At 40.0% G+C, this 57,671-nt stretch carries 52 protein-coding genes, 1 tRNA gene and 2 pseudogenes (1 of these 55 running past the window's edge); 29 read left to right on the top strand and 26 right to left on the bottom strand.

Annotated elements, in window-relative coordinates:
* Nucleotides 1-644, bottom strand: partial view of an rRNA large subunit pseudouridine synthase E gene (locus tag KUG37_RS05765; RefSeq protein ID WP_216937152.1) — the 5' portion only. 148 nt of this gene lie to the left of the window's left edge; 644 of the gene's 792 nt are visible here — the first part of the coding sequence; the start codon lies at nucleotides 642-644; its stop codon lies off the left edge, out of view.
* Between the two features lie 194 nt (nucleotides 645-838).
* On the opposite strand from KUG37_RS05765, the gene icd reads away from it, so the two are divergent.
* From icd to KUG37_RS05755, 3 genes are all read left to right on the top strand, one after another.
* The gene (gene icd / locus KUG37_RS05760; protein WP_216937153.1) at nucleotides 839-2,095 is read left to right on the top strand and encodes an NADP-dependent isocitrate dehydrogenase; all 1,257 of its coding nucleotides are present in this window, start codon (nucleotides 839-841) and stop codon (nucleotides 2,093-2,095) included.
* Nucleotides 2,096-2,393: 298 nt separating this feature from the next.
* A complete protein-coding gene (locus KUG37_RS14820) occupies nucleotides 2,394-2,525 on the top strand; it encodes a hypothetical protein (protein ID WP_302052332.1) in 132 nt (43 codons plus the stop codon).
* 144 nt (nucleotides 2,526-2,669) lie between these two features.
* Nucleotides 2,670-3,227, top strand: a complete 558-nt coding sequence (locus tag KUG37_RS05755) for a M23 family metallopeptidase (RefSeq protein WP_216940298.1) — start codon at nucleotides 2,670-2,672, stop codon at nucleotides 3,225-3,227.
* On the opposite strand, the gene KUG37_RS05750 is transcribed toward KUG37_RS05755, so the two are convergent.
* Complete coding sequence (locus KUG37_RS05750; protein ID WP_216937155.1) at nucleotides 3,206-4,417, bottom strand: YbfB/YjiJ family MFS transporter; 1,212 nt, start codon at nucleotides 4,415-4,417, stop codon at nucleotides 3,206-3,208. The two genes, KUG37_RS05755 and KUG37_RS05750, sit on opposite strands and share 22 nt — an antisense overlap.
* 212 nt (nucleotides 4,418-4,629) lie before the next feature.
* On the bottom strand, nucleotides 4,630-6,060 hold the full coding sequence (locus tag KUG37_RS05745; RefSeq protein WP_216937156.1) for a pyridoxal phosphate-dependent aminotransferase: 1,431 nt from the start codon (nucleotides 6,058-6,060) through the stop codon (nucleotides 4,630-4,632).
* A 229-nt stretch (nucleotides 6,061-6,289) separates the two neighbouring features.
* Here KUG37_RS05745 and msrB point away from each other — a divergent pair, with 229 nt between their 5' ends.
* On the top strand, nucleotides 6,290-6,709 hold the full coding sequence (gene msrB, locus KUG37_RS05740; protein WP_216937157.1) for a peptide-methionine (R)-S-oxide reductase MsrB: 420 nt from the start codon (nucleotides 6,290-6,292) through the stop codon (nucleotides 6,707-6,709).
* Nucleotides 6,706-7,182, top strand: coding sequence for a glutathione peroxidase (locus tag KUG37_RS05735; RefSeq protein WP_216940285.1), 477 nt, complete (start codon nucleotides 6,706-6,708; stop codon nucleotides 7,180-7,182). The genes msrB and KUG37_RS05735 overlap by 4 nt, the downstream gene beginning before the upstream one ends.
* Nucleotides 7,183-7,297: 115 nt before the next feature.
* Here the strand turns inward: KUG37_RS05735 and dapC are convergent, their stop codons facing one another.
* From dapC to KUG37_RS05710, 6 genes are all read right to left on the bottom strand, one after another.
* Nucleotides 7,298-8,467 (bottom strand): succinyldiaminopimelate transaminase, encoded by a 1,170-nt coding sequence (gene dapC, locus KUG37_RS05730; RefSeq protein WP_216937159.1) that lies wholly within the window; start codon nucleotides 8,465-8,467, stop codon nucleotides 7,298-7,300.
* A gap of 22 nt (nucleotides 8,468-8,489) precedes the next feature.
* A complete protein-coding gene (gene glnD / locus KUG37_RS05725) occupies nucleotides 8,490-11,156 on the bottom strand; it encodes a [protein-PII] uridylyltransferase (protein WP_216937160.1) in 2,667 nt (888 codons plus the stop codon).
* A 26-nt stretch (nucleotides 11,157-11,182) separates the two neighbouring features.
* Nucleotides 11,183-12,397, bottom strand: coding sequence for a formate-dependent phosphoribosylglycinamide formyltransferase (gene purT / locus KUG37_RS05720; RefSeq protein ID WP_216937162.1), 1,215 nt, complete (start codon nucleotides 12,395-12,397; stop codon nucleotides 11,183-11,185).
* 91 nt (nucleotides 12,398-12,488) lie between these two features.
* On the bottom strand, nucleotides 12,489-12,617 hold the full coding sequence (locus tag KUG37_RS14815; RefSeq protein ID WP_302052334.1) for a hypothetical protein: 129 nt from the start codon (nucleotides 12,615-12,617) through the stop codon (nucleotides 12,489-12,491).
* Between the two features lie 83 nt (nucleotides 12,618-12,700).
* Nucleotides 12,701-13,060, bottom strand: coding sequence for an L-valine transporter subunit YgaH (ygaH, locus tag KUG37_RS05715; protein ID WP_216940283.1), 360 nt, complete (start codon nucleotides 13,058-13,060; stop codon nucleotides 12,701-12,703).
* A complete protein-coding gene (locus KUG37_RS05710) occupies nucleotides 13,057-13,809 on the bottom strand; it encodes an AzlC family ABC transporter permease (protein WP_216937165.1) in 753 nt (250 codons plus the stop codon). Before KUG37_RS05710 ends, ygaH begins: the two co-directional genes overlap by 4 nt.
* Nucleotides 13,810-13,912: 103 nt before the next feature.
* Between KUG37_RS05710 and KUG37_RS05705 the strand changes: the two genes are divergently transcribed.
* Nucleotides 13,913-14,410, top strand: a complete 498-nt coding sequence (locus tag KUG37_RS05705; RefSeq protein ID WP_216937168.1) for a hypothetical protein — start codon at nucleotides 13,913-13,915, stop codon at nucleotides 14,408-14,410.
* Nucleotides 14,411-14,599: 189 nt separating this feature from the next.
* On the opposite strand, the pseudogene KUG37_RS05700 reads toward KUG37_RS05705, so the two are convergent.
* Both KUG37_RS05700 and ychF read right to left on the bottom strand, forming a co-directional pair.
* Nucleotides 14,600-15,216, bottom strand: a pseudogene (locus KUG37_RS05700) (superoxide dismutase).
* 208 nt (nucleotides 15,217-15,424) lie between these two features.
* Nucleotides 15,425-16,516 carry a redox-regulated ATPase YchF gene (gene ychF, locus KUG37_RS05695; RefSeq protein ID WP_216940281.1) on the bottom strand — a complete coding sequence of 364 codons (1,092 nt, stop codon included), beginning with the start codon at nucleotides 16,514-16,516 and terminating at the stop codon, nucleotides 15,425-15,427.
* Between the two features lie 294 nt (nucleotides 16,517-16,810).
* Here ychF and KUG37_RS05690 point away from each other — a divergent pair, with 294 nt between their 5' ends.
* Nucleotides 16,811-17,575, top strand: a complete 765-nt coding sequence (locus KUG37_RS05690; protein WP_216940280.1) for a glutathione S-transferase family protein — start codon at nucleotides 16,811-16,813, stop codon at nucleotides 17,573-17,575.
* Between the two features lie 313 nt (nucleotides 17,576-17,888).
* Nucleotides 17,889-18,359, top strand: a complete 471-nt coding sequence (locus KUG37_RS05685) for an Lrp/AsnC family transcriptional regulator (protein WP_216938338.1) — start codon at nucleotides 17,889-17,891, stop codon at nucleotides 18,357-18,359.
* 68 nt (nucleotides 18,360-18,427) lie between these two features.
* Here the strand turns inward: KUG37_RS05685 and KUG37_RS05680 are convergent, their stop codons facing one another.
* A complete protein-coding gene (locus KUG37_RS05680; RefSeq protein WP_216938448.1) occupies nucleotides 18,428-19,177 on the bottom strand; it encodes a YebC/PmpR family DNA-binding transcriptional regulator in 750 nt (249 codons plus the stop codon).
* A 244-nt stretch (nucleotides 19,178-19,421) separates the two neighbouring features.
* The gene (locus tag KUG37_RS05675; RefSeq protein WP_216938449.1) at nucleotides 19,422-19,976 is read right to left on the bottom strand and encodes a 1-acyl-sn-glycerol-3-phosphate acyltransferase; all 555 of its coding nucleotides are present in this window, start codon (nucleotides 19,974-19,976) and stop codon (nucleotides 19,422-19,424) included.
* An 801-nt stretch (nucleotides 19,977-20,777) separates the two neighbouring features.
* Here KUG37_RS05675 and KUG37_RS05670 point away from each other — a divergent pair.
* The 3 genes from KUG37_RS05670 (at nucleotide 20,778) to KUG37_RS05660 (ending at nucleotide 22,700) form a co-directional block, all read left to right on the top strand.
* Nucleotides 20,778-20,854 (top strand) — tRNA-Ile (locus KUG37_RS05670).
* 192 nt (nucleotides 20,855-21,046) lie between these two features.
* Complete coding sequence (locus KUG37_RS05665; protein WP_216936942.1) at nucleotides 21,047-22,294, top strand: tyrosine-type recombinase/integrase; 1,248 nt, start codon at nucleotides 21,047-21,049, stop codon at nucleotides 22,292-22,294.
* A gap of 37 nt (nucleotides 22,295-22,331) precedes the next feature.
* A complete protein-coding gene (locus tag KUG37_RS05660) occupies nucleotides 22,332-22,700 on the top strand; it encodes an AlpA family transcriptional regulator (protein ID WP_216936943.1) in 369 nt (122 codons plus the stop codon).
* Nucleotides 22,701-22,844: 144 nt separating this feature from the next.
* Here KUG37_RS05660 and KUG37_RS05655 read toward each other — a convergent pair whose 3' ends face one another.
* Nucleotides 22,845-23,189 (bottom strand): helix-turn-helix domain-containing protein, encoded by a 345-nt coding sequence (locus KUG37_RS05655; protein ID WP_216936944.1) that lies wholly within the window; start codon nucleotides 23,187-23,189, stop codon nucleotides 22,845-22,847.
* Nucleotides 23,190-23,336: 147 nt separating this feature from the next.
* On the opposite strand from KUG37_RS05655, the gene KUG37_RS05650 reads away from it, so the two are divergent.
* Nucleotides 23,337-23,660, top strand: a complete 324-nt coding sequence (locus KUG37_RS05650; RefSeq protein ID WP_216936945.1) for a hypothetical protein — start codon at nucleotides 23,337-23,339, stop codon at nucleotides 23,658-23,660.
* On the opposite strand, the gene KUG37_RS05645 is transcribed toward KUG37_RS05650, so the two are convergent.
* From KUG37_RS05645 to KUG37_RS05635, 3 genes are read right to left on the bottom strand one after another with little or no spacing between them, the layout of a single operon-like run.
* On the bottom strand, nucleotides 23,655-26,711 hold the full coding sequence (locus tag KUG37_RS05645; protein ID WP_216936961.1) for a tyrosine-type recombinase/integrase: 3,057 nt from the start codon (nucleotides 26,709-26,711) through the stop codon (nucleotides 23,655-23,657). The genes KUG37_RS05650 and KUG37_RS05645 overlap by 6 nt on opposite strands.
* A complete protein-coding gene (locus tag KUG37_RS05640; protein WP_216936946.1) occupies nucleotides 26,698-28,881 on the bottom strand; it encodes a hypothetical protein in 2,184 nt (727 codons plus the stop codon). Before KUG37_RS05640 ends, KUG37_RS05645 begins: the two co-directional genes overlap by 14 nt.
* Nucleotides 28,871-29,512, bottom strand: a complete 642-nt coding sequence (locus tag KUG37_RS05635) for a hypothetical protein (protein ID WP_216936947.1) — start codon at nucleotides 29,510-29,512, stop codon at nucleotides 28,871-28,873. Before KUG37_RS05635 ends, KUG37_RS05640 begins: the two co-directional genes overlap by 11 nt.
* A gap of 359 nt (nucleotides 29,513-29,871) precedes the next feature.
* Here KUG37_RS05635 and KUG37_RS05630 point away from each other — a divergent pair, with 359 nt between their 5' ends.
* The 9 genes from KUG37_RS05630 to brxL all read left to right on the top strand — a co-directional run bounded on the left by KUG37_RS05630 (nucleotide 29,872) and on the right by brxL (nucleotide 44,747).
* On the top strand, nucleotides 29,872-30,048 hold the full coding sequence (locus tag KUG37_RS05630) for a helix-turn-helix domain-containing protein (RefSeq protein WP_216936948.1): 177 nt from the start codon (nucleotides 29,872-29,874) through the stop codon (nucleotides 30,046-30,048).
* A gap of 34 nt (nucleotides 30,049-30,082) precedes the next feature.
* The gene (locus KUG37_RS05625; RefSeq protein WP_216936949.1) at nucleotides 30,083-30,670 is read left to right on the top strand and encodes a DUF1819 family protein; all 588 of its coding nucleotides are present in this window, start codon (nucleotides 30,083-30,085) and stop codon (nucleotides 30,668-30,670) included.
* A gap of 99 nt (nucleotides 30,671-30,769) precedes the next feature.
* Nucleotides 30,770-31,330: a DUF1788 domain-containing protein gene (locus KUG37_RS05620; protein ID WP_216936950.1), complete on the top strand. Its 561-nt coding sequence runs from the start codon at nucleotides 30,770-30,772 to the stop codon at nucleotides 31,328-31,330.
* 26 nt (nucleotides 31,331-31,356) lie between these two features.
* Nucleotides 31,357-34,929: a BREX system P-loop protein BrxC gene (gene brxC, locus KUG37_RS05615; RefSeq protein ID WP_216936951.1), complete on the top strand. Its 3,573-nt coding sequence runs from the start codon at nucleotides 31,357-31,359 to the stop codon at nucleotides 34,927-34,929.
* Complete coding sequence (locus KUG37_RS05610; protein ID WP_216936952.1) at nucleotides 34,926-36,032, top strand: ATP/GTP-binding protein; 1,107 nt, start codon at nucleotides 34,926-34,928, stop codon at nucleotides 36,030-36,032. Before brxC ends, KUG37_RS05610 begins: the two co-directional genes overlap by 4 nt.
* A 5-nt stretch (nucleotides 36,033-36,037) precedes the next feature.
* A complete protein-coding gene (locus KUG37_RS05605; RefSeq protein WP_216936953.1) occupies nucleotides 36,038-36,541 on the top strand; it encodes a hypothetical protein in 504 nt (167 codons plus the stop codon).
* Nucleotides 36,541-40,077, top strand: coding sequence for a BREX-1 system adenine-specific DNA-methyltransferase PglX (gene pglX, locus KUG37_RS05600; protein WP_216936954.1), 3,537 nt, complete (start codon nucleotides 36,541-36,543; stop codon nucleotides 40,075-40,077). Before KUG37_RS05605 ends, pglX begins: the two co-directional genes overlap by 1 nt.
* Nucleotides 40,078-40,081: 4 nt before the next feature.
* Entirely contained in the window at nucleotides 40,082-42,634 is a 2,553-nt protein-coding gene (gene pglZ, locus KUG37_RS05595) for a BREX-1 system phosphatase PglZ type A (RefSeq protein ID WP_216936955.1), read from the top strand.
* Between the two features lie 52 nt (nucleotides 42,635-42,686).
* The gene (gene brxL / locus KUG37_RS05590; RefSeq protein WP_216936956.1) at nucleotides 42,687-44,747 is read left to right on the top strand and encodes a BREX system Lon protease-like protein BrxL; all 2,061 of its coding nucleotides are present in this window, start codon (nucleotides 42,687-42,689) and stop codon (nucleotides 44,745-44,747) included.
* Between the two features lie 192 nt (nucleotides 44,748-44,939).
* On the opposite strand, the gene KUG37_RS05585 is transcribed toward brxL, so the two are convergent.
* Together KUG37_RS05585 and KUG37_RS05580 are read right to left on the bottom strand one after the other, a co-directional pair.
* Nucleotides 44,940-45,368 (bottom strand): hypothetical protein, encoded by a 429-nt coding sequence (locus tag KUG37_RS05585; RefSeq protein WP_216936957.1) that lies wholly within the window; start codon nucleotides 45,366-45,368, stop codon nucleotides 44,940-44,942.
* A 440-nt stretch (nucleotides 45,369-45,808) separates the two neighbouring features.
* Nucleotides 45,809-46,681, bottom strand: coding sequence for a competence protein CoiA family protein (locus KUG37_RS05580; protein WP_216936958.1), 873 nt, complete (start codon nucleotides 46,679-46,681; stop codon nucleotides 45,809-45,811).
* Between the two features lie 102 nt (nucleotides 46,682-46,783).
* Here KUG37_RS05580 and KUG37_RS05575 point away from each other — a divergent pair, with 102 nt between their 5' ends.
* The 4 genes from KUG37_RS05575 to KUG37_RS05560 all read left to right on the top strand — a co-directional run bounded on the left by KUG37_RS05575 (nucleotide 46,784) and on the right by KUG37_RS05560 (nucleotide 50,363).
* Nucleotides 46,784-47,767, top strand: coding sequence for a hypothetical protein (locus KUG37_RS05575; RefSeq protein ID WP_216936959.1), 984 nt, complete (start codon nucleotides 46,784-46,786; stop codon nucleotides 47,765-47,767).
* A 33-nt stretch (nucleotides 47,768-47,800) separates the two neighbouring features.
* Complete coding sequence (locus KUG37_RS05570) at nucleotides 47,801-48,487, top strand: metallophosphoesterase (protein WP_216936960.1); 687 nt, start codon at nucleotides 47,801-47,803, stop codon at nucleotides 48,485-48,487.
* A 735-nt stretch (nucleotides 48,488-49,222) separates the two neighbouring features.
* Nucleotides 49,223-49,603 carry a hypothetical protein gene (locus KUG37_RS05565; protein ID WP_216938054.1) on the top strand — a complete coding sequence of 127 codons (381 nt, stop codon included), beginning with the start codon at nucleotides 49,223-49,225 and terminating at the stop codon, nucleotides 49,601-49,603.
* A 523-nt stretch (nucleotides 49,604-50,126) separates the two neighbouring features.
* On the top strand, nucleotides 50,127-50,363 hold the full coding sequence (locus KUG37_RS05560) for a hypothetical protein (protein WP_216938055.1): 237 nt from the start codon (nucleotides 50,127-50,129) through the stop codon (nucleotides 50,361-50,363).
* 7 nt (nucleotides 50,364-50,370) lie between these two features.
* Here KUG37_RS05560 and bioB read toward each other — a convergent pair whose 3' ends face one another.
* The 3 genes from bioB to queG form a co-directional block, all read right to left on the bottom strand.
* Complete coding sequence (gene bioB / locus KUG37_RS05555; RefSeq protein WP_216938056.1) at nucleotides 50,371-51,372, bottom strand: biotin synthase BioB; 1,002 nt, start codon at nucleotides 51,370-51,372, stop codon at nucleotides 50,371-50,373.
* Nucleotides 51,373-51,509: 137 nt separating this feature from the next.
* A complete protein-coding gene (locus KUG37_RS05550) occupies nucleotides 51,510-51,710 on the bottom strand; it encodes a hypothetical protein (RefSeq protein ID WP_216940279.1) in 201 nt (66 codons plus the stop codon).
* 104 nt (nucleotides 51,711-51,814) lie between these two features.
* Nucleotides 51,815-52,909 carry a tRNA epoxyqueuosine(34) reductase QueG gene (queG, locus tag KUG37_RS05545; protein WP_216938058.1) on the bottom strand — a complete coding sequence of 365 codons (1,095 nt, stop codon included), beginning with the start codon at nucleotides 52,907-52,909 and terminating at the stop codon, nucleotides 51,815-51,817.
* A 23-nt stretch (nucleotides 52,910-52,932) separates the two neighbouring features.
* On the opposite strand from queG, the gene KUG37_RS05540 reads away from it, so the two are divergent.
* Together KUG37_RS05540 and KUG37_RS05535 are read left to right on the top strand one after the other, a co-directional pair.
* Nucleotides 52,933-54,405, top strand: coding sequence for an NAD(P)H-hydrate dehydratase (locus KUG37_RS05540; RefSeq protein ID WP_216938059.1), 1,473 nt, complete (start codon nucleotides 52,933-52,935; stop codon nucleotides 54,403-54,405).
* 10 nt (nucleotides 54,406-54,415) lie between these two features.
* Nucleotides 54,416-54,688 (top strand): acylphosphatase, encoded by a 273-nt coding sequence (locus KUG37_RS05535; RefSeq protein WP_216938060.1) that lies wholly within the window; start codon nucleotides 54,416-54,418, stop codon nucleotides 54,686-54,688.
* Nucleotides 54,689-54,691: 3 nt separating this feature from the next.
* On the opposite strand, the gene ruvC is transcribed toward KUG37_RS05535, so the two are convergent.
* Entirely contained in the window at nucleotides 54,692-55,237 is a 546-nt protein-coding gene (gene ruvC, locus KUG37_RS05530; protein ID WP_004278925.1) for a crossover junction endodeoxyribonuclease RuvC, read from the bottom strand.
* 125 nt (nucleotides 55,238-55,362) lie between these two features.
* Between ruvC and KUG37_RS05525 the strand changes: the two genes are divergently transcribed.
* A complete protein-coding gene (locus KUG37_RS05525) occupies nucleotides 55,363-55,929 on the top strand; it encodes an FxsA family protein (RefSeq protein ID WP_216938061.1) in 567 nt (188 codons plus the stop codon).
* A gap of 119 nt (nucleotides 55,930-56,048) precedes the next feature.
* A complete protein-coding gene (locus tag KUG37_RS05520; RefSeq protein ID WP_216938063.1) occupies nucleotides 56,049-56,687 on the top strand; it encodes a LysE family transporter in 639 nt (212 codons plus the stop codon).
* Here the strand turns inward: KUG37_RS05520 and KUG37_RS05515 are convergent.
* The 3 genes and pseudogenes from KUG37_RS05515 to KUG37_RS05505 all read right to left on the bottom strand — a co-directional run.
* Nucleotides 56,671-56,871: a hypothetical protein gene (locus KUG37_RS05515; protein WP_216938066.1), complete on the bottom strand. Its 201-nt coding sequence runs from the start codon at nucleotides 56,869-56,871 to the stop codon at nucleotides 56,671-56,673. The two genes, KUG37_RS05520 and KUG37_RS05515, sit on opposite strands and share 17 nt — an antisense overlap.
* A 142-nt stretch (nucleotides 56,872-57,013) precedes the next feature.
* A complete protein-coding gene (locus KUG37_RS05510; RefSeq protein WP_216938068.1) occupies nucleotides 57,014-57,259 on the bottom strand; it encodes a hypothetical protein in 246 nt (81 codons plus the stop codon).
* Between the two features lie 277 nt (nucleotides 57,260-57,536).
* A pseudogene (locus KUG37_RS05505) lies at nucleotides 57,537-57,671 on the bottom strand (pyridine nucleotide-disulfide oxidoreductase); the annotation flags it as partial.

Below are 57,671 nucleotides of genomic sequence, written 5' to 3'. Positions count from 1 at the left end.
CGAACCATTGGCTTACCGCCAGTGCCACCCGGCTTTTTCACATAAGAGCGTGAACGGTATGGTTCTTCAGCAGGAACATTCTGGAAGTCTGGGTAAAGTAAAGGTTCGATTTCTTTGGTTTCGCCCGGTTGCAATCCCATCCGAACCAAATCAATCTCACCAATCTTGGTGCGGATCAAACGCAGTGTAGGGAAGCCCACCGCAGATGTCATACGACGAACCTGACGGTTACGGCCTTCACAAATCGAAATCTCAACCCAAGACGTTGGGACAGATGAACGGAAACGTACAGGAGGATTACGCTCCCATAACCATTCCGGTTCAGATACTTTTTCAGCTTTGGCTGGAAGTGTCATGCCATCTTTCAGTTCAACCCCTTTACGAAGCTGCTCAAGCGCCTCTTCAGTTACATCACCTTCCACTTGCACCATATAAGTTTTAAACTTTTTATTGGCAGGATTAGTGATATATTGGTTGAGACCACCGTGATCGGTGAGGAAAACGAGACCTTCTGAGTCCATGTCCAAACGGCCAGCAAGACGTAAATCTTTGTCGTCGATAAAATCAGCCATAGTTGGATGCTTTTCATCTGGACGGAATTGGGAGAGGACGTCATAAGGTTTGTTTAGAATGACGATTTTCATAGGAAATAACTTCTATAATTACATTAATTTAAAAAATGTAGAGGTTTATTTTAAAGGGAAACTTTGTTATTTCCCGTATAAATCTCAAAAACAACAAATCTGGATTAGAATATTATGCGTTAAGAACAGTTGAAAGTATTGCCTAATTGGCAATTATTTTGGATTTGTCAGCGGCATTCAGGAGAATACTAACAATGGGATATCAAAAAATCGTAGTACCTGTGGATGGTACCAAAATCACCGTAAATGCAGACCTTTCACTTAACGTACCAAATAATCCAATTATCCCATTTATCGAAGGGGATGGAATTGGTGCTGATATTACACCAACAATGCAAGCTGTGGTAGATGCCGCTGTTCAAAAAGCATACGCCGGGAAGCGTTCAATCGAATGGATGGAAGTCTACTGCGGTGAAAAAGCTAATAAAATTTATGACACTTATATGCCTGAAGAAACCCTGGAAGCGCTGCGAGATTATGTGATATCGATCAAAGGTCCACTGACTACGCCAGTCGGCGGTGGTATTCGCTCCCTGAATGTGGCATTACGCCAGGAACTGGATTTATATGTCTGTGTCCGCCCGGTGCGCTGGTTTGAAGGTGTGCCTTCACCAGTGCATCATCCGGAACTGACCGATATGGTAATCTTCCGTGAAAATTCAGAAGATATTTATGCCGGAATTGAATGGAAGGCAGATTCTCCAGAAGCGAAAAAAGTCATCAAGTTCCTGAAAGAAGAAATGGGCGTAACCAAAATCCGCTTTGAAGAACATTGTGGGATCGGCATCAAGCCTGTTTCCAAAGAAGGTACTCAGCGTCTGGTGCGTAAGGCGATTCAATTCGCCATTGAGAATGAAAAGCCAAGTGTAACCCTGGTGCACAAAGGCAATATCATGAAATATACTGAAGGGGCGTTTAAAGAGTGGGGCTATGAGGTTGCGCTAGAACGTTTCGGCGGTGAGCTTTTAGATGGCGGGCCGTGGGTGAAAATCAAAAATCCGAGAACGGGCAAAGACATTATTATTAAAGATGTCATTGCAGATGCCTTCTTGCAGCAAATCTTGATGCGCCCGGCGGATTATTCCGTGATTGCGACACTGAATCTAAATGGTGACTATATTTCTGATGCGCTGGCTGCGGAAGTGGGTGGAATCGGGATTGCACCGGGTGCCAATATCGGTGGCTCTATTGCGGTATATGAAGCAACACACGGAACAGCGCCTAAATATGCCGGACAGGATAAGGTGAATCCGGGTTCGATTATTTTGTCTGCAGAAATGATGCTGCGTGATATGGGCTGGACAGAAGCTGCTAACCTGATCATTAAAGGGATTTCGGGTGCGATTGCGGCAAAAACGGTGACCTATGATTTTGAGCGCTTGATGCCAGGCGCAACCTTGCTTCGTTGTTCCGAGTTTGGTGAAGCAATTATTGACAATATGGATGCTTAACAGCGCTATACAATTTAAGAGGAATACCCGCAGTCATTGCGGGTTTTTTTATTACCTTATCTTAAGCTAAAGCCTGAACAGTGCAGGGCTTAAAGTTAAAATAAGTATCAGGCTGCAAATTTATGTAAGAAGTGTAATGAGTCTAAAAATGATTCGTTCTAAGCTGAATGACTTAGTAAAGCCGGTATTACATTAACGTATTTGGATACAGCTCAGTGATTGGCTTATTTTGTATAAACGTTACAGTAATGAATGGAACTTCCAGTGATATAGAGACGTTTCTCTAAAGGAGTACATAATGGCTAAAGCTAAAGCGAAACATAAGCAGGTCCAACAAAAAGACAAGCAGGACAATGCCCAGAATGAAGAGCAGCAACAGCAACAACAGCAACAACCATCGAAACCATCTCGTGCAAAAAAACGTAGATAATCTCCTACTCACCTGAAATAACAAAACCCTCATCTGAGGGTTTTGTTATTTCGGGCTTATATACAATCATCACTAAAAATAACAGGATTGTGACTTTAAAGCAGGCTGTTATGATTAAGATAAAAGTCATCTATTTTAAAGTTGGTGCGAATATTGGTGAAATTTCTTCGGATTATAAGCTTATTTTTATCTATAGGTTTTTTACTGACCGCCTGTCAGCCACCGCCGTCAGGTGAAGCGGCGGGGTGGAAAAGCCCTTATCTGTATTGGCAATTACAAAGAACCCAGTTAGAAGCTCCGCTCCAGATCCCGGTCGAAGGTATCACCGTTGGTCAAATTAATGATACATGGGGAGCAGCGCGTAGCGCGGGTCGTAAACACGAAGGTACAGATATTTTTGCCAAATGCGGTACACCGGTATTTAGCGCGACCCAAGGCATCGTTCGAAAGATTGGCACCAATAATCTGGGTGGTAAAATCATTTGGGTCACTGGTCCAAATATGAGTCAGCATTATTATGCGCATCTGGATGATTATGCAGAACATATTCAGGAAGGCGATTGGGTGGAAGCGGGTGAAGTAATTGCCTATGTGGGTAATACAGGTAATGCCCAAAATACTCCACCGCATTTACATTACGGAATTTATTCGGGGGGGCAAGGGGCGACCAATCCCTATCCTTATTTGGTGCCTTCTCCTTGAGCTGAAACCGGCTGGGTTTGTGTTTCCTGATTGAATCTGGCAGGACGTGTATACCAGAATAATTGCGATGTTCCTAATAAAAGAACAAATGCGGCCAGTAGGAACTGTTGATGATAGCTCAAGCTAAAATATTGCAGCGCACTAAAACTGAGTCCACCAATCAGCTGAACAGAAGCGAAACATAAGGTAGCAATGCTCCATAGCTTTTTATAAGCCAGTCCATACAGTTGCAAAATGGTATAAGAGGTCAGAAAGACCACAGCCGGATTTAGCATTCCAGTAAAAAAGGAAGAGCTAAACGTGAGCAATGGGTGAGCCTTTAAAGTCGCAATAAAAATAGCCGCAATATAAAGACTATAAAGAATTTTCAGGGCAGCAAAATTACCAAATTTTCTGGCCAGCGCATAAGCACTGAAGGCACCTAAAGCACTACCCAGTCCATAAAGAATCCAGTTAAAGTTAATCCAGAACAAGCTCAATTCCAGCTGCTGGCTTAAATAATCAATCCAGAAGAGTGAATGTGGTATATAGGCAAACGCGCTACAGGCGTAGACAGTCAGTAAGCTATAAAAGACGCTATTCAAAGATATATTAGAGATATTCGAAGGCGCTTGCAGGGACAAATAAGGCTTAAGTTTTTGGATAAATCTACTTAAACATATACAAATGAGCAGGGCAAAACCACATAAGATCAGCCAGGCGGTCTGTATGGAAATCTGATCGAGATAAGGCAGAAACAGGGTTGCAATTAAAACGCCGAGCCCAATCCCGCTAAAACCGATAAAGTTGATTTTAAGACGATCCTGAAGCTCACAGCACTGCGCGACCACACTCGGCGATAAAATCATCATCAGCCCACCGCTAATTCCTGAAATAACACGCCAGGCGATATACCAAACTTCAGAGAAACCAGAAAATGCACAGCACATCAGGCTGAACATACCGGCAAAAGCTGAAATTTGAATATAAGTACTCATACTCCGGTCTTGAGGCAGGCGCATGGCGGTAAAGGCACCGATTAAATAGCCCAGTAAATTGGCACTGCCCAAGAGACCGGCAAAATCTGTACTCCAGCCAAAGGCTTCTCGTGTACCCGGTAACAGCGCAGTATAAGAGAAACGAAGAATACCAATGCCCAAGCACATACTAAGGCAGAGAAACAGGCTGAGTTTAATGGTGTGTGAGGACATCCGTGTACTCATAGAATTTTATATTTGATTAAAAAATAACATGAATCTTCGTGATTAAGGAGAAATCACCGGATAAGAAACCGTTGAGTGCAGGAATCTGCTTCAAGAAATCCGTATGCTTTTTAAAATTTTATAAGTCAAAACTTCGAATATTGAGAAAAATAAAAAACCGCATTAAAAAATACGGTTTTTTATTTTGCCTATTTCAGAAGTTAACGCATCTTGGCTAGGAAGCGGCCAACACGGGTAAGGGCTTCACGCAGTTCATTTTCAGCTGGCAGGAACACGACACGGAAATGATCTGGTGTCGGCCAGTTAAAGCCTGTGCCTTGAACCAGAAGCACTTTCTCAGCACGTAACAGGTCCAGCATCAGCTTTTCATCGTCCTGAATCGGATAAACATTCGGTTCCAGTTTTGGGAAGCAGTACATCGCCCCTTCAGGCTTGACACAAGATACCCCTGGAATCTCGTTCAGCATTTCCCAGGCAATGTTACGTTGCTCATATAAACGGCCACCCGGACGAATCAGGTCATTAATGGACTGGTAACCACCCAGGGCGGTTTGAATCGCATATTGTGCCTGATGGTTAGCACACAGGCGCATTGACGCCAGCATGTCCAGACCTTCGATATAGTCCGCTGCACGAGACTTGTCACCCGTAATTGCCATCCAGCCCGAACGGTAACCAGCAATACGGTAAGCTTTTGATAAGCCGTTAAATGATACACAAAGTTGATCGCCAGCCAAGGCAGCTACAGCCACATGCTCAATGCCATCATAGATAATTTTATCGTAGATTTCGTCAGCAAATAAAATCAGGTCATATTTCTTAGCTAAATCTACAATCTGTTGCAAGACATGGCGCGGATAAACAGAACCGGTCGGGTTATTTGGATTAATAATCACAATACCACGGGTATTTGGCGTGATTTTGCTTTCCATATCGGCAATGTCAGGATACCAGTGATTTTCTTCATCACATTTATAGTGAATCGCAGTACCGCCAGACAGATTGACTGCCGCAGTCCAGAGTGGGTAATCTGGCATTGGAATCAGCATTTCATCGCCATCATCCAACAGGCCCTGCATGGCCATGACAATCAGTTCAGACACGCCATTACCGATATACACATCATTGACGTGCATATCCAGAATGCCTTTTTGCTGGTAATACTGGCAGATCGCCTTACGCGCAGGGAAAATACCTTTAGAATCTGTATAGCCAATTGCATTTGGCAGGTTTAAAGCCACATCATTGATGATTTCTTGTGGTGCTTCAAAACCGAATGTGGCGGGGTTACCAATATTCAACTTGATAATTTTATGGCCAGCTTCTTCCATCTCTATGGCCGCTCGTAACACAGGTCCGCGAATGTCGTAGCAAACATGCTCGAGCTTAGACGATTTCTTAATTTCGCGAGGGGTTTGGAAAGTGTTCGGCATTTTGATGTTCTCTGAAAGAGTGGAGGTCACTTTTGCATAACGATATAAATAACTTTTAAATGTCTCGGTTGTTACAAGATCGAGATTATGTTCATCTCTCAATAAAGCAACAATTTTTTCATGCGTAAATCCTACTTGTTGATACTGTCTGATCACAGGGAGTAGGTTTTTAAAAATTACGCTCTTTTTTTGCGACATTTTTTAATCCTGAGCAAGAATAGTCCTAAGCCTACCACTAAATTTGCTTACAAAAAAGCATTTAATGCATAAAATGCTTACTTTGTTGTTGTGGGTTTGCTTGCTTTTTGCTTTTTTGGGTATTATATGTCTTTTGTAAATTGTTAAATAAACACTAGAATTTTTGAAATGAATCACGTAAATATAAGATTATCCTATTTTAAATAGCAAGATAGAAAGGTACGTAATCATGGGAAAACTCAATAAAACAGAAAGAGAATGGCAAAGAGAGTTATCGCCTGAAGAGTTTCGTATTACACGCCAAAAGGGAACTGAGCCAGCATTTACCGGCAAATATTGGAATACTAAACAAGATGGTACTTATGTATGTCGTTGTTGTGGTGAACCTTTATTTACTGCAGAAACCAAATATGACAGTGGTTGTGGCTGGCCAAGCTTTTACAAGGCGATTAATGGCTCTGCGATTGAAGAGCATTTAGACACATCTCATGGTATGGTCAGAACAGAAATTGTCTGCCACCATTGTGATGCACATTTAGGGCATGTTTTCCCCGACGGACCACAGCCCACAGGTTTACGCTATTGTGTAAACTCGGCTTCTTTAGAATTAGAAACACAAGAAAAAAATGATGAGGAAACCTATCCATGACCAACATTTATCAGTTTGAAGCTGAATTGTTAGATGGTAAAAACAAGAAGCTTGCAGATTATGAAGGCAAGGTACTTTTGATCGTCAACACAGCCAGTAAATGTGGTTTTACACCACAGTTTTCAGGATTAGAAAAACTTTACGAGAAATATAAAGATCAAGGTCTGGAGATTCTGGGATTTCCATGCAACCAGTTTGGTGGTCAGGATCCCGGCTCAAATGAACAGATTGGTGCGTTTTGCCAGAAAAATTACGGGGTATCTTTCCCGATGTTTTCCAAGGTGGATGTCAAAGGCCCTGAAGCGCACGCAATCTTTCGCTACTTGACCAATAATTCCAAGGGTATTTTAGGGAATGGAATTAAATGGAATTTTACCAAGTTTCTGATTGGACGTGATGGCAAGGTGTTGAACCGTTTTGCACCCACGACCAAGCCTGAAGACCTAGAGGTAGAAATCGAAAAAGTACTCTAAACTTTGTTCTGAGACACAGAAGAATTTATGAGTTGCCAGCAGTTAAATTGACGGTATTGAATTGTTATAAAAAACCCACTGTAAATACAGTGGGTTTTTTAATAAGGGCTAAAGCTTAAAGGACAGCTTTTAGACGTTGAATGACTTGTTCACATTGTGCCAGATCAGCAACCAGAGCCAAACGTACATGATTTTCACCAGGATTGCCCTGTTCAGTATCCCGTGAAAGATAACGGCCAGGAAGTACCTTGATGTGTGCTTTTTCCATCAGCATTTTGGCAAATGCTTCATCATTATCGACTTTGAGCCAGTAGTAGAAACCGGCATCCGGCTTTTTCAGGGGCAGCAGGTGACCAAGTTCTTGCTGAAACAAGTCAAACTTGGCACGGTACTGTACCCGGTTTTCTTCCACATGGGTTTCATCATCCCAGGCGGCAATAGAAGCAAACTGGTGCTGTACCGGCATCGCTGCGCCGTGATAAGTACGATACTGCAAATAAGGTTTCAGCAAAGCAGCATCACCAGCAACAAAGCCCGAACGCATGCCCGGAAGGTTAGAACGTTTAGACAGTGAATGGAACACCACACAGTTTTTATAGTCATCACGGCCGATTTCAGCACAGACTTCCAGTAAACCCACAGGTGCCTGATCAAACCATAGTTCCGAATAGCACTCATCTGAAGCAATGACAAAGTTGTACTGATCCGACAATGCAATCAGTTTTTTAAACTGTTCTTTAGACAGCACGGCACCTGTCGGATTGCCCGGAGTACAGACAAATAATAATGCCGTTTTTTCCCAGACTTCTGCTGGAACTGAATCAAAGTCACCGAGGTAATTATTTTCCTCTGTGCAGTTGATGAAATAAGGTTTAGCGCCTGCCAGCAGCGTTGCACCTTCATAAATCTGGTAGAACGGATTCGGCATGACCACATACGGTGCCTCTTCGCGATTCACCAATGCCTGTACAAAAGAGAAAATCGCTTCACGCGTGCCAGAAACTGGCAGGATATTGCTTTCTGCACTAATGCTATTCAGCTTAAAACGGCGGGTTAACCAGTTGGCAATACTTTCACGCAGTTCAGGCAGTCCTTTGCTATTGGGATAAGTTGATAAATGTTGAAAGTTATCAATAATCGCTTGTTTCACAAACTCCGGTGCAGGATGCTTTGGTTCACCAATTGACAGGGGAATTAGTGGCATATTTGCAGGCTTGATATCCGCAAAAAGCTGATTTAACTTTTCAAACGGATAAGGGTGCAATAAAGACAAGCTAGAGTTCATGAATGTGTTACCGAGCAGAGTGTTAGTGTTGATCGCTGACCTGATGCGAAGCCTCATCCAAGGCAGCTTTGAGTGCAGCTGCAAATTTTTGAGACTCTGTAGCGGTCATAGGGATGCCATTTTTTTTGGTGACAAAGAATATATCTTCGACACGCTCGCCAAGTGTGGCAATTTTGGCTGAGTGAATATCCAGTCCTTGCATCATAAATAAACCACCGATTTTGGCAAGTAAACCGGGTTGATCTAGGGTCGCAATTTCGACCATATTCTGATTCAAGGCCGCATTCATCGTAATATCGACTGTATTTTCAATATCAAAATGGCGTAATTGGCGCGGAATCCGGCGCTGCATCAAGCCCGGGTATTCATCTGAATGGCTCAAGGCATCTTTCAGTGCTTCTATGACTGTGGCTTCCCGTTCAGGGTCGGTGAGTAGAGTGCCAAAGCGATCCAGTACCACATAGGTATCCAGACTGAAGGCTTTGGTCGCAGTAATAATCCGTGCGTCTTGAACATCCAGATTCATACGATCAAGAATGGCAACCGTAGTAGCAAACAGATTCGGTTTATCCTGGGTGTAAATAAAGATCTGTACCGCATCTTGGGCATATTTACGATGCGCCCGCATCAATACCAAAGGCGCAGAATTATCGCCATGTTGTAAAATGGCGCGGGTATGCCAGGCAATTTCATCTGCTGTTTCTTTCAGGAAATAGTCATCACCGAGTTCCTGCCAGACTTTCTCTACTTCATCCAGAGAAAAGTCCTGAACCAGCAGTTCGCTGGCAGCAAATTTGGTGTCTTCAATCAGCATTTGATAATCGACTGGACGGCCGAGACCAGAACGGATCACATCACGCGCCTGAGTATACAGCTGACGCATCAAGGACGCGCGCCAAGTATTCCAGAGCTTTGGATTGGTGGCATTGATGTCTGCAACCGTCAGGGTATACAGATAGTCCAGATGTTCCATATCGCCCATTTTTTCTGCGAATTCTTTGACCACGTCCGGATCTGAAATATCTTTTTTCTGGGCAGTTACCGACATCACCAGATGATTCTGGATCAGCCAGGCGACCAGGTTGCTTTCGCGTTCGGTAAAGCCATGGTTACGACAGAATTTAATGGCATCGCTGGCCCCAAGTTCGCTATGGTCTCCGCCACGACCTTTGGCGATATCATGGAAAAGTGCTGCCAGATACACAATGTCACGACGGGTCAGACGCTGGAATACTGAACTGACCACCGTGAATTCCTTGGCAAATTCAGGTTCTTTAAAGCGGTTTAAATTGCGTAACAACAATAAAGTATGCGCATCGACCGTATAGATATGGAACAGGTCGTATTGCATCAGGCCCAGAATCTGTCCAAAGGCCGGAATGTAATTTCCGAGTACCCCATAACGCTTCATGGCGACCATGGTGTCGTAGAGCCGATGCGGTGAGCGGATAATCGCCATAAACAGTGCCTGATGCACGGGATTATCACGAAAATCCTGATCAATATGTTTTGCTGCCAAGGTCAGCAAACGTAAAGTACGCGCACGTATGCCTTCGATCTCAGGACGATTGGCCAGCAGATAGAAAATTTCCAGAATCGCGCTTGGATTTTCCGAGAAAATCTTGTGATGCTGCACAGCCAGTTTGCCATCGACCAGTTTGAAATTTTCATTAATTTCTTCGATCTGGCGTTCATATTGTGGTAAACGTGGCGTAATCACCGATTCATTGAAGTAGGCCAGCAGCATTTCGTTTAGTGTAGATACTTGCTGTGCGCTACGGTAATAGCGCTTCATGAACTGTTCGATTGGATAATTCTGAGGGCGACCTTCTTCTCGTACATAACCGAATTTTGCCGCAATATCCCGCTGATAATCGAACAACAGGCGGTTTTCGTCACGCTTGGTCAGGCGATGCAGATGATGGCGGATTTCCCAGAGAAAACTCTCTGCTTCCTCCAGTACACCCAGTTCAAATTCTGAAATGAAGCCGAGATGCACCAGATCATAGATACGATTTACCCGGAAATGCCGTTTGGCAATCCAGCCAATCTGATTGATGTCACGGATACCGCCCGGCGCATTTTTAATATCCGGTTCCAGATTGCTTTCGGTATTGTTGTGCTGAGCATAACGCTTATGCTGCTCGTCCATTTTGGCATCAAAAAAGGTTTTATCGGTCCAGGTGCGTGACACGATGCGACGTGGCCATTTGCACAGGTTTTTATTGCCAATAATCAGGCGTGCTTCAATCAGGGTCGTGGCTACAGTCAAATCACTACTGGCCTGATTGACACATTCATTGATGGTGCGAACACTGATGCCCGGTTTGAAATTCCCGACATCCCAAAGCGATGAAATAAATGTAGAAATGAGCTGTTCCTGTTCTGGGCTAATCTCATCTTCCGATAAAATCATGATATCGACATCAGAATAAGGCAGCATTTCACGGCGACCATAGCCCCCGACAGCAAACAGGGCCAAATCAGTTTGATCCAGTTCGGCATGCTGCCAGAGAAACTGCAATGCTTCATCGATCAGGTTGGAGCGCGCCAGAATAATATCCCGAATCGACTGACCATTCTCAAAACTTTCCTGAAGCTGACATTCGACATCACTGCGCCATTGATTGATGGCTTTAATGTCATGGTTACTTTTAGCGTAATTCAGCAGTGGATGGGTGTTGATCATGTACAGTCGTCCGTTGGTATTTTAGCTTAGTTTTGGTTGACACTAACTTGGTTTGATGCCTGTAGCGCCAGTTCACGTGCCTGTTCAATGGTTTCTGCACGTGCAGTGGCCACACCCATGCGACGGCGCTTAAAGCCTTCAGGTTTGCCAAACAGGCGTAAATCGGTGTTGCCGTCTGCTAAAGCAAGATTCAGGCCAGAAAAGGAAAGATTAGAACCATCTACCCCGGCATAAATCACCGCGCTGGCAGCCACACTGTGTCGTGCAGTATTAACCGGCAAGCCTAAAATGGCACGTGCATGTAGCTCAAATTCACTTTGAAATTGAGAGGCTAGAGTCACCAGTCCGGTATCGTGTGGACGAGGGGAAACCTCACTAAACCATACTTTATCGCCTTTTACGAAGAGTTCCACACCAAAGATTCCGCAACCACCAAGTGCTGTAGTGACTTTGTGGGCAATGCGCTTGGACTCTTCCAGAGCGGCCGGAGTCATCGGTTGAGGTTGCCAGCTTTCCACATAATCGCCTGAATCCTGACGATGTCCGATAGGATCGCAGTAAGAGGTTTCGATTTCACCGGTTACCGGATTTTTTGCCCGCACAGTAAGTAGGGTGATTTCAAAATCAAAGTCAATTTGTGATTCTACAATCACCGTACCCTGATTGACCCGCCCACCCGTTTGCGCATATTCCCAGGCTGCATCAACTTCGTCAAAGCTGGTTACACGGGACTGGCCTTTGCCTGAAGACGACATTACCGGTTTCACAAAATTTGGATAGCCCACATCGTCACAGGCTGCACGAAAGGATTCTAAGCTGTCAGCAAAACGGTAAGCTGAAGTGGGCAGACCGAGTTCTTCTGCGGCCAGACGACGAATGCCTTCGCGATTCATGGTCAGATTAACGGCTTTGGCCGATGGAATCACGGTTGCGATGTTCTGTTCTTCAATTTCTACCAATACTTCGGTTGCAATGGCTTCAATTTCAGGAATGATTAAATGTGGCTGGATCTGTTGGATCAGCTGTTTTAACTCATCGGCATCGGCCATATTTAAGGTATAGGAATAGTGTGCGACTTGCATGGCTGGCGCATGGTCATAACGGTCAGCAGCATGAACTTCTACACCAAGACGTTGTAGTGAAATCACCACTTCCTTGCCCAGTTCACCAGAACCTAATAATAGAACTTTATAGGCAGAAGATTGAAGGGGAGTACCAATAGTCACGCTCATGTGTATCATCCATGCTTGATTTTATGGACTTTTAGCATAGCAGAACTGAGCCTGCAGTTAAGCCAAGATTCATACAAAATTGTGATATTGTCCAACAGTTTTATTTATAAAGTTTTTCTGGATTTGAATGAGGAAGACCTGTCATTTTCATAGTGCTGTCAGACTGAGCTTGCAGACGATAAATTCCGTTTTGAGGTTTCCCTTTAACCACATGTTTAGCTTCAAACATGTCTATCCTTCCTGGTTTTTATTGTTATATAAAAAAAGTCCCATGCTCTGAGTTTGGCATGGGGCTTTGTGAAGGTTGATCAATCAGTTAAAGCTTAAAAAAGGCACGGGAATATAGATATAAACTAGACCATAGGTTAGTGCTGCAGTTAAGGTCGCCATCACGATCCGTTTAAACTTGAAGTATAAAGCCGTGAGCACAATAAAGCCGACCAGCATGGCAAAACTTTTATTCGGTGTTTCCAGTAAAGGCGGCAGGGTGGCAACCACCAGCATAGAGCTGATCGCGGCAATCCCGATTGAACCCAAGGCGATTTTTAGCCACAACGCTCCGCGTTTTTGTGAGCCTTGCTGAAACTTTTGAATCACAAAAAAAGGCCCGAAGCGCGAGACGAAATTGGCGATCCCGACTAAAATTCCAACCAGAATAATCTCTAGACTCATGCTTGATCTCCTGCGTGTTCAGGATCTGGCTGTTTCAGAATATAGTGCTTGAACAGACCAGCGAAAATACCCGAACTAATCCCAATAAAAATCGCGGCAGACAGGTCGATAAAATAGCAGGCAACCGCAGAAACCAGAATGGTCACAGCCACCACAAAAGTATGTTTCTTCTCAAAAGCAGCCAACAAGAAACTCAGGAACAGCGCAGGTAACAAGAAATCCAGAGCAGCTTGCAAGAACTGTGGCAGGTTGCTGACCTGATCGGCAAATAAACCGCCGAGGAAAGATCCAAGTGCCCAGGACATCCAGCTAAACAGACTTAAACCCAGCATCCAGGATTCCGACCATTCCTGACGCCGCTGTGAAAGCTTGATCATGCCGGAGGCAAAGACTTCATCGGTCAAACCCCAGGACCAGATCGCAGTTTTCTTTAAGTTCAGGCGGTCTTGAATCAGGTTTTGTAGCGCAGGGCCATAGAGCAAATGACGGATATCTAACGCAATGACTGTCAATGCGGTCATCCAGATGGATGTACCGCTGCCTAAGAGGGCGACCACCAGGAACTGGCTAGCGCCTGCATACATGGAGCAGGACAGGAACAGTGCTTCCCAGGCCGTAAAGCCAAACTGAGTAGCTGAAACGCCAAAAGCAAACGACACCGGCAGATAGGTGAAGATGATCGCTTGGCTATCTTTTGCACCTTGCCAGAAACCAGCAGATTGCGTAGCGAGTTGATTCTGTTCAGACACGACACACCTTGAAGGAGAGTTGAACGATGGGTCAAATGAAGATTGTGTATTCTACGTGAATTTAATAGCATAGTGCCGAAATGTTTAAATTGGCGAGCCTGATATGTGGATGTTCAAGACACCTGCGATGCTGACAGCTGCTTTAATGAGCACTGCATTGTTGTTACAAGCTTGTGGGAATGACAGTCAAATGACTGATAAGCCAGAAATTAAGCCGGCACCCAAACTGACCAATGATGCAACGACCTATGCCAATGCAGCATGGCAACTGATCAATGAAGTAGATCCCCTGGTTTATAATAAAGAAGTGGATCAGCTGGAAAGCCAAGTGCGTCAACCGGCACGTAAACTGAGTACCGACTGGCGTATTAATGTCAAAATGACTGATTCGGTCACTGAAGGTAAATATGCCCTGTGCCGTAAGGCCTTAACCAGTCTGGATGTCTGGGCGCGCACTGTGATTGAAAATGGGAATGGCCTGCCACAAAAACAGGCGGATTATGAGCGGGATAAATTGCAATGCCAGAATGCGATTGCCAATCCAGCACTTGGAAATACCGATCCAAAGCAAAAAGGCACCGCGATTGCCAATATGCAATAAATCTTTATCCATTTAGAAATATCCATTAAAAAGCCAGTCATTTAGACTGGCTTTTTTTTAAAAACAGACTCTAAAAATAGGGCATCCACACATGCTCTAATAAAATCACGAATACACCACAGAGCAGAAGTGAGCTGCCGATCATGCGTTTAATCAGGGTACGTGTAGACATGGCCTCATCCTCAGAGATTAAAGCGCATTCAGCGCTTCCAGATAACGACGGTTAACTTCCTTCCAGTTCACGACATTGAAGAAAGCTGAAATATATTCCGGACGCTGGTTTTGATGTTGTAAATAATAGGCATGTTTCCAAACATCCAGACCTAAAATGGCAATGTTGCCATGCATAAATGGTGAATCCTGACTGGCGCTGCTTTCTACAATAATTGTTTGATCGGGCGCGACACTTAACCAGGCTCAACCGCGACCAAAGCGACTTAGCGCTGCCTGGGTAAAGGCTTTTTAAATGCCTCGAATCCTCCTAATTCATGTTCAATGGCCTTTGCAATTTCGCCTTCTGGATGTCCACCTCCATCTGGACTCATGACTGGCCAGAACAGTAAATGATTGGCATGTCCACCAGCATTATTAATGAGGTTTTGTCTTAATTGCTCAGGCACTTCATTGGATTTTGTGATTAAGGCTTCGACCGATAAGTCTTCCCATTCAGTGCCCGCTATACCTGCATTGATATTATTGATATAGGTTTGATGATGCGTGCTGTGATGAATTTCCATGGTTTTACTGTCGATATGGGGCTCTAAGGCATCATAAGCATAAGGCAGTGCAGGCAGGGTGTAACTCATGGTCAGCATTCCTTTGCTCAAATGAAGTCAGGTCACTGTGGTCAGATTGAGCATACACCCTAATTTAATGCCTATCAATGAGAATAATTATCATTATTGTTAATGTGTGTTGATTTTATACACTGCCTGCAGGTTGGCTCATCTTATCCATCCTATCTTTTAGGCAATAAAAAAGCCCCAAGGAGGGGCTTTTTTTTACAGAAAATACTTAAACATTAAAACGGAAGTGTAGAACGTCACCATCTTGTACGATGTATGTTTTACCTTCTAAACGCCATTTGCCTGCTTCTTTTGCACCCGCTTCGCCGTTGTACTGCACGAAATCATCGTAAGCGATACATTCTGCACGAATAAAACCTTTTTCAAAGTCGGTATGAATCACACCAGCGGCTTGTGGTGCAGTTGCGCCAATTTTCACGGTCCAAGCACGAACTTCCTGTACACCTGCAGTGAAGTAAGTTTGTAAGCCAAGCAGTGAATAACCTGCACGAATCACCACGTTTAAGCCAGGTTCTTCCATGCCCATTGCTTCCAGGAATTCAGCACGGTCTTCATCTTCAAGCAATGAAATTTCCGCTTCGATCTGGTTGCAAAGGGGTACTACAATCGCATTTTCTTCAGCGGCTAATTTTCTTACTGCGTCTAAATGCGGGTTATTTTCAAAACCGTCTTCAGCAACGTTTGCAATATACATGGTTGGTTTAAGAGTCATTAAACCAAAGCCACGTACCAGTTTACGTTCGTCATCATCCAGGTCCGCTGCACGAGCTGGTTTACCTTCATCCAGTAACGGCTGGATTTTTTCTAGCACTGCTTTCGTGGCAAGTGCTTCTTTGTCACCACTTTTCGCAGATTTAGTCAAACGCGTAAGTGCTTTCGCTACAGCGTCTAGGTCTGCAAGCGCAAGTTCCGTATTAATCGTGGCGATATCATCCAGTGGATCAATACGACCATTCACATGAATTACGTTTTCATCTTCAAAACAACGCACGACGTGAGCAATCGCATCAGTTTCGCGAATGTTGGCCAAAAACTGGTTACCCAGACCTTCGCCCTTAGATGCACCGGCTACCAGACCTGCGATGTCTACAAATTCCATAGAGGTTGGAATAACCCGTTGCGGTTTAACAATTTCAGCCAATTTGTCTAAACGTGGGTCTGGAACAGGCACAATCCCGGTGTTTGGTTCGATCGTACAGAAAGGGAAGTTTTCTGCAGCAATAGCAGCTTTGGTTAAGGCATTGAAAAGTGTAGATTTACCAACGTTCGGCAAGCCGACAATACCGCAATTAAAACCCATGAAAAAACTCACAAAAGCGTTATATAAAAATTGTCCCTGATTTTACATGAAAGCACGGCTAAAGTCAGGTCATGCGCTTGTGGTTTATTGCATTCAAATACTTCTGGCTGCCTAAAATGGTCTGCCGAGTTTTTCAAAATTTGTTGTGAGCCTGCCAAACATGGAGGAATAATCAGCCAGTATTATACTTTTGAATAAAAATCACATTGTTTTTCTAAAAGTGAGTGACTAAAGTATCTGAATAAAACAGCGGCCTATACGCCCTGATCCAATAACGATAAACATGGAGCATACATGCGAACTTTATACCAGTTTCCTTTATCTCACTTTTGCGAAAAAGCACGTTGGATGCTGGACCATAAAGAGCTGTATTATGTTGCTCACAATCTGATACCCGGTGTACACCGCGCTTTTACCCGCTTGAAAACCGGTCAGAATCGTCTGCCTATTTTGCGCGATCAGGAACGATGGGTCGCAGATTCGACCCAGATTGCTTTATATCTGGATGATACTTATCCAGAACACCGCTTATTGTACGCAGAAGGACATTTTCGAAATAAAGCCCTAGAAATTAATGAAATTACCCTGGAACTGGGTCGTCATGTCCGTCGCTGGATGTTATCTCAAGCGCTTACTTCCGATCATGAATCTCTGGATATTTTAATTGGTGAGCAGGGCTATTTGCGCCAGTTTGAAAAATTTTCTAAACCTTTATTAAAAGCGATGGTGGCCAAGGGTTATGCCTTGAATGAGGAAACCGTAGCAGAATCCAAACAGCATATTGATGTCACTGTACAGCAACTCAATCAGATGCTGGTCAGCCAAGGTGGGCATTATTTTGTCGGAAATCGTTTAGGTCTGGCGGATATTGCGGTCTGTTCCATGTTGGCACCACTTTTGGCGATTCCAGGTACGCCGTGGGAAAAAGAAAATTTTGAAACTTTGTCCGAAGAATATCGTGACTATCAGCAGTATTTGAATGGGCTAGCACTGGGTGAATATATTTGCCGTGTTTATCGAACCGAACGTAATGCGCGGGTAGACTGGCGTGGTGTATAAGCTTAAATGCTACTCTCAGAAATTAAAACGCGCATGAAGCGCGTTTTTTTAATGAGATTAGGTCTATCTTCAAGGATTATTCTAGTAGATATCCATGTTCTTGCTAAAGTTATTGAAAAGCGAATCAAAATCAAATCTGGATGAAGAGCCACCGCTGCCGATATTCTGAACTATAGCTTTAAGTTGCAGTGCCTATCCCATTTGGAAAATATTTTCAGCATATGAAAATTTTGTGAAAAATAAATAAATATTGTATAACAGGGATGGCGCAAAATTTTCTGCATCTATTGATTATTGAGATAAGAGTATAAAAATGGAACTGGATCGTTTCGATAAACATATTCTAGAAATATTGACCCATGAAGATGTCAATCTAAATGAGCTGTCCGAGCGGGTGAATTTATCTGTGAGTTCGGTACATCGCAGGATCAAACACTTAATAGATCATAATATTATCAGTGGTTTAAAACGTGAAATCAATTACCAAAAATTAGGTTTCACTCTGCATGTGCTGTTACAGGTATCCTTAAGCAAACATGATAGCGATACTTTTGCTAAATTTCTGGAAGAACTGGAAAGCATTCCCGAAGTGATTAATGCATTTTTGGTCACCGGTCAGTCGGCAGACTTTATTGTCGAAGTGGTGGCACGGGATATGGAGAATTACAGTGACATCCTGCTCAAGCGGATTGGAAAAATTGAGCACGTGGTTGCACTGCATTCGAGCTTTGTCATTAAAGAATATAATGTCTTTAACTGTAGCGGCTTACTCAATAAAGTTTAATCAGATACGAGGGTAGTCGACAGCCATAAAAAACGCACCCTTGGGTGCGTTTTTTGAATCAGTGCTATTTAAGCATCGAGTTCTGCTAAAACGGCATCTGAGAATTCAACATTGGTATACACGTTTTGTACATCATCTAAATCTTCAAGCATATCAATCATTTTCATGATTTTTTTCGCTTGGTCGATGTCCGTGATTTCGGCTTTGGTTGAAGGGCTCATGACTACTTCGGCATTGTCAGATTTTAAACCTGCCGCAGTTAACGCATCCTGAACATCACCAAAAGCTTCAGGTGTAGTAATTACCAAGATTTGATCTTCATCTACTTCGATATCTTCAGCACCGGCTTCTAATGCCACTTCCATGATTTGATCTTCCAAAGACACATCTTCAAAAGTAATCTCACCACGTTTAGTGAACAGGAATGCCACCGAACCATTAGTTCCTAGGTTACCATCAGTTTTAGAGAAGCAGTGACGTACGTCAGGCACAGTACGGTTCAAGTTGTCCGTCATCGTTTCCACAATAACTGCAACACCGCCGACGCCATAACCTTCGTAGGTCACTTCTTTCAGGTCGTCGTTATCTTCGCCACCAGCACCACGTTGAATGGCACGGTTGATCACGTCACGTGTCATATTCACCGATAATGCTTTTTCAACCACAGCACGTAAACGCGGGTTGCTTGCAGCATCTGGACCACCAAGCTTTGCAGCAGTGGTTAATTCACGAATATATTTGGTAAAAACTTTACCACGACTCGCATCTTGTTTTGCTTTACGATGCTTAATATTGGCCCACTTGGAATGACCCGCCATGCGAACTTTGCTCCTTGTAGATTGGCTGTATGCCTATCAGAATGCCGAAATTCTACCATAAGCGTTTTTTTAAAAAAAAGTGCCTGGATTTGAGATTTCAGGATAAAAGCAAAAAAAAGCGCTAAATCGAGAAGGAATAGAAATAGGATGGGGTATTGGTAATTTTATTTTTATGCATTTATATAAACGGATGAACAAGACATGAACAGTAGAATCTCTGTTCATGTCGCTGTTTTTAAGAGGCTTATTCTGGAATAGCGATATCTAGCCCCACCTTGTCTTTATAAAGTTGTTTGATCAAAGCCAGGTCATGCGCAAGATCCGTCGGATAAATCTTGCCGAGAATGCCACCTTGCTTGGTTTTTGAATTGGCATATAACAACACGATCGGTACATTCGCAGCCTTGGCAATATGCCAGAAACCGGTACGAATCGGTTTGCGTGCCTCACCTCGTTTAGCCCGTGTCGCTTCTGGCGCAATCACCAGATTAAACTTTTCATTATCTTGAAAGTGTTCCACCATCTGGGTCACGATATCTTTACTGGCTTTGCGGTCAACCGGAATGCCACCGACAGCTTTTAATAGCGGCTTGAAAGGTCCTTTAAATAATTCTTTTTTGATCAGGGTGTGGATCTTGAGGTCATAAATCTGGAACAGGGCAATTGACAGCACTGCATCCATCATTGAGGTATGTTCAAATCCAATAATGACCTGTTTGTTTTCAAGTACATCTGGTTCGACATGATATTGCCAACCTGCAAGTTTAAATGCAGATTCGCCAAGGAATTTATTTAGCATAAGCACAGATAAGTAAAAAGCTGTATGGAGAGAACTGCATAATTTCATCTTGTTCAGCTATACAGTCAATAGGCTATTAAAGAAAATCAGTAAATAATGTAAAAATCTATGATTTATTCATCTTTTTAAGCTGAAATATTAAGAGCTAAAATATATAAGTAAAATAGTATTGATATATAAAAAATATTAAAAGATATAAAAAAAGTCTTAAAATGGTGAAAAAATGACTATTCAGAGCAGGTTTTAGTTATTAGACTTTTGTCGAAGAAGAAGGCTGAAGCAGGTCTTTTTTATTTTCTTATTCTTTCTACTCTGAGATTGAAAAGTATGACGTACATTACAGCCTTCGTAGTCTCTATACTGATTTTAGTGCTTATAATTGTATGGTCTTTGATCGAAATTAAGCTGGATTTGCATAAAGATGAAGAAATGAAGTCTGAATTCTAGTCATTCTATCTTTTTAATTCGATGTTCTTCGTTCAATATTACAGCCTGAACAATAGCGAACTTTGATACTTGATAGATATACTAAGACGTTAAATCTATCAATTTTGCGCTCCCGTAGAGCAGGTTAGATTCAAAATTACAGGCTCATTTGTCTTGAATGGTGCCATGATCTCTCTCTTTTTTCTGTAGGCTCCTATACCGAAGTCTTAATTAACTGAGATTGTGGCTAAGACCAGACGCTCATGAGTGCTGCCTAAATGTTCAAGCAGTCATAAAAGTACTTGTCTTTCAAAAAAATCTTAGCTAGTATTCATGACGCCTGAACTTATTGATAAATAAAGTTTTCAGCATATAGGGCCTATAGCTCAGTTGGTTAGAGCAGCGGACTCATAATCCGTTGGTCGACAGTTCAAGTCTGTCTGGGCCCACCAAATTATATACTTATATAGCTTTATATAAGATCTAAACCCTTAATTCTAAAAGAGTTAAGGGTTTTTTATTGCTTTGTTTAAACTTATATAACTTCGTATGGGAACACGCTCTGTGTATCCTTGTTTGTATCCTAAATTTAAAATATAACTCAGGGATACACCAAGGAAAAATTACTGGAGATTCCGTAAGTTATGAATGTTTTTGATGTTAACACTCAAGATGATATTCGTCTAAGATCTGTATCGCAGAATACAAAGGTTCGCCGAAAAAAAAGTGTTGAAGAAATCTATAAAACACTTAAACCTAAAGCGAAAGAATATCGTGAGCCTACTGATATTCCAGGTTTGTATTGTAGGGTTAAGCCGAATGGTAAAAAGCATTGGCAGTATCGATATAAGAATGATCAAGGAAAATGGGCATGGATAGGATTAGGTAGTTATCCATCTGTAAGTTATGCGCAAGCACGTGAAAAGGCAGAGGCTATGACGCTAGGCGAAATACTAATTCAAACACAGGTTGAGATTAAGAAAATTCAGCTTGAGCAGGAAAAGGCTTTATTCTCTCATCTTATTAATGAGTGGTTAGAGCGCAAAAAGCAGACTTGGGCTGCTGATACTTATAAAAAGGAAAAACAATCGGTTGAACGGCATTTAATTCCTGTCTTTGGACATCGACCATATAAATCAATTACACCAGCAGAATGGTTGGAGTTTTTTACTAACAAGCAAATGAATGAAGGAATTTATAACAGAATTGAAAAGCTTATTTCATGTTGCTCAGGTGCTTATGGTTTAGCAAAATTCAAAAAAGGTATTTTATATAACCCATTGGAAGGGATTGGTGATTATTTAGCGAAAGGGGAATCTCAAAGTATGAAGCATGTAGCTATTCAACAGCTTCCAGAAATGATTTCATTAATTCGAAATTCCTCATCCAGACCGATTGCAATAGGCTTAGAACTTTTAATACATATGTTTCCTCGTCCAGGGGAATTGCGACAGGCGAAATGGGAGCAATTTGATTTTGATGAGGCGGTGTGGATACGTCCCTCAAATATAATGAAAAAAGGTATCGAACATGGGATTCCTTTGTCCAATCATGTCATTAAATTATTGATGGAATTAAAGAAAATTTCACCTGAAAGTGAATACTTATTCCCAAGTCGCGATAGCATTAATAAGCCAATTTCAAATTTAACATTTAATGCGGCATTGAATCGATTAGGTTATCGAGGAAAGCAAAATCCACATGGATTTAGACATATTGCATCCTCCAATTTGAATAAACGCTATAGTGACAAATGGCAAGTAATCGAATCAGCATTGGCTCATTTAAAAACTGGGGTCAAGGGAGCATATGATAAAGAAGCACATTTAGAAGAACGATATGAAATCATGGAGTGGTGGAGTGGTTATATTGAGTCTTTACTTAAGCATTAATTTAAAAAAGTGGACACTTTTTTGAGTTTTTGAACGGATGGGATTTGAATTGTTTATTTTTGCTAGGATGGTTTCTCTATTATTAAATGAGGATCCTCAGTTGGATCATTTTAAAGCATCTACATCACATACTCGTCGTAGTATTGTACGTACTATTAAAAAATTTGATGATTCAGATATACCTATGGGTTGTCAGAATTTGAAGCCTCTTCGCTTAAAATACAATCAAGTTTGTAAAATGCTTAATGTTACTCGAGATTGCTTGCGCAAAATTATCGAAAATGATCCTACTTTCCCAAGATTTTTGAAAGAAGGTGCATCTCGGCAAGCAGCGGTCTATTTTGATACTGAAGAAATAGAAGAGTGGTATAGAAATTACAAAACAAAATGTAGAGGTGAGAGATAATCAGAATTGTAATGAACATCTATGAAATAGATGATAACTTTCTTCATAGCGAATACATTATGTATTTATAGCCATTATGCTGCTATGCAAAAAAACCACATTATGTGGTTTTTTAATTTCCAGAACTTTTATTTAATAACACATCTAATCATTCTGTTTAATGTTCTCATTCGTCAAAGATACAATGAATTTCTCAATCATTTTACGCTCCAACTCTGGTAGGTCCTGTAAAGCTTTAGTAATAGGATCAATCGCTGAGGTACCCATTTTTTCACAGCGTCCCAGGATGTAGTCAGCTGATATATTAAGCACCACAATCAGCTTATAGAAATTCTCTAACGAGGGTTTACGTGAACCTGACTCAAAATGCGCAATCGAGGTTACAGGTATTCCTGTTTTTTCGGCTAACTCTTGCTGTGTTAACTTTCGTGTTCGTCTAACTTCTTTCAATCGAATTTTAAAATCATTCGAGTCTAATTCAAGTGTCATTATTACCGCCAAATAGACAATAAAAACTTGACGTTTTAGTCATGTTTTTATATAAATATAGACATAGTTTAGATGCTTACTTGTAGAACGAGAAGTAACTAAATCATGACTTGATAAAAATTTAAATCAACTGAAGGCCAAACGATCATGATGGATTATTCTTCGAGTCGTTTATTGACGTCGATGCATCCAAGTATTCGCCATTTGAATATCCGCAATATAGCTAAAATTGTCACTTCAAAAATTATTAGTAATACGCAATTACAACTGCAATATAACCCTGATTTTTGCAGACAACTTGGTGTATCTAGCTATCTAAACACACATATCGGGTTGGCTTATTTTATTGATGATCGTTATATGGAGCGTTATGGTTTGCAGCCAGAACAGCTCATTCATTTTTCGGATGTCTATACTCAACTGCTGTACGATTTTTATGAGTTAACAGGTTATCAGCCAGATCAGCTATAATCTAGCTTGCGACGGCGTACATAAAATTAGTAAAACTAGCAGGCAGTAACGAAAGATACATAGGGATTTTGAATTTTTCTGAGATATAAGCTCCAATTTAAAAGAATTATTTAGACTGCTATTCATACTATAAGATAGAAATTTAAATTGCAGTCGTTCCTTCACCATTTCATTAGAAATTTTAGGTGATATAGCAATTTGCCAATATGTTGATGGAAATAAAGAATAAATACCACGTAAAAATCTATTGGCTAGTCTTACATCAGTGCTATTAAAGATTAATCCAGCGTGCGAAATATTAGCCTTCATTTCAAAAATATGTAGTGCATCTAATATAAGAATTTCATCGCAACAATGTTGGTTGAGCTGTTTAAAAAAATATTCTAAGACGTATTTATCTTCTGCTGTTTCAATATAGGGGAGTATGCGTTGTGATTTATCAGCATCAATAATGAATCGAGATTGGTTCTTACGATTTTTGAGTTGTTTTAGCTTAAGTATATTTTGTTGCCACAGTATGAGGGTCTCAATTGAAAAGTCATACTTTTGAGCAAGAAGCTCAGGTGTATAAGATTGATCTAATGCCTTGAGTATTTTTGCGATCAGAGGGAATGGATAAGCTGACTTGCTCGTTCCATAAATAAAAATGTTGGTCTCTGCTTGAGTTAAATCAGCTTTAGTCTTAGATGTGTTGATGTATTCATCAGGCGTTGCTATAGATTTTATTTTTATTGTTCGTGATATTTGTTCATCGTAATAGCTAAGCGCTATTTGATGGTGTCGTGGTGATTTTAAGCTAGGACAGATTTTTTGAATAACGGTTCGATCCAAACATGGGTCAAATTTTCTTAACTGATAACCTGCCATTATGTAAGCTAGATGCAAATAGCTCCTAAACGTTTCAGTGGGATCAATATGACCTAATATATGGGATAGTAAATACCAACAGTCTTGTGGTGTTTTAGAACGTAAGAGATCATTTCGGAGTAGCTGATAGTGATCGTTTGAATAGTCCGTGAAGGCATTTACAAATTCATAGTCCATATTCAAGATCATAGCGAGATTGTTTGTTGCACTATGTCTTAACGAATGAAAGGTATAACAATGACTTGGCAACATTGTATCAAGTATCTTTTGTAATGGTGTGGTGACCATATATGGCTTAATACGTTCTGTGCTATTCCAAAGTGTAAATAGATAGTCATTGGATGAATAAGCCCTACGGCGTGTTTTACAGTATTTTTGAAATTGAAGATGCTCTTCTTTATTAAGTAGCATTTGAACATTGAGATTGCGTTCAGCGCTATCCGTTTTCAGTAAATGTTCTTGGTTCTTTGATCGATATGGGCGTATCCAAATGGAGCTGGCTTCAACACCTTCTACATCTTTAATCCGCATGCCGAGTATTTCATTAATCCGCAAGCCAGTACGAAACGCTATCGTATATACGATACTTAGCATTTCTAAATCATGTGCTGTATAGCTTGGGCTTTTATAGAATTTAAGTTTTGTAAGTAGCTGTTGGAAGCTTTTCGCAGAGATGATTTCAGCTTTCGGTGAGCTTAAATGTTTACCTTCATGTGCGAGTGGAAATGGGTCTGCATCAAATAAGACACGCTGAAATTGATGGAATCGTTTTAAGAGATCAATTTTTTGTGATTTAGATTTACCGACGTCGTTTAACATACGTTTGTAGATCACCTCTAGATGATCATTGAGATTGCATTCTTCTATAAAATCGTTGCTATGTAGTAACCATGTCTCTGCTAACTTGGTGTAATAGCTATAAATGGAGGAGTGGCGAATCTTCTGCTGTTGGTTGATATAGCGTAAGCACTTGTCTTGATCAATTTGATAAAGCTTAGTGAGGGCTTCAATATCTTCTACGGCAGGATGAAATAAGCTAAATAGCCAAAGCCCAAGTCGTTTAGCATTTTCAGGTAGGCTGTCATGTTGGTTGACCAGTAGGTTATATAAATCTGTGGTGGTCTTGTGCTTATTTTTAAAAAAAATCAAAATTTGTTTATGCAAATCAGTAAGTACTTTAAGAGCGTCTTCAGTGTATGATTTTTCCTCTTTTGCATTGTTGTTGATCTTTGGTAATTGTGGTTCTTCAGCTTGATGGGAGTGGTCCAATAGGAGCTGAGGTTCAAGATAGCGTTTAAAAGCACTTGGACTTAAGCCACAGGTTTGTATTTCTTCAGTTAAACATAGGGCAAGTGCGGGGCTTAAATTGACCTTATCTAGTTGCATAAACGAATGACTTGAAGCTTGTAAAAGCTGCTTGAATTGCTTTTGATTAAAAGGTATTTCTAAGGCATTAAAAACGTGATGGATATAAGAGTAACAATCATATTGGATATCGATGGATTGTGTTTTAAACCGAGTAATCCATAGTTGGGTGAGTCGATCAGGTACAAAATTTCGAGACTTCTTTAAGGGACATTTAGGATCGTATAAATCCCCATAGTGTGGCGATTCAGGTTCTAAAAAAATGAGCGGTATTTGTAATGCTTGAAGATAGTAGATTGGTTCATCCGCTTTGAGATGTTCAAGTAAAGTATTCAAGCTAGCCTGATGCGAAAGTCCGCCGTAAAGGACGGCACTTATCAGTAGATTGCCGACGATTTCCTCTGCTGTAAAAGATTCTGCAGTATGCCAGTAGCGCCAAAGTCGCTCTTTAAAATGCGTAATATATTTTGAATCTTCTAACCATGACTCATTAAAGAGTGTAGGTGTACGTTGTATCGAAACCAAATGTTGGGTTGGTAAGGGCAAGTCCGTATGATTGGCACGATTGTATTGAATAATCTGTTTTCGAAAATGTTGATAAAAATTCTTTTTTGAGGAAAAACACAATTTTTGTTGATCCAAGTGCTGAGCCACTTGGTTGTAAAGATCAGGAATACTTTGTGATTTTTGTGCCAGCTTTAATTTTTCGGGCAATAGAAACTCATCAATGATTGCTTGAATTTGAAAGCGCTCTTTTTTCTGTACTTTTTCTCGATTTTTTGCACGGCGTTCATGTGCATAGTGTTTATCTTGAAGCATATTCATACATTCCATCAATTTTATAAGTGTGCTGCATCTCGTTAAGATGAGTAGTGATAGTTCTATATTGTTGAAGCGAGAGACTTGAGAATTTTTGCCCCATTTCTTGTTGATGCTGCTCATGCCCAAACAGGGCTAAAATTAAATTTTCATCTACTTTTTCGGTGAGATATGCACGAGCTGTATGCCTAAGCCAATTAGCATGATCAAGTTGCATAATATGAGTGAAGCTGTTGACTAAATGAGGGCTAAGCGCTTGCCATTGACCATGTTGATAGACACTGAGAAGAGGCTTTTTACTGCTTAAAATTTCTTGAATGTGAGTTTGATGCTCTGGGTACAGTTGTTGAAATTCATTTAAGAAGATAATGAATTGGCGAACTTCTTTGACCACAAAATCACTGAGTGGAATCAAGCGACCATCATTTGTTCTACTATGTATTTCTTTATCTGAAACCCAAAGCCACTGTTGTTTTAAATCGAAATTTTTTAAGAAACCTGGGAACTCGCTAACAGGTCGAGCAGCACTGAACAATAATAAGATATGCCACAGCCAGACATTATAGTGATTGAACATCTCAAGCATTTGTCCATTGTGTTTAGCTTGAATGATCTGATGTTGTAAGTATGCAAATATAGCCGTCACTATTGCAGGTTTGGGGGCTTTACAGCTACCAAATCTTTGTTGTTCATCATCTATGACATGAATTTCTTTTGCTAAGTCTTTTGATAGTTGTTGTACTGTGGATTGATAACTTTGCTGTAAACGGTAGATTGGATACGAACAATATGAAATAGAAACAGATCGATTTGCATCGATGCCTGAGAGAATATCGGCTAGTTGTTGATTTTGAGTGTAATCGTAAATACAGTGATGTAAGAAAACACTTATTTTTTTAGTCGATAACGACGGAATGAAGAGTTCTTCCCGACATTTTTTTAATGCATGTGCGACCTGTTCTTGCTTTACTATTGGTGGATGTCTTAGACCATCTATCAGCTCTTTTACTAAAGGCAAATCGAAATGGGTTACCTGATTAATTAATTGGTCTTTGTATGTAAAAGCAGGGTCCTCAAACAGTGTAAATTTGGATCTTAGAAAATATTGATTGTTTTCAAAAATGAGCTTCTGTCGTTTATTGAGTGCATAGCGTTGTTTGGATTGTAGATAAAGCCATTGCTCAATAGGAACTCCACTCAAGAAACTGAGTAAGATAAAAAGATACGCTTTGTTTTTTTCTGGATGATTTAAATAGACTTGATGACAATGTTGTACAAGTAAACGTAAGCTATTGAAGTCCGGATAATGCTTACTACAAGCAAAATTGTGCTGCTGTCTGACAATGTGTTGTTGAGTCAGTTGGCTAATTTTATGTTGTAGAAAACTGGATTGAGTGGCTAAAGGTGATATTTGTGCTGTATTAAGTGAGTATTGCTGTTTGGGCTGCTCGTCTTGTAATTGCTCGAAGAAGAGTGCCGGATGCTCTTTCTGAGGTATATCCTGTGAGCAGCATAAAATTGCACCGTGCTCATCTAGATAATGTGGTTCATCTATGTGTCTGGGTGGTGCTGAATAATTCTTTTTTGGCTTAAGCGCAAATATATAATCATAAAAGCGCCGTATATCAAGTATTAATAAATATTGAAACCGAGTGAGCTGAGGGTTGGCTTCTAAGCGACGTAATTCCTTCACAAACGTATCTAATGATATTTCATCTTGAGGCAGTTGTTGCCATAGCCATAAGTAGTGATGTTGAGATTTACTGAGCTGTTTATCTTGCTGTGACGCAGCATAAGCTTCATTTGCTAACCTAAATCGATCAAGAACTTTAATAATCGTGGTTTGATGGTCTTTGTCACCCTTATTGGGGATAGATTTAAGAATACATGCAGCATGTAAGTTATGAACGGCCCATTGTCGTATAACAGAATGCTGTGAGTGCTGTTGTGTTGAATAAATATAGAAACAAATAGGATGCGCTGAAACAGAAGGTGGAGCAGGTAAAAACTGGGATTGGTGAATCTGTTCTATCTCGTCTTCGTGTTTTAACAACTGTTTTAGTTCAGGAATATCAACTTTGTGATTTAAGTATTGTGCAAGTGTTATTGCATAGTTCTCATGGATGAATTCTTGTTCAAATAGTTGATGGATAATGCTTTTAGTTTCCATGATGAGCCCTCCAAAATAATTCTGGGCTAGGCTCAGGATATTTCAGTGCCTCACATTTCTGCGTGAGTTTTTGAAGCTTTTGAGCGTAAGCGCTGTTGATTTGTTTCTGTTGGTACAAAAGCTGATTACGACTACAGCCGATCAGTTTTGCGAGCAAATCGAGCGATAACTCACAGCGTGGCTTTTCATGATGAAGAGCATTTAAATCGTAGATCGCTTGTTTTGAAAGAGATGTGTTGAGTGCATTAAGTAATTTATCTGGCTGGATAAGGTTAATCTTAATTTTAAGCTCAGTGATTAATTTGAATAAGCAGGTAGTAAGTTGATATTTGAGCACATGTATGTCGATGTCGGTTTGCACAATATAGCGTGCATTGATGGATAGATTTTGTGTTCTAGATGCAAATAGAAGCAGGAAGTTGTCCAAAACTAAGAGCTCATTGTTTGTAACTGTGGTTGGATAAATGAGGTCGGTTTTAGTATCAAAGAATGACGGTAATTTTGCTGCCGTTAATATTTGGGCGTAGCAATGGTAAATTTTGCTTATAGGTGGATAGGGAGCGAGAAAGGCCTGATGTGAGTCAAACTTTACTTTCGCGTATTTCTTTGGATTTAAATGTTTAGGTTTCATATTCATGCTCCTTATTTTTTTAATGTAAATAAAGGCATGCGTGAAAAAATAATTTCCAAATAAAAGATCAAAAAAATGGTTATAAATGTGGATGGTTTTTGATGAATTTGTGAAGGGTTAAAAGGATTGCGAATCAGATTATTTTGAGATTTATTAATATAAGTTATTGATTTCACGTTGATGAATGTGTTTGATCCAACGGACTTTTGTATTTCTTAATATTTTAGTTGGTAAGGGAATTATATTTGCTATTCAAGGAGGTAATTCCTTTATAGCAAATTATGATTTATATTACTCAAAATTCTTGTTAATACCTTAATTTTCTCATAATCTACTATTACTCCGAATTGGGTAAACTTATGACTGATGAAATATTGATCTTAAAAGAGGTCGCTGATTATCTCAAGTTAACTGAAAAGACTGCTTATCGCCTCGCTGCTGAAGGTAAGCTACCCGGTTTTAAAGTGGGTGGTAGTTGGCGCTTCAAAAGAGAGGATGTAGAGAAGTGGATAGAAGAGCAGAAGGTTAAGAAATAATTGAAAGGTGGTTTTTTATGAGATTTATAAAGTAGTGAGTAGCGTAACATATACTCTCAGTTTCACAACTGGAGCGGCTTTGATTTATGAATCAGTCATAGTCGCAGATTTATATGTAGAACTTCAAAATTGGCTGAAGGTTCGAGCTAAATTGATGGCTGAAAATAGTTTCCAGTCACGTACTGAGAGCACCTTGAAAAAACTGTACGGTGAAATTTCTAGAAGGCTAAAACACCTAACTGATGATCAGTTGAATTTGCTTGCTATGGGAACTGATGAACAGAAAAAGGCATTGGTCTGGTTGGCTATTTGCCGCCAATATCAATTTATTCATGACTTCACCATTGAGGTCATCATTCCTCAATATGAAGCAGCACATTTTTTGTTGACTTATGAAGACTACGATGCATTTTTTAATGCGAAGGCAGAGTGGCACGATAATTTGGATTCTGCTTCGCGACAAACTAAATCTAAAGCACGCCAAGTAATTTTCAAAATGCTGAAAGAGTGTGGTCTTATTAATGGTGGAAATGAATTAATTTATCAAAAACTTGATGAACAATTGTTTCAAGTGATTGGCAAAGCATCCGATGACTTAAGGCTCTACCCTGGAAATAGTTGACAGAATAGAGATGCTGATTTGAGTACAGAACGAGTAATGAAGAAATTAAAGTACAAAACGATAGATACTAGGAATCTTCAGGAATGCCAAGAGCACCTTATGAAAGTGATATCTAGCACCTCATTTTTGAATAATGAAGGCCTGAACAATGAAGTGCCCTTTCATATATGCCCTTATGAGGCCTCTATTCAGAAAGATATTATACAGTTAACAAAACAACTCCGTAATGATCTAGAAGGTCAAAATATAAAGACTTTGGAAATTAACTTGTATGACTTAGTTGTTGAATTGCTGAAATGCGAAGGTGACTGGGACTGGTTACTAGAACATGAGAAGTATATGTCTAGAGAAGAGTTAAAAGATGAGTTGCAAGGCATTCTAGATGTTGAAACTGTTATAACGCCAGAAATAGCGAAAAGGATGAAAGAAGAAGAGCATGACTTAATGCTGCTAACAGGTATAGGGGAAGTATTTCCCTATATCAGGTCACATAACATTTTAAATAATTTGCAAAAAACAGCGAAAGATAAACCTACTCTAATGTTTTTTCCTGGTGAGTATCAACACTCATTGGAAAGTGGGGCATCTTTGATTTTATTTGGGCTTCTACAAGATGACAAATACTATAGAGCATTCAATATATTAGACCGTGCAGTGTAAGCAGTAGCATGAGTTAAGGGGTAAATATGCAATTAGAAAACCTATTCGTAAAAGCTGTAGACCGCCCTATCGAGGGAGTTATCAAAGCTGATGATGATGTATCACTCTATACCGAGCTTGATGAGTATGTCATAACCAACGAAGTCGCTAAGCGACTTGATTTATTTCTGGATGCTTACCTTAATTACCAAGGTGCTAACGGGGTTTGGGTATCAGGATTCTTTGGTTCTGGTAAATCTCACTTGTTGAAAATGCTCGCATTGCTTTTGGAAAATAATCCTATCGAAGATATTACGCCTTTAGATATCTTTCTAGAGAAGCAACCGCTTAATGAAGGCGGAATATTTGCGAACGATCTGAAGAGAGCAGTCTCAATTCCTTCTGAAAGTATTCTTTTTAATATCGACCAAAAAGCTGATGTCATTAGTAAAACTGAAATCGATGCCCTAATTGCTGTATTCGTGAAAGTATTTGATGAGCACTGTGGCTACTATGGTAAGCAAGCCTATATCGCTCAGTTCGAACGTGAGTTAGATGCAGACGGCCACTTTGATCTATTTAAAAAAGCATTTCTGAATATCAGTGGTATGGATTGGGATAAAGGCCGAGCTCGTGCTAAGCGCATGGCAGATTCTGTAGACAAAGCCTATTCAGAAGTTTCAGGTCAGTTGGTCACAGGGATACTGGATAAGTATCGTCAGGATTATCGACTATCCATCGAAGATTTTGCCGACCAAGTAAAAACTTACATCGATAGTAAAGAGTCCGGTTTTAGGTTGAACTTCTTTGTTGATGAAGTTGGGCAGTACATTGCGGATAATGTTAAGCTTATGACCAACTTACAAACAGTTGCTGAAAGTTTAGCTACAAAATGTAATGGCCAGGCATGGGTTATTGTAACTGCACAAGAAGATATGTCGTCGGTGGTTGGTGAAACGAGTAAGCAGCAGAGTAATGATTTCACCAAAATCCAAGCCCGTTTTAAAAATAGAATGAAGTTAACTAGCCAAGACGTAGCAGAAGTAATTCAGCTGCGTTTGCTTGAGAAACGTGAAGAGTATATTGAGCAGCTAAGTGACTTGTTCCACCAGCAAGAAAATAATTTTAAAACTCTATTTGATTTTGCAGATGGATCGGCAACATACCGAAATTACCGTGACCGTGAACACTTTATTCAGTGTTACCCTTTTGTGCCTTATCAGTTCACCTTGTTCCAGTCAGCTATACAAAACTTGTCCACCCATAGTGCATTTGAAGGAAAGCATAGTTCGGTGGGTGAGCGATCTATGCTTGGTGTATTCCAGCAAGTTGCTATTGCGATTAAAGGTCACAATCTAGGCGAATTGGCGACTTTTGATTTAATGTTTGAAGGTATTCGAACGGCATTAAAAACGGCAATCCAGCAGTCAATTTTGAAAGCAGAGCAGAATCTAGAGAACCAATTTGCTATTCGACTGTTAAAAGCACTATTCCTTGTTAAATACGTTAAAGAATTTAAACCAACTATTCGAAATCTATGTGTATTAATGCATGATAGTTTTGAGCGCGATATACCGTCTCTCAGTCTGCAAGTAGAAGAAGCTTTAAATATTCTTGAAAAAGAGACTTATATTCAGCGTAATGGTGATTACTTTGAATACCTGACAGACGAGGAACAGGACGTAGAGCAGGAAATCAAGAATACTGAAGTAGATAATACAGCTGTAGCATCTGAGCTTGAAAAACTTATTTACGATGGTGTTTTAAAAACAAGAAAAATTCGCTGGGATGTAAATGGCCAAGACTATCCCTTTACCAAACGTCTTGATGATAATCTTAGTGGTCGTGAATATGAATTAGCCATTAATGTTATTACGTCGTTTCACGATCATCGTGATGCCTTTGAAAAACATAGATCAGATACGGTTTTTAATGATGAATTACGTATTGTCTTGCCAGAAAGTGAAAGGCTGGTTCGAGACCTAATCTTGTATAAGCAAACTGAGAAGTATGTTGCTCATGAGACGAGAGCAGCACAACAAGATAGCATAAAGCGTATTCTTACCGAAAAAGGCTTACAAAATACAGAGAGGCTTAACCAGCTGAAGCAGTTGAGTTCAAAACTAGTGGGAGGCGCAAAGTATTTTGTTGCTGGGCAAGAGCTAGAACTGAGTGGTGAAGATGGCCAAAGCAAAATCATAAAAGCTTTTGGTGAGTTGATTAAGCATACTTATCCAAATTTGAAAATGCTTCGTGATATGCAATACAGCGAAGCTCAAATACCAGAAATCCTTACTCAAGCTGGGCAAGGATTATTTGGCGAAGAGACACAATTACCAGAGCCACAGCAAGAGATGCTATCGCATATTCAAAGCAATAGTCGTGGTGGTGTACGTACTACGGTAAAAAGCCTGCTTCAAAATTTTGAGTCTAAGCCTTATGGATGGTCTTTTGCTGCAGTATTATGCACTCTCGCATATTTATGTGGAAAAGCAAAAGTTGAGGTTCGAGAATCCACCAATTTGCTGGATGATGCAGGGTTATCACGAGCACTTAGAAATACAGCCTCGCATGGCAATCTGATTCTTGACCCACAGGTTGAATTTAGTCAGTCTCAGATTCGTAAAGTAAAAGAATTTTATAGTGATTATTTTGAAAAACTTGCTCATGCGACTGAGGCTAAAGCTTTAGCGAAAGAGGCTCAGGAAAGTTTTGCTGAGCAGGCAATTGAATTAGACAAACTATTAGCACAAGCAGTAAATTATCCATTTCTACGTGCTTTGAGTCCGATTGTATCTGAACTTCAAGAACTGAAATCAAAACCCTATACGTGGTTCCTATCTGAACTAACATCGCGGGAAGATCAATGGTTTGATTATAAAGAAAAAACTATTGATCCCATTGTGAAATTTATGAAGGGGTCAAATAAAGAAAGTTTCGATGACGCAAGAAAGTTACTTGATACCCAAAAGCCTAATTTACAATACGTTGAAGGTAGTGAGCTACAAAGACTAAAAGAGGCATTAGTTGACCCTTCAATCTATAAGGGATCAGCAGTTCAGCAACTTAAAGCAGATTCCAAGTCACTTCAACAGAAAATTGAAAGCCAAATTAAAGCAGAGCAAAATCAAGCATTAGAAGTAATTGAAGAATTAAAAACTAGATTGCTTGGTTTTGAGGAGTTTCAAAAGCTAAATGAATATAAGCAGAAAGTACTAAGCGGTACTTTTGATGAGATTGTAGCTAAAATCACTAATCAATCATTAATCGCAATGATTCGTGATGAAGTTCGTCGCTTTGAAGATCAGCAGTATACTTCGCTTGTACAGCAACTTATAGAGTGGAATCAGTCTGATCAAGAGAATCAAGTTGAACCAACTAAAAACGGACAACTTCAACTTCCAAATGATGATCAAGCATCAGGTAAAAATGAGAATGATGGTAAGTCAGAGTTGGGCGGAAAAAGGCAGCAAAGACCAGAAACAATATCTGCAAAGAATATCAAGGTTAACTTCCGCAAGCCGTGGTTAGCTGATGAAGCTGATATTGATGAATATTTGGCACAGTACAGAGATGCTTTGCTGGATGAAATTAAACAAGGTAAGACGGTGCAATTATGATCAGCGAATTGCAGCTGGATAATTTCGCTGCCTTTAAAGAGTTAAAGTTAAATTTTTCACCAAAAATTAATGTAATTATTGGTGAAAATAGTTGTGGCAAAACGCAAATACTAAAGAGTATTTATGCGCTATCACGAAATGACATGTTGAAAAGTGAGAACTTGTTTGGCTTATTTAAACCTCTCAAAGAATCACTCGGTTCATTGCATCATCGTTCAAGTTCCGAGGATGCATTATTATCAGTTAAAGATGCAAGTGATAGTCAATCAAAAATAGTTTTCTCAGCGAAATCAAAAAGCCAATTTAGTGAGATATTGTCTGACGCCAGTGCTCCATGTTTGCTTATACCAACTAAAGAAATACTTTCATTACTCCCAGCGATCAACAGTGGAAAGGCTAGCAAAGATAGCGTAAGTGCATTATTTGATAAATCAGTGATTGACTTGTGCGAATTGGTTTTAAAAGCTCCCTCGGAAGAAACTGAAAAGATTTTAAATAGTGACCCACGAGCTTCTACAATTGCTCCTAAGTTATCAAAGGCATTGGGTGGGAGATATATTATAGATGGATCTGAGCAATATTTTGTGGCTGGAAGCTATCGGGAGAAGAAACTTCCAGGCGGTTCTAAAGCTCAGCAGGCACAGATTTATAACGACTATACCGAGCTTAAATTTGAAAAAACCGAGGGTACAGAAACTTCAGTCATGATGACGGCCGAGGGCTATAGAAAAATTGGCTTGCTTCAGCGCTTACTCGAAAATGGGACACTCACTCAGTCAGGCATTAGTACCATATTGTGGGACGAACCAGAATCAAATATGAATCCAAGTCTTATTCGTACGTTGGTTGAGTGCTTATTAATGCTTTCTCGCAATGGGCAACAAATAATTGTAGCGACTCACAATTACGTTCTTTTGAAGTGGTTTGACTTATTAGTTGATTCTAGTAAAGGCGATCATATTATGTATCACGCACTTTATCGTGATGAAAATAAAGTGATTAGAAGTGAATCAGAAAGTGATTACAACATGTTATCTAAAAATGCGATTGCAGAAACGTATGGTGAGCTATACGACGAAGAAATAACAAAAGCTTTAGGTTGAAATTTATGACAAAGTTTGTAGAAGATGACTTAGAGTTTGATTTTTCTTGGGCTGATCTTGGTGAAAATTTTGATTGTGATATGAGACATGCTGGCCATCAAATGAAGAGGGTAGACTTCATAGCAGAAAAAGAAAATCAGTGTTTTTTCATTGAAATAAAAGATCCAGATCATCCTAAAGCTGGTCAAAATCTCGCAGAGAATAGAGACAAATTTCTAAAAGGCAATTTGGTTCATGATTTAGCGATAAAGTATCGGGATAGCCTTCTATTTAAATCTCTTTGTAATCCACTTGAAAAAGAATTGCATTATATAGTGTTATTTTCAATGAAAAGTATGGATCCAGCATTATTGATGAATAGAAATGATGCTTTGAAAAAAGCGATTCCTATATCTCACAAAGAGTGGGGCAAGGTAATGGCAAAAAGTTGTCTGATTTTAAATATTGAACAGTTTAAAAAACATTTTGGCGAACAATCAGTACGTCGAATTAGTGAAGGTGTGGCTTAATGGAAACTGCAAAACTCAAAAAATTCGCCCAATACGCACGCCGTAGCTTGATTGAACAAGTGAGTAGTAAGCTTGCTCAAGTACTTAAAGATGAAAGCTCGGAGCGCCGAGAACTACCAAATGTAGTCGCTAAGCTTGAAAGTGAATTGAAGCTAAAGGGCAAGGAGCAACTTATTGAGCAAGCGGCCTATACTTGGTTCAATCGCTTCTGTGCTCTACGTTTTATGGATGTGAATCTATATAACCGTATTATGGTGCTTTCACCATTAGATGGACAGTTCCAGCCAGAAATACTTGCAGAAGCCAAAGCAGGCCATATTGATGATGGCGTTGTAAATGATAAGACCAGAGAAAAAATATTTGGTTTGTTAAATGGTTCAATCAAAAGTCGAGATGGCCAATCGGAAGCCTATCGTTTGCTTATAGTAGCAGTGTGTAATGATTACCACCGTATCATGCCCTACCTTTTTGAGCGTATCGAAGACTATATGGAACTATTGATGCCTGATGATTTGTTATCAGGTAACTCGATTCTTGCTTATACACGTGAGGCAATGACACCAGAAGCTTGTGAATCTGTTGAATGTATCGGTTGGCTTTATCAATTTTATATTTCAGAGAAGAAAGATCAAGTTTTTGAAGGCTTAAAGAAAAACAAAAAGATTGCGCCTGAAAATATCCCAGCTGCTACACAACTATTCACTCCAGATTGGATTGTGCGTTACTTAGTTGAAAATTCATTGGGTCGTTTATGGATGCTCAATAATCCAGGTTCGAAGGTTATTGAACAAATGGACTATTATATCAAGCCAGTGGAAGAAGAAACTGATTTTCTAAAGATCAGTAGCCCAGAAGAGATTAAAGTCTGCGATCCAGCGTGCGGATCAGGGCACATGCTAACGTATGCTTATGACTTGTTATATTCTATTTATCTTGATGCTGGATATGACACTATTGATATTCCAGAATTAATCCTTACTAAAAACCTATATGGTATTGAGATTGATGAACGAGCTGCTGAATTAGCAGCTTTTGCGCTTTCAATGAAAGCGATTAAAGGCGATCCAAATGCTGAAGGCAATAATCGTCGTCGTTTTTTCCGCAACCCTATTAAGCCTAATATTTGCCGATTAGAAAGAATTTCCTTTAACGACGATGAATTAAATGAATATTTTGATTTTGTTGGACGAGATCTATTTACTCAAGACTTACGAGCTACTTTAAAAGAATTCGAAGAGGCTGATAACTTTGGTTCCTTAATTCAGCCGACATTGAAAAATGCAGAAGATGTAAGGGCACTTTTGGAAGCTAAGGATGTTTCGGGGCAGCTGTTCCTTGGCGAAATACACAAACGCGTTTTGCAGGTACTAGATCAAGTCGATTATCTTGATCAGAAATATCATGTGGTTGTTGCCAATCCGCCATACCTAAATGGAAATGGTATGAATGCAAGATTAAAGTGGTATCTAAATGATAATTTTCCTGAATTCAAGTCTGACCTTTATGCAGCTTTTATGTGTCGTACATTCCAGCTTTCCCTTAAAAATGGATACGCAGCATTAATAACAATGCATAGCTGGATGTTTCTTATGCAATCATATGCAAAGATGCGAGAAAAGCTATTTTCCTCAGTATTATTTGAGCAGTTGTTGCATCTGGGTCCTAATGCTTTTCCTTCAATTGGAGGAGAGGTAGTACAGGTGGCGGCATATATTGCTAGAAACAGTTTTAGTGACGGACATAGACCAAAGTGTTTTAGGTTAATTGAAGGTGACTCTAATACTAAAGCTTTTAATTTTTTGAATGAGCCGACATGTTTTGATGTGTTAACTCAAAATGATTTTCTTAAAATTCCTGGAGCACCATTCGCTTATTCGGCCTCTGAGAAAATTTTTGATGCATTCGAGAAATTGCCGACAGTTGCTGAAATAGCGAATCCAAGGATAGGGTTACAAACAGGTGATAACGAAACATTTCTACGGCTCTGGTTTGAGGTTGGTGGTGACAAATTTTGTCCTCCTAGAGTCTTTCCAGCTGGAGTTGAGGGGGCGAAATGGTTTCCTCACAATAAGGGGGGAGAGTTCCGTAAGTGGTATGGAAACTGTGAACTCGTGGTTAATTGGGGTGACAACGGTGCTGCTATCAAGGCTGATAAGAGCAGACGTCTCTCATTAGGCCTAATTGAGAAGAAAAATAGTGAATGTTGGAATTCGGACTACTATTTGCGCGAAGGCGCAACATGGACGAGAATGGCTAGCGGAAATTTGGCGCTGCGCTATCATGAAGCTGGTACTATTTTCGATACAGCAGCTCCAACAATATTTACAGAAAACGCTGTTTTTTTTCAGCTTCTAGGGATGCTAAATTCAGTAGTTGCAAAACACTTTGCATCACTTTTGAATCCAACATTGTCATTTCAAACGGGTGACTTAAAGAGAATTCCTGTGATGCTGCCTTTTGAAAATACAAGACGCCCTGAAACTATATCGTCTGCTATTGCGATTGCCAAATCTGATTGGGATACCTTTGAGACATCTTGGGACTTTAATACTAATCCGCTGCTTATGCCCAAATACAGATTAGAGACTTTTGAAAAGACCTATTCTGCTGTCCGTAGTCATTGGGATGATTTGACTAAAAAAATGCAACAATTGGAGGAAGAAAATAATCGTTTATTTACTAATGTATATGGCCTACAAACGGAGCTGAAAGTCGAAGTTCCTATTGAAAATATTACACTGACATGTAATCCGTTCTATCGTTACGGCGGAGGAAAAACACAGAAACAACTCGAAGGACTTCTATTACGCGATACAGTAAAGGAGTTTATATCTTATTCTGTTGGCTGTATGTTGTGCCGCTATTCTATCGATAAAGGCGGAATTATCATTTCTAGTTTCAATCAGACTCTTGCAGATTATTTAAGTGAAATTCCTAAGCCATCCTTTATGCCAGATGTTGATAATGTCATTCCAATGATCGACTTTGATGGTGAATGGTTCGAAGATGATATCAGTGAGCGCTTCAAAGAGTTTTTAAAAGTCACTTTTGGCGATGAACATTTTTCTGAGAACTTAGCTTTTATTGAAGAGGCTATCGGTAAAGGTATCAAAAAGTATTTTGTTAAAGACTTCTACGATGATCATGTAAAACGCTATCAAAAGCGCCCAATCTACTGGTTGTTCTCTAGTCCTAAAGGTACTTTTAATGCCCTAATTTATATGCACCGTTACCGCACAGATACGGTAAGCATTGTATTAAATGATTATCTTCGTGAATTCCGTACCAAGTTGCAAGCGCGTAAAGAAAGCCGTGAACAAGTTGCAGTGAGTACTTTAGCTAGTCAGAAGGATAGAACAGATGCAATTAAGGCTATCGATAAGATAAATAAAGCCTTGGATGAAGTGAACGACTATGAGCGAGATATTCTTTATCCATTAGCAGGTCAGAAAATAGAGATTGATTTGGATGATGGTGTAAAAGCTAACTATCCGAAATTTGGTAAAGCGCTTAAAAATATCACAGGATTAAGTTGATAACATGACTGTAAACCGTATTCAACAGGCGCTTAGCCGACTCTTTCAAAAACATCGTATCGTCTTCTGGTACGACGATAAGCAAGAATTGCGTGATGCTTTTGAAGATCTGTCTATCGAAGGTGTAGAAAAGCTAGAGATTCAAAATAATGAATTCGGCATTAAGTATAAATTGCTACGCGAGGCTCCAAAACAGTCATTCTTACTTTATAAAGCAGACAAACAACCAGAACCTTTACAGAACTGGCTGTTAGATATTGAGTTGGCGAATACCACATTTAGAACTGATCAGGTGGCAATTTGGTTAAGTGAATTAGAGTTGCCTAATGAGTTTGCTGAAATTGTTGAAAAGCACACAGCTTTCTTCGATGCCTCTAAAGCTAAGGTGCAAGCGGAAAAACGTAAAACTACACTAAAAAAACTGCTAAGTAATGAAGATACCTTGAGCAAAGTACGGTTAAAAATGCTAGCTGTTTGTGTTGGTGCTACTCAATTAGCTGATGCGCGTATTGATTTGATATTAGAGGCTTTATTGGCTGAATTGGTGAATCCAAAACAGGAACAGTTTAGGTTGATTCAACGTTGTAAGCTAGATGATTTTTTTTGGCAACAGGTTGAACGTTTTTACGGCTATACCAGTGAACAACCTACGATAAAAGACTTTGCGATTGAGTTGTTTAAGTCATGTTATTCCATGGGGGTAAATTCTCCACTTAATGGTGATGGTATTCATCTATCAAGTGATGCATTAGTCTTTTTTAAGCGATGGAAAGACAGTCGTACACATCAAGAAGTTTTTGAAGAACTATCGGATGAATATGCTGAATTACTCTCGATTGAAGAAGATCTAAATAAGCGTAATTTGAAGGAAGTAATCGAGCTAGATTACTTCCGCCTGATTGATAAGAAAGTCCTCTATGAACTGGTGAAAGCAGTTGAGCATCGCACCTTATCAGAGGGTGAAGTTACTTTATGGTGTCGGGATAGACGTCAAGGCCACTGGTTTAGCGATTTTAAATACCTTTATGAGGCAGTGGATATTGCTAGCCAATTCCTTACATTGCTGGATGTTATTCAGCTTAATATGGCAACATCAAGCGAAGCTGTTCAGGGCTATATTAGCCACTGGTATAAATTAGATCAGCTTTATCGTCAGTATATCTACTGCCTGAAAGAGTCTTCACAAAATACCTTACTTAATTCACTTAGTGAGAAGGTTGAAAACCTTTATACCAATCGCTATTTGCTGCCGCTAAATAATGCTTGGCAATACCATGTTGATGCTATGTCGAAGTGGGAAGTGATGGATGTTACACCGCAAAATCAATTCTTCTACAAGTGGGTGAAACCTTACTTGGATAAGAACAATAAAATTTGTGTGATTATTTCAGATGCCTTCCGCTATGAGGCCGGTGAAGAGATGGTGGGTAGAATACGCCAGGAAGATCGTTACCAAGCCAAACTAGACCATGCGCTTTCCTCTTTACCGAGCTATACGCAACTTGGTATGGCCTCGCTTTTACCACAAACTGATACCCTGCTAAATATCGTTGATAACAAGACGGGGACAGTAAACATGGGTATCCAGTCTACACAGGGCACAGAAAACCGTGACAAGGTGCTTAAATCAGCGTTAGGTGAGCGTGCTTGCACGATTCAAGCTAAACAGATGCTGGAGATGACGATTCCTGAAAATCGTGAACTAATTAAAGCGCACGATGTGGTTTATATCTATCATAATCGTATCGATCATACTGGTGACAAAATGCAGTCTGAAGGTGAGGCATTTGAGGCTGTAGAAAAGACATTTGACGATTTAATGAAACTGATCAAAAAGCTTGCAAATGCCAACGTAAACAACCTCTTGATAACTGCAGACCATGGCTTCATCTATCAAAATAAGCCATTAGAAGAAAGTGACTTTTTGGCAAATGATGTTAAAGGTGAAGTACTGTATAACGACAGACGTTTTGTATTGGGTAAAAGATTGAGCTGTGGACAATCCTTAAAAGCATTTACTGTCGAACAACTTGGGTTGTCCGGTGATGTACACGCGGTCATCCCGAAAGGAGCTCAACGACTGCGTTTAAGCGGTTCGGGTAGCCGATTTGTACACGGAGGAGCTTCATTACAAGAGGTGATAATTCCTATCATATCTATTAACAAGAAGCGTCAGAGTGATTTGACTTATGTAGACGTGGATATATTACGTGGTGGTACAAATGTCATTACCTCTGGCCAACTTTCAGTCACTTTGTATCAAGCTGAGCCTGTGACAGATAAAATTCGCCCTAGACAGTTAAGAGTAGGTATCTATACCGAGAACGGTACGCTTATATCTGATAGGCATGACGTATTACTTGATTTAAGTTCGGAGAGTCCTCGTGAGCGTGAATTGAAACTGAGGTTCTTACTTACCCAAGAAGCTGATGCTGCAAATAATCAAGTAGTGTTATTAAAGCTTGAAGAGCCCGAGGATGGTTCAAATCAATACCGAAAATACAAAGAGCTTCGTTATACCATTCGGCGTTCATTTACGAGTGACTTTGATTTTTAATGAGTAATTGCAGAGCTACAAACAAAAAAGACGGAACTTTTGAGGAAAGACAATGACAGACCTAAACCAAAAAATATGTGATGTGTTTGCTGGATTGGTGGTACGTAAAGATTTGGTTAAAACTGTAAAAGGTAATGCCATTGTTCCTTCCTATGTTCTCGAATACCTGCTGGGACAATATTGCGCCACGAATGACGAAGACAGTATTGAAAGCGGCATTCAAACAGTGAAAGAAATTTTGGCCAAGCACTACGTGCATAGAAGTGAAGCTGGTTTGATTCGCTCAACAATTCGAGAAAAAGGCCGTCATAAGATCATCGACAAAGTAAGTGTAGAGTTGAATGATAAAAAAGATTGCTACGAAGCTCAGTTTGCTAATCTTGGTATTAAAAAAGTATTAATTGATTCAGGAACGGTTAAGCAACATCCCAAACTCTTAGTGGGAGGTGTATGGGTTATCGCTGATATTGAATATGAGCATACGGAGGATAAAGATTCCAGTCCTTGGATACTCAGCACGTTAAAACCTATCCAAATGTCTCATTTCGACTATGATAGTTATATTAAGGCACGGGGTCAGTTCACACTAGACGAATGGATTGATGTACTTATTCAGAGTGTAGGTTTTAATCCTGAATATTTTGGCAAGCGTAGCAAGCTCACTCAATTAGCCAGACTTATTCCATTTTGTGAGCGGAATTACAATCTTATTGAGTTGGGACCTAAAGGTACAGGTAAGTCACATATATACTCGGAATTTTCACCTCATGGTATTCTGCTTTCTGGAGGTGAGGTAAGTGTTCCTAAGTTATTCGTCAATAACTCTTCAGGGAAAATTGGCTTGGTAGGTTATTGGGACACTGTTGCTTTCGATGAGTTTGCTGGGAAACAGAAGAAGGTCGATAAAGCACTTGTCGATATCATGAAGAACTACATGGCGAACAAGTCATTCTCCCGAGGTGTTGAAACTTTGGGTGCAGATGCCTCCATGGCGTTTGTAGGTAACACCGAACACAGTCTACCTTATATGCTCAAACATTCAGATTTGTTTGATGCATTACCAGAGAAGTTTTACGACTCAGCATTTCTTGATCGTCTACACTTTTATATTCCTGGGTGGGAAGTGGATATTATCCGTGGCGAAATGTTTTCAAATGGATACGGTTTTGTTGTAGATTACTTGGCTGAAATTTTACGTCACCTCCGTAACCAAGATTATTCAGATCAATATAAAAAGTATTTTACCCTTTCTTCAAATATATCAACTCGTGATCGGGATGCTATCAACAAAACGTTCTCTGGGCTGATGAAGATTTTGTTCCCTCAAGGTGAAGCAACGGAAATTGAAATCGAAGAAATTTTGAAATTTGCAATGGAAGGCAGGAAGCGCGTTAAAGACCAATTATTCAGAATTGATACTACCTATACGGACGTAAATTTCGCTTATTTTGACAAAGTAGGCAAAGAAAAACCTGTTGCTACACTTGAAGAGCTTGAATACCCAAATTACTTCCATAAAACAGTTTCAAGTGATGATGCTAATCTGCCTGATGTGCAGGTTGAAACGACACTATCTTCCGCTCCTTTAACATCTGAAACTAATGTTATAGATGAGAAACTACCTCAGGAAGGGCATCTAACCATTGCGGAAAATCAACGAGGGGTTTCCTATGATGGTCTATTCGGACCTTATTTAAATGGTGCGCAATACATCACTATTACCGATCCTTATATTCGCCTATTTTTCCAAGCTAGGAATTTGATGGAGTTGCTCGAAACTATTATCAAAGGAAAAGCCGAAGAGGATGAGATAATTGTGAGTCTTATAACAGTTGAGGATGAATTAAAAGGGGATCAACAGCGTGAATATTTTGAAAAGATACAGCGTGAAATGTTTAAAGTAGGTATTAAATTTGCTTATTCATTCGATAACTCGGGCTCTCAGCATGCTAGGCATATAGTTACTGATACTGGTTGGAAAATTTCCCTAGACCGAGGGCTTGATATCTTCCAACAATACGATATATGGGATGCATTCCAGCTTGCTAATCGCAACCAAAAGTATCGTGCGTGCAGGGCATTTGAGGTGACTTACATAAAGCAAAGTAGTTAAAGGTTTACGGTTCTGTAGCATAATAAACATAAATAATTAATTTTGATGAATTTTACCTTAAATTGATTTTGAATAAAATTCATAAAAACTATTAGTTATGAAATTTTTATGCAACAAAGCCATATAGTTATACTATTGTTCCTGAGGGTAATCCTTAATGACATGTTAAGATAAAACCTCTTTACAGAATTTTTATTTCCACATTTCTAATTGATTGGTATCTTCCAAGAATTGGTAAAGTTCAGATAGAGTAGTACCAATTTCATCACAACTCGGTATATCATCCTGTTGATAGAAGTAAATTGCTTTATTCAATTTAAAATTATTATTCTTCATCCATTCATCAAATTCTTGAGAAGAATGATCATACAAATTCTGCTTACCATATTTTTTACCTTCTTTAACAAGATATTCACAAGCATCAATATACCAACCTGTAAATCGGTTATCTGTTAAGGAACGTTCAGGAATTACATAAACTACTGATAATTGCTCAGCTAAATTTTGATTAAAATCTTCTTCCATACAAGGAAGTACAATCCAGCAATCATTACAAATTTGTACTGACGTTATTTCACAGGTTTTATGAATCGATAGTTCCAATTTTTGATCTAAAAGCAAAATATTTTTCCTTATATAGGGGTAAAAATTATTGATGCAATATTTTTAAGTACAGATGTTCCTAAAAAGTCAAGAACGCGATAACTTTGAGATTTGCTATAAAGATTATGCCAATTAGAATCAATTTTTTTCGCTTTAAAATGATTGTTTTTGAGTTTCTTGTAACAGGTTTATAGAGGCTTAGAATTAATTATTCTATTTAGAGAGGGATGGTTTGAGCAGTTCTTGTAAGGTTTTCACTTTATGAATTCAATTTACTAAAAGATACAGATAGTGTATTTTTCATCTGAATCAGCCACAAAATTTCAAATAATTTAGTATTTTATTTTGTGAGGTTAGTACCATATTTGGGACTTAAGTCTAATTTTTAGTTAGATAGGTCCCAATTTACGTACTTATCGTTTGGTGTGATTAGGCAAGTATTTATGGGTAATATGCCTTTATTCATTGAGTTCTACGAGTCTTTGTAAAACCTGTTCCGAAAATGGGAGCCAGTAGTTCCAAGATTTATATTTAGGATTATACGAGCCACGTCCTTCATGCATCCACTTTTTAAACATAGCAATGATTTCAGGGTTGTATGTACTATTCACGGATATCATACCACTCGCAAAATTGCGAACGTTGATGTGCATGCCTTTAACTGTAAATTTATAGTCCTGCCAACTTGAAGCGGTACTTTGTTGTTTCGAAGTTGGTTGTTGCAGGGCTGTGAATTGGGTACAGGTAATAGACTCTTGCTGCTTACTGATTTGCTCTGTAGGAAATGGATAAACCCATCTTCTATTATCTAGGTTTTCGAGGATTTGCTGTTTGGCTTCGATACTTGGAATTGCAATATCACTTTTAAGAAGTGGTGATAAATCGATTTCAATACATTTTGATTTAAAAACCTCAATGCGTTTTAGTTTCTCGGCATCAATAAAATGAGTAACTGCAATTTCAATTAAAATAGGTTCTGCATCAAAATATCCAACTAAATCTGGGCGTATTAATCCGAGAGAAAATTCTGGTAATACTTTTTCAAATGTCCACCATGCTGCTTCATTATCGGAATTAGGTAAAGCAGGAAGCATGAGGCCCATAGATTCAAGAATGACTTCTTTGGCATATTTATGTAGAACAGATTCTGGATTAATTGTACAGCTTTCTTTATTGCTTGCATGTGCAAAGTGATGTTCTTTAATTTCACCTTTACGTGCAATAACAGTTTCACCACATTCAAAGCAGGTACATTGGCATGCAAGTCCACGTTCAACATCTTTGATATCGACCAATTTTTTATTGTCGTCCAAAGCAATATACATAGTCATGATTAAAATCCTTTAGGAAGTTGATTTACTCATTCACTATGCTTGTGATCTAATTGTCCTAACACCGTATAAAGGGGAGATACGGGTAAAATGGGGGTTTAAATGTCTGAATTAAAATTAAAAGTTTTTATTTTATTAGATGAGATTTTAAAGAAAGACTTAGCAGATAATAGGGCATACGATTGCTTAAAAGTAATCTGTAGTGCATCGATTGATGCTTTAAATGCTCAAAATGAGGAGCCAATAACGTATACGAGATATCAACTAAAACTCATTCTTGATGGTCAGCAATCTGTTGCATCGATGGATTCTAAAGATCTAGGGAAGTGGATGAGTGACAAAAAATTAAGTGCATACCTTGATCGTGTCATCACAAAATATACTAAAAAATTTGAAGAGATTGGTTATATTCCAGTGGTAAAAACCAATGATACAATTGGAGGAAAAGGGAATGAGCGCCGTTATTGGTTAAATATTACAGAATATTCTCAGACCCAAAATGAAGAGGATCAAAAGCTTGATGAAGATAAAATCACTTATGAACGGGTAGATCCTTCAGAAATTAAATTGTCCTGGTTTTACCGGTATATTTTTAAAAATGGTGAAATAAAAAATAAAAGTATAAGAGGACTGTTTATGCTGATAGTTCTTTTTGGCGGTTTTATTTTATGGTCTTTATATGTTTGTGCATTTTCATTAGTTTTAGTACGTGAAGGACAAAACTTCACGACTCTTGATTTGTTGCTTATAGCCTGTTTAATTGGATTTTCTTACCTATCATTCAAATACTGGTACATTCCGTTATGGAATTTACCAGAGCATCGTGTCATTAAGGCGCCTATGACGTTTATTTCACTTAATGAGGATCATGCTGATATTGAGATGTATCGTGATAGAGAACGTAATCAATTAACACGTATAACTCGGTTTAGAGGGATATGTCCGATTTGTTCAGCAGAGGTTGTACTTAGAGCTGGTCAACCTGATCATAATTTGCCATTAGTTGGACGTTGCGTAGAAAGTCCTTTTGCGCATGTGTATAGCTTTGATCGCGTGCTAATGATTGGGAAGCAGTTAACTCAGTAATCATATTGAAATTAAGGGTGATCATTTAAATTAATGAACTATTCTCCTATTTTGACAATCAATACAAATCAAAAGAATCATGTTTATGTGGTTGGTGATTTACATGGTTGTTATAGCCTTTTGATACAAGAGCTCAAGAAAATAAATTTTGACTTTCAAAATGACGTACTGATTTGTACAGGTGATCTTGTAGATCGAGGTGAGGAAAATTTAGAATGTATTTCCTTATTAGATCAGTCATGGTTTCGCAGTGTAAGAGGAAATCATGAAGAAATGTGCATAAGGTCGCCTGACGATCCTAAAATAAAAGATATGCATGCTCGTAATGGAGGGGAGTGGTTTTATCAATTGAGTGTGAGAAAACAGTTTGAAATTATCGAACTCTTTAAACAGCTCCCTTTGGTTATTGAAGTTCAATTCGAACATAAAGTCATTGGGGTGGTACATGCAGACATTGACATACATGATTGGAATAGCTTTAAGCGAGATATTAGTCAAGGTGACTATAAGATTTCTGGTGTAACTTCTGCGTACAGCAATGCATTATGGGGAAGGGGGCGTATTCGTCAGCATTCCGCTCACTATGATATTGTTGAAGGTATTGATGAAATTTATCTAGGACACACCATTGTAAAAGAACACACTAAAATCGATAATTGTCACTATATTGATGTCGGCTCTTCTTTTACCAAGAAGCTTTGTATTTTAAAAATTCAGTGATCTTGGTGATATGGTAGGGGAGTTCGGTGGTGAAAAAAGTTCAACTGGTCAAAAAAACAACACTTGAATCATGTATCCTAGCTTGTATCCTGTAATTTTTTAATATTAATTAGTGTAATAAAAACAATAGGGTAGGAGAGGGTTGTTGTCCGTCTGGGCCCACCAAATTTTATAATCATATGCATCCATATGAAATTCAAACCCGTGATTCTAAAAGAATTAGGGGTTTTTCTTTAGGTGTAAAATCATTCAGAATCTAGCTTCTTGTAATTTATGAGATATTTTTCACCCGTTGCACAAGTAATGCATGAGCGTACATCATCTTGGCCTATTAATAAATTTGAATAAAAAACAAACAGCATTCAGGTTGAGCTTAATTTTACTTCTTCTATTCTAAATGTTGATTGGGGTGAATCTTATCCCATCGATTTTGTTTCAAACTTAAGCGCTGGATCTGATTTTTTTAAATTGCAGGCCACTCAAAATTGCTTACAAATGATAGTAATCAAGAATCAGGTAGAGCCTTACTAAAGATTTAACTTCTTATTTTTAATAGAGGAGAGGTTCTGTAAGTATTAAATCCCCAAATAAACTATTTATCACCTCCTGACTAACGGAACCCAGACCCAAGAAAATTAGTTTTAAAAACTAAAGCTGATTTCACCGAGCCCAGATAAAAGGCCATAGCATTCAGTGAATTCAAACATCACTCCCAACAACTTGTTGGAGGAAACTATGTTAAACCCTCTCATTTCTATCGTTTTCGGATCACTGGTTTTTTCTAGTGCATTCGCAGCCGAACAATTCACCTGTAAGACCTCTGCGCATATTGTGACTATCAATCAACTTTCATCAAATCAATACCAGTATAGGGCCTGGAATAAGCCCAAAAGTATCACTAAGAAACCCGACATGGTCATTGCCCAAGGAAAAGAAATCACCGAAGGCACAGGTGTATGCCGCTACACCAGATGGGAATTTAATAACAGCAATACTCAATATGTTGTAAGTACGCCAGTGACATGCACAGAGGATATCCCTCCTTCAAATGCGACCGACATACTTTCCGTTTTCGTAAATGGTGAACACAGGAGATCGTGGTGGTGCCTTAAATAACGATTAGACAATATTTAAATCGACTTATAAAAAGTGGCTTAGCTCTCATATATGAGGTTTATGAGCCGCTTTTGTGGATTTTATATCTAGGAGAGTCCTAATTAGGAAAAAAGTTCATTTTTATGAAAGGACTGTGATGTACTTCAAAAATAGCAGCAAAAAAAGTGAAAAGTAGATGAAATGTATTTTACAACTGGGAAAATTATGCTAATTAATAAGAGGTGATTTTTTAGTCAAAAAAAATCATGATGTTTCAGGAAGGAATGTCTTAAGAAGCACATTAAAAAAATGATTAAACAGGAGTTTTAGAGATGCTTCAGCTTTTAAGGAAATTGTTTTGTTTGCATATCTATGAATACGAGCAAATGCAAGAAATCGGTGAACACAGGGAGTGTCGGAAGTGCGGAACGAATAAAGACTAAGATTTTTTCAAAAAAAGTGAGCAATAGCTCACTTTTTTATGCTGATGATCGGCTAATTTCCGTTAAAATTAAAGGGAAGTTTCAACCTGATGAACAGGCATATGAGCAAAGATGTCCATGCAGACACTTATATTGTAGACAATAGCCTGGCAGATACCCTGCATTGGCTCAGCCTGCATCAAGACAGTTATGACTCTTTTAGCTATGATGCAGTCATGCAAGAGCTGGTGGTGCATCATGCCAATGGAATGGATCAAATCCGAGTCGGAGACTATCTGAATGCCCGTTATGGTATTTTAATTACTGCACATAACTTTTCTGTTCACTCCTCAAGTTAAATAGTTATTAGCTTGCCATGGCATCAGTCGCCAATGCACGCACACTCGGTTTAGGTTGTTCTGCAACCAGGCCTAATTTCTCAAACAGTTGCTGATCACGGCCTTGGGCTGTATTGGGTGTCGTGAGTAATTTCTCTCCGGAGAAAATGGAATTGGCGCCGGCCATGAAGGCCAGAGCCTGATCTGAATCGGTTAAGGATTCGCGGCCGGCAGAAAGACGAATATAGCTTTTTGGCATGAGTAAACGTGCCACGGCAATGGTACGAATCCATTCAATGACATCCAGTTTTTCTACATCTGCCATTGGTGTGCCTTCAATTGGAACCAGCATATTAATGGGTACAGATTCAGGATGAATGGCTAAAGTGGCAAGTTCATACAATAAGCCAATCCGGTCATTACGACTTTCGCCCAGGCCCACAATACCACCACTACATACTTTTAAACCGGCTTGACGTACATGATCCAACGTATCCAGACGATCATCAAAACTCCGGGTACTGATGATATGTGAATAGTATTCGCGAGAAGTATCTAGATTATGGTTGTAATAATCCAGGCCAGCCTCTTTCAATCGTTCTGCTTGTGATTCATTTAACATCCCGAGTGTCATACAGGTTTCCAGGCCCAGTGCTTTAACTTCTTGCACCATTTCCAGAACATAAGGCATATCACGTTCATGCGGATTGCGCCATGCCGCCCCCATGCAGAAACGTGAGCTGCCAGATGCAAGTGCTTCTTTAGCTTCCTGAATCACTTTTTCTACCGCGATACGTTTTTCTGCTTCAAGCTTGGAATCATAATGTGCAGACTGTGAACAATATTTGCAATCTTCTGGACATTTACCTGTTTTAATCGAGAGCAGGGTACTGACTTGAACGGTATTGGCATCAAAATATTGACGATGAAGCTGCTGGGCCTGAAAGAGTAAATCCATAAAAGGTTGCTGATACAGGGTCTCAATTTCTTCGCGAGACCAATCATTGCGTATTGGATCCATACTGCTCATCTGTCTATCCTTGTTCATCGTTATTAATTAATTTCCCTATATTAAGTAAAACAATCCCGGGCTTCACTAGCAAAATATGACCTTCTATTAAATAACAAAGCCCACACAAGGTGAGCTTTGTATTTCCAGTAAACGGATTACTTGCTGTGATTGCCATGCGTATCCTGACCATAGAGATCTTTGCGATGCTGCTTGTTAAACACACGCTGGTCCTGTTCATGCTGGTTGTTTTTTGGAGAATTAATTGGCCCATGCTGGGGTTGCTGCTGTTGGTGCTTCTGCTGTTCTTCCTGAAGCTGCTCAATTAGCTCTTGATTTGGATTTTTTGATGACATCATCTTTCCTCCACTTCATTTTTGACTAATTTTATTTATGCCATAGTCTGAAACGAGGATGTGTAAGGCTTTTAAGTGAAACTGTGACGCTAGGTAAAGATGGAAAATTAACTGGATTTTGCCAGTTGTTCTTGAAGGGCCCAATCAATATGCACTTGTACAATCTCATCATGATGTGCACGCTGCTGATGGAGTGCCCGAACAATCTGTTCATCAAAAGGTGCATTACCCATACCGATCGCGATATTGCGCATAAAGCTTTGGTAACCAGTACGGCGCATCGGACTACCTTCAGTCGCGCTTAAAAAGGTAGCTTCATCCCATTGCCATAAATCCAGTAAACTGACCTGATCCAGGCTATGCCGCGGATGAAAATCCTCTACCGAGGTGACTTGAGCAAAACTGTTCCAAGGGCAAATCAGCTGACAATCGTCACAGCCAAAAACACGATTTCCAATCCCGCGTCGTAAATCTTCTGGAATAACGCCTTTATATTCGATGGTCAGATAGGCAATACAGCGCCGGGCATCGAGCATATAGGGCTCGACAATTGCCTGCGTTGGACAGATATCGATACAGGCCGTACAGGAACCACAATGTTTACTGGCAGGCGCATCAAAAGGTAGATCCAGAGAAGTAAACAGTTCCCCAAGCACAAAGAAAGAACCAGATTTTTTATGAATCAGCAGGGTGTGTTTGCCCGTCCAGCCCATGCCAGCACTTTCAGCCAGTGATTTTTCAAAAATTGGCGCAGAATCGGCAAAAGGACGCGATTCAAAATCTCCCACTTTTGCCCGGATTTTTGTCGCCAGGGTTTTCAGGCGACCGCGCATGATCTTGTGATAATCCCGACCCCGGGCATAACGTGCGATAATGGCAGAGTTTGGAGCATAAGGGATATAACGTGGCTCTGGTGCCTCGACCAGATAATCCATACGCACACAGATTATGCTGCGTGTGCCGGGAACCAGTAAAGCGGGATTGGCACGTTTTTCCAGGTTGTCTTCCAGAAACTTCATGTCTCCATGATACCCGCGATCCAGATATTCCTGTAAGCGAGCTAATTCTGCTTGAGCATCCGGTTTAGCAATGACACAATCAGCAAAACCCAATTCTAAAGCTTGTGTTTTAATCCAAGCTTTTAAATCAGCTGGATCTTGTTGATAAACTTGAATTTGCGCGTGAGAATCGGGAGTTGTCATAAACCAAAGACAGGGAATAAGAAATGCAGCAACAAGTTTACCATAGCCCCGTTTATCATAGCCAAAGTATTCAAGCATGGGAGCAGCGCTGGTTCCAGCAGCAAAATAGTTCCTATGGTTTAATGCAACAAGTCGCTTGGGCAATCAGCCAGCGGCTACTCACTTTATTTTCCCGGCAAAAAATTAAAAAAATCGCTGTCTGCTGTGGTCAGGGTAATAATGCTGGCGATGGTTATCTTGTAGCCAAATATTTAAAACAGGCCGGTTTTCAAGTTGATATTTATGCGGCAGAGCCGGGCAATTCCAAAGATCTGGCATCGGCTGTGCAGGAAGCTATGCAGGCCGGTTTGCAACCTTATTCGCATTTTGACTTTCAAGACGAATATGAGGCTTATGTTGATGCCTTATTCGGAATCGGTCTAAACCGTCAGCTGGATTCTGACTGGCAAAACATTATTCAGTCCATTAACCGGAAAACTGGATTAAAAATCTCAATCGATATCCCGAGTGGATTGGGTGCCAATACTGGCCAGCCTTTGCCTGTTGCCATAAAAGCTGATTATACCTTCACCGGTTTGGCACTCAAGGCTGGGCTGTTTACCGGACAAGGCAAAGAATATGCTGGCAAGGTCGAATTGAATGCTGCTATTCCGACTGATGCAGTACTTAAACCCATTGCTCAACTTTCATCACCTGACATTCACTTGCCCAAACGTAAAGCCTTTGGTAATAAAGGGAGTTATGGTCATGTGCTGGTGCTGGGTGGGCATGCCAATATGGGCGGTGCCGTGATCATGTCTGCCGAAGCGGCATTTGCTGCAGGCGCAGGTAAAGTCACCATTGCTTGTGATGCGAAACACCATACAGCGATTTTGGCGCGTGCGCCGAATATCATGCTGCGTGATATTAATGCTCTGAATATAGAACAGCGCACAGCCTTAATTCAGCAGGTCGATGCAGTCTGTTTCGGTATGGGCTTGGGACGTGATGAATGGGCAAAAGAGCAATATCAAGCATGGTTTGATTTAATTCAAAACACAGATCTGGAAATTGTCTTGGATGCAGATGCGCTGTGGTTTTTAGCCAAACAGCCGCAAGCCTTGAATTCCAAGACCTATGCCACACCACATCCCGGGGAAGCCGCTACGTTACTGGAGAGTAGTACTACAGAAGTAGAAGCGAACCGGATTGCAGCAATCCATGCACTGCAACAAAAATATCAGGGACAGTGGGTACTGAAAGGTTCAGGTAGCCTGATTCTGGAAGAAGTGCTTTCTATCTGCAGTGCCGGGAATGCCGGTATGGGAACTGGCGGAATGGGGGATGTGCTGGCCGGAATGATTGCCAGTTTAAAGGCACAATTTGCAGAAACCATCCATTTGCATGAAATTGTGACGCTGCATGCACTTGCAGGTGATGAACTGGCTAAACATGGTGAACGTGGTTTGCAGGCTCAGGATATGAAACATGCGATTTATCAGGTGGTGAACCGTTAAGGAGAATACAGTGGCAGTCATCAAGCTAAATATTTCAGGCCAGGTACAAGGAGTTGGCTACCGCTACTGGTTTGCCGAGCAGGCTCAAGCACTTGGACTGAAGGGACATGTGCAGAACTTAAGTACGGGGGAAGTGGAGGCTGTGATGGTTGGAACAGATTCTCAGCTTCAGGAAATGATTGCACGAAGTTGGCAAGGGCCTGCTCGTGCAGTCGTAAAATCAATTATTCAAGAGCATCTGCAATCTGACTTGGATGTTCAGGGCTTTAGCATACTGCGCTGAATCTCAACGACGACGGCTGCTTACCCGACTCCGGCCACGTGCCATACCACCCAAAGCATTCAATACCGCCATTTTACTCATACTGCCTGAAGCATGGGCATGACAAATGGCAGCAGCTAAGGCATCGGCAGCATCCTGTTGCGGTTTAATGCTGAGTTTTAGAATATTCATGACCATCATCTGCACCTGTTCTTTATCGGCAGCGCCATAACCGACCACCGACTGCTTGATCTGGCGCGCCGTATATTCAGCGACTTTCAGATCCAGATTGACCAGCGCCGCAACTGCAGCACCACGAGCCTGACCGAGTTTTAAGGCGGAATCCGGATTTTGTGCCATAAAGACCTGCTCGACTGCAGCTTCAGTAGGGCCATAAAATTTTACAATGCGCTCTACACCGGCAAAGATCCGTTTTAAACGCTCAGGCATTTCCGTCGTTTCTGTTCTGATGGTGCCGGCATCGACAAAAGTCAGTTTGGAGCCGTCTTTTTCGATAATTCCGTAACCGGTTAAACGAGAACCGGGGTCAATCCCAATAATTAATGACATGCCTGCACTTTAAAAATAGAATAATGCCCATATTGTTACATAAGCGTATCAAAAAAGCTTGATCCTGATGAAGCAGTTGATTCCAGCATCCTATTATTTATTTTACTGAGATTAGATTAATTTTCATGAAATTATTTCTTATTATCCTTGCAGGCTTAATCCTAGAAGTATTTGTCTGGATTGGCGTGGGTGACCTCGTCGGGAGTATGTGGTACGTATTTTTCTGGTTTGTCGCCGCATTTTTTATCGGTATGAATCTGATTCGAAAATACTCGGCCGGTATCATGCCACAGATGCAGCAAATGCAGATGGGGCAGATGAGTGCAGATCCTGCTTTAACAGGAAACTTACCTAAAATTCTGGCGGGCTTCTTTCTGCTTATTCCTGGATTGATGACTGATGTATTGGCAGTATTGATGCTTATTCCAGCGGTTCAGCGCGTCTTTAAAGCTGCCATGATGAAAGCAATGATGAAACGTCAGCAACTCATGATGGAAAAAATGATGGGTGGCATGATGGGCGATATGGGCGGTGCACAAGGCCAGAATCCATTTACCGAGATGATGCGTCAGATGCAGGAGATGCAAAATCAGCAATCAGGTCGCGGCGATTCAACCATTATTGATGGTGAAGCACGTGAAGTGAAACCTGAGGCGAAAAAAATTGAAATGAAAGATATCAATCCGAAATAAGCGTTGTATTTGAAAATAGCTCTATTTAAGCCGAATCTGATGATTCGGTTTTTTATTGGAACTTTCTAATATCTTTGAACAAACGTTATAATATATTTTTATAACTTCACCTCATTTTAATGTCTCTGCTTTTTACGATCTGTCTCCTGCATTTTGTTGCTCAACTGAGTCCTGGCCCCGATATTTTACTTATCGCCAAAAGTGCCGCATCCACCACACGCCAGAATGCCCTGAAAATTATTGCAGGAATCTCTGCCGGGATTGTACTGTGGGTCGTACTGACACTTGCGGGATTTACCGTTTTAATTGACCAGTTCCCATGGATTCAGCAAGTCCTCATGCTTTTTGGGGGGATGTTCCTGGCCAAAATGGGATGGGCGATGTTAAAGGGGGGGCTACATAGCTTTAAAAATAGGGATCAGGCCGATGACGATGTAAATGGACAGATGCAAGCTAAAAACTATTTTATGCTGGGCTTATGGACCAATCTCTCTAACCCTAAAACGCTGATCTATTTTAGTAGCGTATTTTCACTGGCCTTGAGTTCGTCTGCTTCCGATTATTTGAAAGCACAATTGGCGGTGATTATTCCCTTACAAACCTTTGTCACCTTTGCTTTATTGATGCTGCTGATTTCCCAACCTAAAATTAAAACCTTGTACCAGCGTTCGGGGAGTTATATTGATATGATCTCGGGCGGACTATTTCTGATATTTGCGTTATGGTTGTGGTACGACGCACTTATTCTGATGAATTAAATTGTGAATCTTCATTTGTAGAGGTCGATGAGGCCGGGGCAGGAGATGCTGAATTAGCTGGGGTTTTAATCATTGTCTGATAGCGATTAGGCTTCAAGGTGGTTTCAGTATTTTCAGAGCCTTGATAGCTGCGGCTACGGTTGGCCCGCTCACGCAGTCCACCTTTTTTAATTAACTGAACCATGACACATCTCTCATTTGAATCCACTGCTATTGTAAATCAAATCTGGATCTTAGGAGGTGGTTTTTCTTCCAAGCTAGGACTATTCAAGTGCAATAAAAAGACCTGTTGGAATGAACAGGTCTGTGCTGTGATATCAATAAAATTAGCGCAGTCTTTTATCTTCTTCTTTTAAAACATCCAATATGGAATATTGGACAGGAACTTCTTGTTGTGACTGCACATACAAGTGCACCACTTTAAATACGATTGTTGTTACGAGACAAGCCACCAGACATAAAATCCAGAAACCAAAAGGGCTGCGAATATGGTGTGAGCCACAGTTTGCACATGATTTTTCTGTAGAGTCGACTACTTTTTCGCAGCAAGCGCAATGATATTTATATTGCATTGTTCTTCTCCCAGGATGCTATCCTTTTTTATTTTTCGATCATGAAAGATGAGTTGTTGCTCTATCATAGGAGAGCTTTTTAGCGCTTGCAATACGTGATTGCGGACAATTACACAGTATTTATACAGGGCAAAAACTTATTACATGAATATGAAATTATTGATACGAAGCAGATGTTTACAGTGTTAATAGAAGAGAATTGAATTTGAACAGATAATATATGAAGACAAAAATAAAGCCCGCTAAAAGCGGGCTTTATTTTAATGCGATTTAAATTTTACTGACCTGAACGGATAATGTAATCAAATGCAGAGAGTGATGCTTTCGCACCTTCACCTGTCGCAATGATAATCTGCTTGTAAGGCACTGTAGTGCAGTCACCTGCCGCAAACACCCCTTTGACATTGGTTTC

Origin of the sequence: Acinetobacter sp. BY419, assembly GCF_019038395.1 — a bacterium.
Taxonomy (GTDB): Bacteria; Pseudomonadota; Gammaproteobacteria; order Pseudomonadales; family Moraxellaceae; genus Acinetobacter.
This window is presented reverse-complemented; position numbering and strand designations above follow the sequence as displayed.

Coding starts and splice junctions, on each gene's coding strand:
- icd (WP_216937153.1), top strand. CDS start 839: ATGGGATATCAAAAAATCGTAGTACCTGTGGATGGTACCAAAATCACC.
- KUG37_RS14820 (WP_302052332.1), top strand. CDS start 2,394: ATGGCTAAAGCTAAAGCGAAACATAAGCAGGTCCAACAAAAAGACAAG.
- KUG37_RS05750 (WP_216937155.1), bottom strand. CDS start 4,417: ATGTCCTCACACACCATTAAACTCAGCCTGTTTCTCTGCCTTAGTATG.
- KUG37_RS05745 (WP_216937156.1), bottom strand. CDS start 6,060: ATGTCGCAAAAAAAGAGCGTAATTTTTAAAAACCTACTCCCTGTGATC.
- msrB (WP_216937157.1), top strand. CDS start 6,290: ATGGGAAAACTCAATAAAACAGAAAGAGAATGGCAAAGAGAGTTATCG.
- KUG37_RS05735 (WP_216940285.1), top strand. CDS start 6,706: ATGACCAACATTTATCAGTTTGAAGCTGAATTGTTAGATGGTAAAAAC.
- dapC (WP_216937159.1), bottom strand. CDS start 8,467: ATGAACTCTAGCTTGTCTTTATTGCACCCTTATCCGTTTGAAAAGTTA.
- glnD (WP_216937160.1), bottom strand. CDS start 11,156: ATGATCAACACCCATCCACTGCTGAATTACGCTAAAAGTAACCATGAC.
- purT (WP_216937162.1), bottom strand. CDS start 12,397: ATGATACACATGAGCGTGACTATTGGTACTCCCCTTCAATCTTCTGCC.
- KUG37_RS14815 (WP_302052334.1), bottom strand. CDS start 12,617: ATGTTTGAAGCTAAACATGTGGTTAAAGGGAAACCTCAAAACGGAATT.
- ygaH (WP_216940283.1), bottom strand. CDS start 13,060: ATGAGTCTAGAGATTATTCTGGTTGGAATTTTAGTCGGGATCGCCAAT.
- KUG37_RS05705 (WP_216937168.1), top strand. CDS start 13,913: ATGTGGATGTTCAAGACACCTGCGATGCTGACAGCTGCTTTAATGAGC.
- ychF (WP_216940281.1), bottom strand. CDS start 16,516: ATGGGTTTTAATTGCGGTATTGTCGGCTTGCCGAACGTTGGTAAATCT.
- KUG37_RS05690 (WP_216940280.1), top strand. CDS start 16,811: ATGCGAACTTTATACCAGTTTCCTTTATCTCACTTTTGCGAAAAAGCA.
- KUG37_RS05685 (WP_216938338.1), top strand. CDS start 17,889: ATGGAACTGGATCGTTTCGATAAACATATTCTAGAAATATTGACCCAT.
- KUG37_RS05680 (WP_216938448.1), bottom strand. CDS start 19,177: ATGGCGGGTCATTCCAAGTGGGCCAATATTAAGCATCGTAAAGCAAAA.
- KUG37_RS05675 (WP_216938449.1), bottom strand. CDS start 19,976: ATGCTAAATAAATTCCTTGGCGAATCTGCATTTAAACTTGCAGGTTGG.
- KUG37_RS05665 (WP_216936942.1), top strand. CDS start 21,047: ATGAATGTTTTTGATGTTAACACTCAAGATGATATTCGTCTAAGATCT.
- KUG37_RS05660 (WP_216936943.1), top strand. CDS start 22,332: ATGGGATTTGAATTGTTTATTTTTGCTAGGATGGTTTCTCTATTATTA.
- KUG37_RS05655 (WP_216936944.1), bottom strand. CDS start 23,189: ATGACACTTGAATTAGACTCGAATGATTTTAAAATTCGATTGAAAGAA.
- KUG37_RS05650 (WP_216936945.1), top strand. CDS start 23,337: ATGATGGATTATTCTTCGAGTCGTTTATTGACGTCGATGCATCCAAGT.
- KUG37_RS05645 (WP_216936961.1), bottom strand. CDS start 26,711: ATGCTTCAAGATAAACACTATGCACATGAACGCCGTGCAAAAAATCGA.
- KUG37_RS05640 (WP_216936946.1), bottom strand. CDS start 28,881: ATGGAAACTAAAAGCATTATCCATCAACTATTTGAACAAGAATTCATC.
- KUG37_RS05635 (WP_216936947.1), bottom strand. CDS start 29,512: ATGAAACCTAAACATTTAAATCCAAAGAAATACGCGAAAGTAAAGTTT.
- KUG37_RS05630 (WP_216936948.1), top strand. CDS start 29,872: ATGACTGATGAAATATTGATCTTAAAAGAGGTCGCTGATTATCTCAAG.
- KUG37_RS05620 (WP_216936950.1), top strand. CDS start 30,770: ATGAAAGTGATATCTAGCACCTCATTTTTGAATAATGAAGGCCTGAAC.
- brxC (WP_216936951.1), top strand. CDS start 31,357: ATGCAATTAGAAAACCTATTCGTAAAAGCTGTAGACCGCCCTATCGAG.
- KUG37_RS05610 (WP_216936952.1), top strand. CDS start 34,926: ATGATCAGCGAATTGCAGCTGGATAATTTCGCTGCCTTTAAAGAGTTA.
- KUG37_RS05605 (WP_216936953.1), top strand. CDS start 36,038: ATGACAAAGTTTGTAGAAGATGACTTAGAGTTTGATTTTTCTTGGGCT.
- pglX (WP_216936954.1), top strand. CDS start 36,541: ATGGAAACTGCAAAACTCAAAAAATTCGCCCAATACGCACGCCGTAGC.
- pglZ (WP_216936955.1), top strand. CDS start 40,082: ATGACTGTAAACCGTATTCAACAGGCGCTTAGCCGACTCTTTCAAAAA.
- brxL (WP_216936956.1), top strand. CDS start 42,687: ATGACAGACCTAAACCAAAAAATATGTGATGTGTTTGCTGGATTGGTG.
- KUG37_RS05580 (WP_216936958.1), bottom strand. CDS start 46,681: ATGACTATGTATATTGCTTTGGACGACAATAAAAAATTGGTCGATATC.
- KUG37_RS05575 (WP_216936959.1), top strand. CDS start 46,784: ATGTCTGAATTAAAATTAAAAGTTTTTATTTTATTAGATGAGATTTTA.
- KUG37_RS05570 (WP_216936960.1), top strand. CDS start 47,801: ATGAACTATTCTCCTATTTTGACAATCAATACAAATCAAAAGAATCAT.
- KUG37_RS05565 (WP_216938054.1), top strand. CDS start 49,223: ATGTTAAACCCTCTCATTTCTATCGTTTTCGGATCACTGGTTTTTTCT.
- KUG37_RS05560 (WP_216938055.1), top strand. CDS start 50,127: ATGAGCAAAGATGTCCATGCAGACACTTATATTGTAGACAATAGCCTG.
- bioB (WP_216938056.1), bottom strand. CDS start 51,372: ATGAGCAGTATGGATCCAATACGCAATGATTGGTCTCGCGAAGAAATT.
- KUG37_RS05550 (WP_216940279.1), bottom strand. CDS start 51,710: ATGATGTCATCAAAAAATCCAAATCAAGAGCTAATTGAGCAGCTTCAG.
- queG (WP_216938058.1), bottom strand. CDS start 52,909: ATGACAACTCCCGATTCTCACGCGCAAATTCAAGTTTATCAACAAGAT.
- KUG37_RS05540 (WP_216938059.1), top strand. CDS start 52,933: ATGCAGCAACAAGTTTACCATAGCCCCGTTTATCATAGCCAAAGTATT.
- ruvC (WP_004278925.1), bottom strand. CDS start 55,237: ATGTCATTAATTATTGGGATTGACCCCGGTTCTCGTTTAACCGGTTAC.
- KUG37_RS05525 (WP_216938061.1), top strand. CDS start 55,363: ATGAAATTATTTCTTATTATCCTTGCAGGCTTAATCCTAGAAGTATTT.
- KUG37_RS05520 (WP_216938063.1), top strand. CDS start 56,049: ATGTCTCTGCTTTTTACGATCTGTCTCCTGCATTTTGTTGCTCAACTG.
- KUG37_RS05515 (WP_216938066.1), bottom strand. CDS start 56,871: ATGGTTCAGTTAATTAAAAAAGGTGGACTGCGTGAGCGGGCCAACCGT.
- KUG37_RS05510 (WP_216938068.1), bottom strand. CDS start 57,259: ATGCAATATAAATATCATTGCGCTTGCTGCGAAAAAGTAGTCGACTCT.